Origin of the sequence: Akkermansia muciniphila (assembly GCF_900184965.1) — a bacterium.
Lineage (GTDB): Bacteria > Verrucomicrobiota > Verrucomicrobiia > Verrucomicrobiales > Akkermansiaceae > Akkermansia > Akkermansia muciniphila_A.
Genome location: NZ_FXYA01000215.1, coordinates 57672 through 115342, shown reverse-complemented (window position 1 = coordinate 115342; position 57671 = coordinate 57672). Strand labels below are relative to the sequence as shown.

Below are 57671 nucleotides of genomic sequence, written 5' to 3'. Positions count from 1 at the left end.
TTCAGTCGCTTCCTCATCCGGATAATTTGGATTCTTTATTAGCCTTCGAATGTTTTTTGTTGGGAAAAAAGAGTTTTCTAAAGGAAATTCTCTTTCCACTTCCCGAATCATATCATTCAAATTTTTATGAGTATAATAATTCACCATTATAGTAATTTTTTCCTGCATTCTTTATATAAATTCCAACATCTTTCGGCACCTTTTCCTATCCCTTCAGACTGCTCTATATGTCCGTTATCTCCATCATCAAAGCAATTTGAATCATACATTTTTCTTGCTTCTTCAGCATTTTTTAATTTTTGAGATCGTCTCTTAAATTCATCACAAACAGAAGCTGTTGGATGCTCTGGGATACATAATTTTTTGCATGATTGACCTCGAGATGCTTCTTTAGCTTCTTTCTTTTTCCGCTTTAATTTTTCCCAATTTACTTTGGGAACTGTATTTGAAACAGGCACAACAATTGACTCGACTTTAGGAATTACATTGTCAGATATTTTTTAATAACTTCTTCTGTCGTTCCTGGGGCAATAACTTCAGTAATGGCTACGGTGGTTACTGCAACAGCAGTAACCATCAATCCAACTGGATACAACAACTCCGTTAATATAAATTCATAATATCATTAGTTCAAATCATTGAAAAAATCTTCCGGGAGACTGTATCTAAAGAAAGCATTTATCCTATTAAAAAACCAAATGAAGCAAACTGTCATTCCTTATTTTCAAATGGAATATATACTTCTACTCTCATTTATGATACTAATCTTAGTATTTTACTCTTTGTCTACATGCGTCAGTTTCAATTGCTACTTGCAAAAGGAGAAACGAGAAGTTCGTCGTTTTTTACGAGCCTGTTTTTTTACAACATCGCTAAAATTACGAACATTTTTTAAAAATATCCCCTTGCGAATACAACTATGAATCCGAGCCTGATAGCACGACCAAGCTCTACTTGAATTTATTAGATTTCTCATCATGGAACATTCAACTTCAATACTTTCTGCTACGTTAGCATGCATCATGGGATGCATGATGAATAAATCCATTTCCATTTCCACAAAACAACGGGCATAATACTCTTGTTTACATGATAAAAACGTCTCTATTTTCAATCGTTCAATATCTCTTCCTACATCTGGTAAAAAACAAAATTCTTTGAACCAATAATAATCCGTTCTGATTTTTTTCCCTGATTTAATTAATTCAGCCATGGTTTAATGGATTTTCATCTATAATACAGTTTTTTACATTGGGTGGTATTTCCCTGTTATTGATCCAATGATTGAGGTAGCTCTCCAGAATTTGTACTGCATGATCTTCATCCTTTGCCCGAATATGAGCATCCCAGCATAAATCTCTAAACGATTCTTCTGTCCACAACCAATGAGACACCGAACGCTTTCCATGTCTTGAAATCATATAGAGTTCCCGACTAAAAATTCGTGGATAATAAAGAACTTCCTTATTTTTTTTAGTTTTATACAAATCTAGCCTAACAATCCAATCAGGCAAAGAAGATTCTGTTGCAAGTTGGAATTCCAAAGTTGTAACTAATTCATATTTTGTGATTGACTCCATCATATTTTACCATTTCGCACATTTATAGTTGTTAGATTCATGTTTGGCTGTGCATCCCCTGGGAGTTCTAGAGGAAGCGTATCTCTTTGCAGCCTCATGAGCAATGTTTTGAGTTTTTCCTACACCATAACCATGAATAACTTCTGGACAACATGTTCCTTTATTTTCCTTCGTCGGGAGAGTGCTTCCTCGAACGTAACATACCCACATTCCTTTCCGATGTTTTAATTCTTTTAATATTTCTTCAACCTTGATTCCGCTTCTCATCATAGATCTTTGAAGGGATTCTTTAGAGACTATGGCTACTGTTCCAGCCGCTGCTATTACTCCTGCTGCCAGTGCCACTTTGGCAGGTTCTATCAATGTAGCTGCGCCGACGGAATTTGTTGGGCCAGTACCAAGCAGAGACGCGTCTATTGCCTGAAATCCTAAAAAATCAATATGTTGAGTCAATTTATTGTTGATAAAAAAATACAAATTCCATCCATCTATTTCTCCAGCAGGCTCCCTACTCATCCACCTGCCATTTTGGGGATTATAATAGCGGTAATTGTAGTAAACCAGCCCTAGTTCGTCATCAGCGTATTCGCTGGAGAACCGGAACGGATTGTCCTCTGCGGCATTCCTTCCATCCTGAGGATATTACCATACGGGCCGTATTCGTACAAGGCGCGGCGTCCCGCTCGGATGCCGAAGAGCGCCGTGGTGTTTTTCAACAGGTCGCGTGCAGTACAGGTCTTCCGCCCAGGTTCCCGTTTCATCAAAGAGGCTCATGGCCAGGATGCGCGTGGCTACCTGCTCCAGAGGATTTCACAGATAGGTTTTTCTTAATACGGGTGTTATCGTTTCCGTTGTCCGATCATATTGTAATATTACTTCACAATACTATTAGTTCAAGATCTTGTAAAAACCATTGACCGTTCTTATTGAATGTTGCTGTTCTAATTTAGATCTGCACATATTATATTAATCATTAGAAAGAATTTGATATGTAGTTTCTTCTGGAAAAGAACATGAAGAGGTTCGCTTGAACATCTTCTTTCGAAACGTCAAATCGGATATATGCCACACGGTCATTAGATATGATGATGAATATAATAAAGGAAATCCTATATTCTCAATCTTGAAGAGAGGATGACAATATAAATTATTATATCTAATTATTAATAATTTTATCTTTTAATTTTATGCATTCATTTTTATAATCGTAAAATGGATTGTTTTCTATTAGCTTTAATATTCTTCCCAACAACGTTCTTTCACTTTCATTCAAATCCTTATAATTTTCAATAACAGCATCAATTGTATGTTCTACAAATGAATCGATATTCCCAACTTCATATTTATGATAATCCCCAAAAAAATATTTGATAGTTAAATTTAAACATGCCGGGAAATAATATCTAAGAAAAGATGTCGAAAATATATAATTCGGCAAAATTGTTGTATCGTATTCAAGTGGCATTAAATCATGTTCCCACGAGCATTTTAACCAATTTATTTTATGAATATGAACATATTCACAAAATTCAATTGCAGGTAACGCAAAAGATTCTGATTTGATCAAATCAATGCATATTTCGAATTGTTTATTATTCGGAAGCGGAAATACAGGATATATAACCTTCATTGCATCAATAAAGGATTGATAGGATAGGAAATTAGTATTCACGATAGATAAAAATTTAATTTTATGAATTTTTTGGCTGTGGAAATTTTTATAATAATTGATTGAGTTTATCTTGGCAACGTTTTTTACCCGCTAAAGCGCGCTCAATTTCATCATTATGTGCATTATCTCCACCATTGAAACACTCATTATTTATTTTTGTTCTTGCATCAATACAATCTTGAAATCTTTTTATATTTCTTTCTATTTCATCTTTGCAAATATTTTTGTTTTTACAATGCATTGATGGACCTTTGCATTTACGACCAACCTCTTTATTTAATTCACTATGTCTCCGTTTTGAACAATTCCCATATTTAGGTTTTTGAGGAATTGCTATTGGAGCTGTTTCTGGAACTGCTTTCTCTGCAGTATCCGAGTTTATTTCATCTATTACTTTTTCAGCAACTACCACCACCGTCGCAACAGCTACAACTACTGCCGCCGCCGCTACTACCGCCACTCCTATAGGATTAAATAGAGCAATCGCAAACGCGAATTGCCCTCGCGCATCGATCAAAATAGAAGGGGTGTTATACGCATATGTATAAACATTATCTCGCTGTTTCTCTATAACAGGATCCCTGCTTATCCACCTGCCATTTTGGGGATTATAATAGCGGTAATTGTAGTAAACCAGCCCCACTTCGTCATCAGCGTATTCGCTGGAGAACCGGAACGGATTATCCTCTGCGGCATTCCCTTCCATCCTGAGAATATTCCCATACGGGCCGTATTCATACAAAGCGCGGCGTCCCGCTCGGATGCCGAAGAGCGCCGTAGTGTTTTTCAACAGGTCGTGCGTGCAGTACAGGTCTTCCGCCCAGGTTCCCTTTTCATCAAAGAGGCTCATGGCCAGGATGCGCGCGGCCACCGGTTCCAGCGGATCCCACAGATAGGTTTTTCGCAGTACGGGCATCGCTGTTTCCGTTGTCCGACCGTTGTAATATGGCTTCAGATATTATTAGTTCCAGTCATTGTAAAAACAATTTTCCATTTTTATGGCATGTTTCTGTTCCAATTTGGATCTGCATATATTATGTTAATCATTAGAAAGAATTTGGTATGCAGTTTTTTCAGGAGGAGGACATGAAGGGGGGTCTTGGACGTCTTCTTCCGGAACGTCAAATCGGATATATGCCACACGATCATCAGATAGATGATGAATACAATAAAGAAAATCCCATATTTCTAATATGGACTTCTCTTTCATGACTTGATCTATCTTCACAATAAAACATATTTTATTATTATCGGATTTTTTTATGATTAATTTAAAAAAATCATCTAGGCCCTCCTTGCGAAATTTATTTCCTGCAAAATATATAAAATCGCTATTTACTCCGATATAAAATCCAATATAGTTTTTAAATTTGAATACATCTAATTTATCTTCCTGGCCTGCATATACACTTCTCCATTCATCCCAGCTCAAAACAATGCGTATCTTTTCTTTCTTATGAATCAATGTAATCTCATTTGGCTGATTTAATTCAATATATCTAAACAAATCTCCACATTTTTTATTATATTCATTAAAATTAAATTCCTGCTGAGAATAACTTAAACAAGACATAAATATCACCAGAATCCATTTCATAAACATAATTATTATTTAGTATAAATATCCCGCTTCCGTCCCTGTTACAATTACTAATGATTCCACTTTATTACAACAATCCTTTTTTTCAAGCTTAGATATTCGTTCTATAGCATATTCTATATTAGCAGACTGAGTTGTACGCCCACGATCTCCTCGATGACAACCAAATACATCTACACGCCGTAAATCTAATTCCGAATCATCTATTCTCTTTCCTCCCGAAGTAAGAAAAAATCCTCCACCTGGTTTTCTGTTTGTATGAGCTAACAATATTGCTCTGTCACTCATCCCGGGCAAAGATTTAATAGCATCATTATTCAAAGGTTCGGATTTCAACATTATTAGATAACATCGTCTCCCCAGTTTATCCGTAATTCTATTTGCCTTTTCAATAATAGATTGTAATTTATCAACTTGTTCTTTTTGAACTCTTTCGATTGTTTTTTTGGGACTTTGTTCTAAAAATCCATAACACTTTTTCTTTCCCGGAGGAGGGCCTTCCAAATCATAATCCGTTGGCCCTATAGCATCTTGGCTTATAAAGCCTATATAATCGATATTTCTAGTTATTTGATTTTGTATGTATGTATAAGGATACATTATATTGATATTATCGCGATTAATCCATCTCCCATCTAAAACATTGTAATATCTGTAATTATAATATACCAGCCCCAGTTCGTCATCAGCGTATTCGCTGGAGAACCGGAACGGATTGTCCTCTGCGGCATTCCCTTCCATCCTGAGAATATTACCATACGGACCATATTCGTACAAGGCGCGGCGTCCCGCTCGGATACCGAAGAGCGCCGTAGTGTTTTTCAACAGGTCGTGTGTGTAGTACAGGTCTTCCGCCCAGGTTCCCGTTTCATCAAAGAGGCTCATGGACAGGATGCGCGTGGCCACCGGTTCCAGCGGATCCCACAGATAGGTTTTTCGCAGTACAGGCATCGCTGATTCCGTCGCGTCGGCGGCGTCCAGTTCCGCGATTTGCAGGTAGCCGTGATAGATGAACCGTTTCTTCGACATCAGGACTTCTCCTTCATAGACGGATTTCTCAATCCGTCTGTTCAGATAGTCGTAGCGGCACTCCACCCTCCTGTTCCCTTGAATGAACCTTGCCGCCTGGTTCAGGGCATTATAAGAAACTTCCCATTCTCCCGTAGACGTTTGAATCTTCGTCTGGTTGCCGTCAGCATCATAGCCAGGCGCAAAAGACGCTTCTTCCTCCCGGGTGATGGCCGTGTACTGGTTCAGACTGTTGGCCGTGTACGCCGCCGCTGACGCGCCCGAACCTTCCCGGGAGGTGAAGCGGTTGCCGATGTTGTCATACGCATAGGAATATGTCCCTCCCCGGCTCATCGCGTCGGCGGCCAGTTCGCCGCGGCCGTTGTAACTGTAGCTGTGCGTCAGGCCGGGAGTAGGGGTATTGAAGTAATCCTTCTTTTCCGTGGGCCGCCCCAGCGCGTCATAGGCGTAGTCGGTTTTGGCCGGGTAGTTGGCGCTGCCGGGACGCAGATAGTCGATTCTGGTCAGCAGATTCCGTTTTTCTTCCCGGGTGTACCATCTCCGGAGGGTATTGGGGTAATCGAGCGTTTCCAACAGTCCGTTGACGGCGTGGTAGCCATAGACGAAGGAATCGGAGCCGTTATTGAGCGAGACCGTAGAAAGACGTCCGCAGCCGTCATAGCCCCAGGCCGTCTGCTGAACAACGCCCTCCCCGTAATGCAGACTGTAGCCCGAAGGCCGCCCCAGACCGTCGCGCAGATAGTTGAGCGCGCTTGCCGCCAGCCCTGCCGCAGTTTCCGATTCCGCTTCATTATATTGATTGTAAGCCAGCGTCCTCGTTCCGGAATCGTCCGTGACCTGCGTGAGCAGGTTAAGGTGATTGTAAGTACAGGTGATGGAAGGAGTCGCGTCGTTGTGAGTGACGGAGACCAGGTTACCCGTCTGCGGATCGTAGGCATAAGAAGTCGCCAGAGGAGTTCCCTTCCCGTCCACCGTCCGGGCCTGTCGCTTAACCGCCAGCCTGTTCCAGTCATCGTAAGAGTAGCTTTCCCCATGGCCGTCGGCATAGGTTTTAGCCGTCATCAGGCCGGAGGCGTCGTCATAGCTCCACGCCGTCACGTCCCCGTCCGTCCGTTCCCGCGGATCGGCAGCGATGGTTTCTCCCGGAACGCGGAACGTCATGAGGGATACCAGCCTGTCCGCATCATCGTAGCCAAAGACGGAGGGCTGAAGGGCCGTACCGTATTCGGCGGTTTTGCGTCCCCGCGGGTCGTAAGCGTAGCAGGCCGTGTTGCCCAAAGCATCCGTGACGCAGGAGGGAGAAGCCGTGGACGGGTCGTACTGGATGGCGGTCGTATTGCCGGCGGCATCCGTCCTGGCTGTTTCACGGCCGGCGATGTCAAAGACGGTAACGGCGGCATTGCCGCGGGCGTCCGTATAAGTCTCCGTGCTGCCGCTGGCCGTATAAGCGCGGGAAGAGGTGGTCAGAACACCCGCATGGTCTTTCCGGGATACGGCGTAACCGTCTATGACGACAGTTTCCGCAATGACGGAAGAAGCCGGGGACTGCGTTTTTACCGTCCGTCTGGACGGAGCCGCGTATTCCGTCCATTGCAGGGTTTCATTGCCCCGCGAATCGGTGGAGATGTTTTTTCCGGCCAGCGAGGGGGACAGGAAGGAAACCAGCTCGGCCGTGCTTTCCGCATATGTTGTTCCCTGGCTGTTGCAGCGCGTGACTGTGGTTACCCGGTACACGCCGTCTTCCCGCTGCTGGCGGGCATAAGCGTACTCCGTGACGAGGGAGTTGGCGGACGTGGGGTTTTCTGCCAGCTTGAGCGTGGTTTTGACGATATTGCCAAACGGGCCATAGTCATAAAGCAACGGAGCCATTCCATCCACCTGCTGCCGCAAAAGCCTGTTGTTCAGATCAAAAGCGCGCCGGTCATGAATAAGGCCGCCGTTGGCGTTCGCCCGGGAGACGCGCACCATGTTGCCCCTGCCGTCCGTGACGGTTTGTTCCACCAGCGCCGGTTCTCTCTCCGCCCGGGGAAGCAGCGTGGAACGGACCACGCCTTCCGCGGAGTATTCCGTACGGTAGAGGAGATGCCTCTGCCCCGTGCCGCTCTGCTCCAGCACAGTCCCGTCCGCATGGCGGATAGTGACGAGCGTCGCGCCCGTCGGCGTGGTGACGGTTTCCGTCAGGCCGTCCGCACTGTAGGCATGCGTATTGCTCCTTCCTAACACGTCCGTTTCCTGCACCAGCTGCCCCAGCAAATCGTAAGCCCTGCTTTCCGTCGTCGTCATAGGGCCGACGTCCCGGCGCGTTTGCAGGATTCTGCCGAAGGCGTCCCGAGTGTAGCTGACGATGGTTTCAGGCGTGACGATTGTTTCTCCGTCCGTGACTTCCGACCGGCTGACTTCCACCAGCTGGCGCGCCGTATTGTAGGAGTAAGTAGTCATGATGCCGTCTTCATCCTTTTCCCACAAGGGGCCGCAGCACATCATCTCCCGTTCCGTCACCCTGCCGTTGCCGCGCGTACGCTTAATCCACCGGTTTTCCCTGTCGTATTCGTAATCCGCCGTATCCGTCAGCGCCCAGGTTCCATCCGTCAGCAAGGCGTATTTCTCAACGCGCGTGTTATTTCCGTGAGCGGAAACGTACGTGACTTTCCTCGTACTGTGCCCCGGCACGGCCTGCCCCGCTATCTGCGTTTCCCTGGTCTCCCTGTAGAGGGCGCCGTACTGGCTGGCCGCCTCATAGCCATAGACCGTCTGCACGCCGTTGGCGGACTGCTTCATCTTCAGCCTCCCCCGGGCGTATTCGTTAGGCGCCGCCGGCAGCCACGTTTCCGTCACTTCCAGCTGCTCTCCCTCCGCGCCCAACGCCGTGGTGCGTTTTTCCACATGGCGCACATGGTTGGCTTCCGTATAGGCGTAATGCGTATCCGTCAGCCGTGCGGCGTTTATAGTGAGCACCACGTACTGGTGCGCAATATCCGGATCGGCATGGTCGGAGCAGCGGTAATAGGTGTAGGTGCCCTTCCTTCCCCCGCCCGCCCAGGGTTCCATCCGGACGGTTTCACGCCCGAAGGCGTCGTAGGACCAGGTCTTTTCGCTTCCGTCGGGGGCCGTCTCCCGGATCAGTTTGCCCGCGGCGTTATAAGCGTAAGTCGTTTCACGGGCATAGTCGGTTCCATAAGCCTCAATACGGCTGGTGCACAGGTTGCCGCTGCGGCCCTGTTCATAGGTTTCGCACACCCGGGAAATAGGAGCGCCGTTTTCCCCGCGCTGCACGGTAGTGAAGAGCTTCCAAATCCCCGAAGAACCCTCCTGCCTTTCACGGATCGTGTAAATCGCGTCTTCCCCTTCCCCCTGGGACATGCACCAGGCCCCTCCCGTTCCCTGCCAGTAGCGGATGACGTAAGGCGCGCGCCCTTCCGCCTGCTCCGTGACGGTGAGCTTGCCGGTCTCCGCATTGCCCTCAATGGTGAAGGTTTTAAAAGGCGCCCCCGTAACGGCGTAAAGACCGGTGGAGACGTTTTTGGCCCCCACCTGCTCGGGCAGATAAAAGGCGATCACATAGCCCGTATCCGTCACGTTCTCAATATTGGCCAGACCGTCCCACAGATTCCAGACCTGGCGGATGACATCATCCGCGCTTCGGACGATGTCTAGGTAATTGGCAAAATCCTGAGCCGTCCATGAAGAACCCAGCTTGGTCCGGTAGCCGGAGGCCGCGCCCAAAGCGGAAACGGAAGAACCGCCGTAGATGACTGTATTGCCCCTGGCGTTGCTGACCCTCATTTCCGCCGCGCTGGCGGAAGCCGAGACGGCACGCCCCTCTGCCGCAGCATACGCCATGGAAACGGAACCCGTCCTTTTCCGCGAGCCGCCGATGGAGCCTGCACTGGCCGCGCCGGCATAGCAGTAATAGTTGGCGCGGGTGCCTCCGTTCCGGATCTGGAATGCCATGTCAGCCCCCAGCTCCCGACCGGAAGGGGGCAGAATACAGCTGGCCATGGGATGCAGGTATTGCAGGGCTGCGGGCGTCCACAACCTGGAAGAGAAGTGATAAGCCACAATTTCCAGCATCCCGTACGGCACGCCTTCCATACCGCGGAAGGAACCGAAGCTGGTGCGCCATACCATGCTGGTTTTCCGCGTCTGGGCAGTTACCCGTTTGCCTGCGGAAGAGAACTTTCCATAGGCGGAGGCGGAGGAAACTAGGCTGCGCACGACAGACGCGCTGGGGGAACCGCCCCGGTTGTCCATGCAGTCATCCGGGGAAAAGGGATTGTCCGGATCAGTCTCATCCTCATCCCCGCCGTTGTCGCCATTCGGGCACGGATTGCTGGAACTGCTGTTGGGAGAACTGCTACTTCCGCTGCTGGAGCCTCCGCATGGATCATCGTCGCCCTCGTCGTTGTTGTCCACTGGCTCCGTTTCCGCCTCCGGGGGCACATAGGAGGAAGAAGAACCCGTTTGCCTGTTGGTAATTTCCACCTTCAGGTCAAAGGTGAATTTGGCCATGTTGTTATTGGCATTGGGAATGGAAATATTGCTATAGTCCACATGCGCCCGATGCATTCCGGGCTCAATGCTGAAAGAAGCCGTCTGCGGCTCGTAGCTGCCGCCTCCGTACTGTCCGCGCGGACCGATGTCCAGCCGTTCTTCTCCATCCACGGTCAAGTTAGCCAGATCGTCGGCGCCCATGGTCACCTTGCATTCGGCCGTTTCATCAGGCCCCAGCTCCCTGACTTCAAAATCCCAGTCCCAGCTTCTTTCAAAAGCGTCCGTTGGCGCTTGTTCGTCGATCGCGGAGGGAGCTCCGCTATTGGAATTGCTCATGCCCGTCAGGGAATTGACATCGTTATCAAAGGATTGTTCTTTCATGGTTTGAATCGGATTAGCTATTGAAACGCAAACATTGCATCATCCCAATCTTGGAAAAACTGCAATAATTTTTATCCGTTCCTTATCCATAACAAAAAAACCTCCTGTTTCAACACGTCCAACACGGGATGCCTCCTGGCCTCAGCCGTGGTTCAATAAATGGTAAAAATTTCTTCTCTGCGCTTCCGAATGGAAAACTCTGGCCCATATGGAGAATTCCGGAAGCAACATATCCAAATGGCCTTTAACTGCGCGCCATGAAACACAGCAATTTTCCATTTAACATGGATTCATGAACTCTTCAACGAAAAAAGCATGATCTCCCCGAATTGGAAAAGAAATCCAAAATCCATAAAAACGGTTATCGCCTTCGGGCATGTTCAGCAACCCCGGCATGTCTGAATGGAAAGAAAGCAGGATAAACTACCACTTCCCGAGCCTCCACACCTGAATTTTACAAGGAAAGCTGCTCCTTCAAACGCTCCAGCAGATTGCCGCAACCGTCCTGAAGCAGTTTTACCACATATTCAAAGCCTTCCTGCCCCCCATAATAGGGATCCGGCACTTCCTCATCCGGAAAACGAGTCGTGAAAAAACACATGGGCGCTATCTTGCCTGCCCACTGTCCCTTTTTATCCAACCGTTTCAAATCCCGCAGATTTTCACGGTCCATTCCCACAATCAGGTCAAATTGTTCCAAATCCTCTTTCCGCACGGGGCGCGACTTAAGCCCCAGATCTTCATATCCGTATTTTTTCAGAGCCGTCAGCATCCGGCTATCCGGAGGGCAGCCCCGATGGTAACCGATCATTCCGGCGGAATCGCTCTCAATCAAATGTTCCAGACCCTGTTCTGCGACCATTTTTTTGAAAATGATTTCCGCGGCAGGAGAGCGGCAGATGTTGCCCAGACAGACAAACAGGACTCGGTAAGGTTCGGGAGCATTCATGGACGTCATTTCTTTTTCAGGATAGGCAGGCGGCCTCCCCATTTCAAGAGGGAAGAGTTTCTGCACGGGTAACGGAAACGCCCGCGGATATGGCATGAGGCAGAGAAAGAAACTGCGCCGCTCATTCAAAAATAAGATTCTCCTGTGTTTCGGCTTGCGTCAGAGGATGTCCGGCTGTAGATTATCGCATGGCAGATTTCCCTCTTGGATTAAGTTTTGATGACGTGCTCCTGCTGCCCCGCCTGAGCGCGATTCTTCCCGGCGACGCGGACATCAGTTCCCAGCTTGTTCCCGGCTTTGACATGAAAATCCCCGTGTTGTCCGCGGCCATGGATACCGTTTCCGAATCGGAACTGGCGATTGCCCTGGCGCGGGAAGGCGGCCTGGCCGTCATCCACCGCAACAACCCCATTGACATCCAAGCGGCCATGGTTTCCCGCGTGAAGCGTTTTGAAAACGCGGTCATCCCGAACCCCGTCACGGTCAACAAGGACATGACGCTGGAAGAAGTCCACCAGATCATGATGGACCAAGGCTATTCCGGCTTCCCCGTCGTGGATGCCAACCGCAAGCTGGAAGGCATCATCACCGGCCGCGACATGCGCGGCGTGGACGATTACCAGAATGTCCGGGTCGAGGACGTCATGACTCCCCTTCCCCGCCTGATTACGGCGGCTCCCACCACGACCATTGAGGAAGCGCGCCACATCCTTTACACCCACCGCATTGAAAAGCTTCCCCTGGTGGATGAACACGGTGTGCTGGCCGGCCTCATCACGGAAACGGACATCCAGAAGCGCGCCATGTTTGCAGACGCTTCCAAGGATGAACACGGCCACCTGCGCTGCGGCGCCGCCGTGGGTGTGGGCCCCGATTATCTGGACCGCGCCAAAGCCCTGATTTCCGCCGGAGCGGACGCCCTGTTCATTGACGCCGCCACAGGACACACGACCCGCGTAATGGACGTGGTTTCCAACCTCCGCAAGCTGACGGACCGTCCCATCGTAGCCGGCAACGTGGTTACGGCGGAAGGAGCGGCCGACCTCATCAAGGCGGGCGTGCAGGCCATCAAGGTGGGCGTGGGCCCCGGCTCCATTTGCACCACCCGCGTCATCTCCGGCGTGGGCATGCCCCAATTCACCGCCATTCAGGAGGTAGCCTCCGTGGCGCGTCCCGCGGGCGTCACCGTCATTGCGGACGGCGGTATCCGCTATTCCGGGGACATTGTGAAAGCCCTGGCCGCCGGCGCCGACCTGGTGATGCTGGGCGGACTGCTGGCAGGTACGGAAGAAAGCCCCGGCAAGGTGGTTCATTACCAGGGCCGCCACTTCAAGCAGTATCGCGGCATGGGCTCCCTGGGAGCCATGCGCCGCGGCTCCGGCGACCGCTACGGGCAGAACAGCTCCGGCAAGCTCGTTGCGGAAGGCGTGGAAGCACGCGTTCCGTACAAGGGCATGCTGGCGGACGTGGTATTCCAGCTCATGGGCGGCCTGCGCTCCGGCATGGGCTACCTGGGCGCGCACAACCTGGAGGAACTTCGGGACAAGGCCCGGTTTGTTCAAATCACCTCTGGCGGCCTGAAAGAAAGCCATCCCCACGATATCACCATCACGGAAGAACCCGTCAATTATTCCTGTTAACTCCTCTCCCACATGGACGACAAGCACCTCGTAGCCGTCATTGACTTCGGCTCCCAATACACCCAGCTCATCGTGCGCCGCGTGCGCGAACTGGGCTACATGGCCAAGCTGTATGCGCTGGAAGACTTGGACCAGATTCACGAACCCGGCGCCGTCATCCTTTCCGGCGGCCCCAAAAGCACCACGGACGCGGACGCCCCGGACATTGACTTTGAATGGCTCCAGAGCCTGAATGTCCCCGTCCTGGGCGTGTGCTACGGCATGCAGCTGCTGAACATCAAGCACGGCGGCACCGTAAAAGCCAGCAACAAGCGGGAATACGGCCCCGCCGCCCTGCTGCCGGAAACCTGCGCGGGCCTGTACCGGGACATGTCCCCCTCCTCCCAGGTATGGATGAGCCATTCGGACACGGTGGACCATCTGGCGGAAGGCTGCCGCGTCATCGCCCGCAATGCGGAAGGCGTCCCTGTCTCCCTCCAATGGGGAGAAACCACCTTCGGCATCCAGTTTCATCCGGAAGTGACCCATTCCCATGAAGGGCGCACAATCCTGCGCAACTTCCTTTCCTGCGCGGCCAACCTCAAAAAATTCGACATCGGAGACTTTAAAAGGGAACTCATCCGGGAAATCCGGGAGCGCGTGGGCGACAAGCAGGTGGTCTGTGGCGTCTCCGGCGGCGTAGACAGCACCGTGCTGGCCGTTCTGCTGCATGAAGCGGGCGTGAACATGCGCGCCATCTTTGTGGATAACGGCCTGCTCCGCAAAAACGAGGCGGAGGAAGTGCGGGCCAATTTCGCCCGCATGAACGTGGAAATTGAAACGGTGGACGCCTCCGAACGCTTCCTGGCGGCTCTGGACGGAGAAAGCGATCCGGAAAAGAAACGCCGTATCATCGGAGGCCTGTTCATCGACGTTTTCTGGGATGCCGTGGGAAACGCGGAAATGCTCGCCCAGGGCACCCTGTACCCGGACGTGATCGAAAGCGCCTCCAACGCCAAATCCAAGGCCTCCGTCATCAAGACCCACCACAATCGCGTGGAACGCGTGCTGGAACTCCAGGCGCAGGGGAAAGTACTGGAACCCCTGGCGGAACTGTTCAAGGACGAGGTGCGGGAACTGGGCGCCTCCATGGGCATCCCGCATGATATTCTGTGGCGCCACCCCTTCCCCGGTCCCGGCCTGGCCGTGCGCTGCCCCGGCGTGGTCACCAAAGAACGCCTGGACATCATCCGGGAATGCGATGCCATCTTCATCGGCAACCTGAAGAAATACGGTTGGTACGACAAAGTCTGGCAGGCCTACGCCGGCCTCATTCCCGTAAAAACGGTGGGTGTGAAGGGGGACGAACGCTCCTATGAATGGGCCACCAACCTGCGCGCCATCGTGTCGGAAGACGCCATGACGGCGGACTGGGTGGAACTCCCCCCGGCCCTGCTGAGGGAAACCAGCAACCGCATCCTCAATGAAGTAAAGGGCATCAACCGCGTCCTTTACGACATTTCCACCAAGCCCCCGGCTTCCATTGAGTGGGAGTAAAGCTTCCGCACCCTGTTGACGGCCGTTCAGCAGGGTGCCTCCGCTCCTCCTCTCCGGTAACAAAAATCAAGAAAGGAGAAAATAATGACTGAACTGGAAAAATGCATGGCGGGCGAATGGTACGACTGCCATGACAAGGTGTTTCTGGAATTCAAAAACAAGACGCACCGGCTCCTGATGAAATACAATTCCCTGCCTTACGACCATAAGGAGGAAAAGCGCCAGGTGCTCAAGGAAATGCTGGGCAGCGTCGGCGCCAAGGTCTCCATCGGCCATTCCTTCATCTGCGATTACGGCCGCAACATCCATATCGGGAACAACGTCACCGTCAATACGGGCTGCACGTTCGTGGACTGCAACAGGATCACCATTGGCAACAATGTGCTGATCGCCCCCAACGTACAGATTTACACCGCTACGCACCCCATTGATCTGAATGAACGTCTCACTCCCGTGGAAACGGATGAAGGAATTGAATACATCCGCCATACCTATGCTCTTCCGGTAACAATAGAAGACGGCTGCTGGATCGGCGGCGGCGTCATTATCCTGCCCGGAATTACCATCGGAAAAGGAAGCGTCATCGGCGCCGGCAGCGTGGTTACCAAAAATATTCCTCCCGACAGCCTGGCGGCGGGGAACCCCTGCAAGGTTATTCGTAAAATCAACGGAAGTCGGGAACAATGATCAAGCTGATCGCTTTTGATCTGGACGGAACCATAGGGGACACGGTCCCCATGTGCATCAGGGCATTTGAAAAAGCGGTTTCTCCCTACGCCGGCCACACGCTGAGCGAACGGGAAATCACGCAGACTTTCGGCCTGAATGAAGTAGGAATGATCAAGAAAGTCGCCGGAGAAAAATGGCGGGAAGCTCTCCATGATTTCTACCCGGTTTATGAAAAAATGCATCAATCATGCCCGGCTCCGTATGAAGGCATACGCGAATTGATAGAAACCCTGCAAAAGGCTGGCGTGCTTGTCGCCCTGATTACCGGAAAGGGAGACAAAAGCTGCCGCATTACGCTTGAGCAATTCGGCATGCAAGATTTGTTCTGTTCCGTCAAAACCGGAGCGGAAGACAGGCCCAATAAAGCAGAAGCCATTGAAGAGCTTCTGCATGACTTCCACTTGAACAAAGACGAATTTTACTATATCGGGGATGCGGTTTCAGATGTGGCCGCCTGCAACAAAGCGGGGGTGACCTGCCTGTCCGCCGCCTGGGCAACGACCGCAGACGTCAGCGGATTGAAAAAAGCCAATCCCTCAAAGGTTTTTCCCAGCATAAAGGAATTGACATTATTCCTGTCCATTGAGAAATAATTAGAAGACACTCCTCACTTGGATAAGGAAAACATGATGGGAAAATTTCAAAAACTGGCCCTTCTGATTGATGCTGAAAACGTCGCTCTGGATAAGCTTGAAAGCGTCATTCAGGAAATATCTGCATATGGCCGTATTGTGATTCAAAGAGCCTATGGCGACTGGAGCAAGGAAAGTTTAAAAAACTGGAAAGACTCGCTAAACCGGTTTGGCATAAAAGCGGAGCAGCAATTTAATTATACTCCTAAAAAAAACTCGACGGATATGGCGTTGACTATTGACGCCTTGGATTTATTGTATCAGTCATCTTACGATGCCCTCGCCATTGTTTCGAGCGACTGTGATTTCACTCCCGTTTCCCTATATGTCAGGGAACATGGTGTTTATGTAATTGGTATCGGAGAGAAGAAAACTCCAGAGGCTTTTAAAAAAAGCTGCAATGAATTTATTTTATTAAAAACTGCTGACTCTAAAATAGATAATACACTACAAAATAAGCCTTCTCAATCTGGATCAGAAAAACGAAAAAAAATCCCTGAGTCTATTCATAAATTACTTAAGGAGGCATTTGAAACGCACAAAAAAGAAGGATGGGTAGCCTTATCTCGGGCATCATCTTATATTAAAAATAAACAACCTGATTTTTCTTTAAAAGAATACTATTCCAAATTTTATAAACTCATTCAGGATTTTCCGGAAAAATACAAACTTGAAAAATCGCATACAAAATATCAATGCAAATAAAATTATAGAGTTATCTTCTATAACTATATTCATCTGATTCTATCTTGGAACAGGAAATAAATTCCTGTTTTTTATACGCTCATTTAACGCAAAAACAGTTCCTTCTGCCATGGATACCGGCGCCGTCATCCTCACCACCTTTCTCTCCACCATTCCCGTTTATCTTTTCTTTGCCACGGGTTTCTATCTGCGCCACAAGCAAGTCATCCAGGCAGACCATGACGCGCCCATCATGCGCATCGCGATGGATGTGGCCTATCCCTGCCTCGTCTTCCACAGCATCATGAAGTACATGGTACTCTCCGGAAATGAGACGCTCAGCAGCGTTTCCTTTTCCCTCCAGGCCATCGCAGCCGGGGCCCTGGAACTTCTGCTGGGCATCGCGGCCGCATGGCTGGTCGCGAAAATGCTGCGCATGCGCATCGGCACGGGCCTTCGTACGTTCACCCTGACGGCGGGAGTGCAGAACTACGCTTTTTTCGTCATTCCCATCATCCAGATGCTGTTTGCCGCCGGCAACGATCCCACGCTGGGCGTCCTTTTCGTCCACAATGTGGGGTGTGAACTGGTCGTCTGGAGCATCGGCGTCATCATCATCGCGGGCGGCCCGGGCAATCTGAATATGGGCGTTTTCTTCCGCGGCCCCCTGCTGGCCGTTATCGTGGGCCTGGCTCTTGCCTGGTCCGGTTTGGGAACCTATGTAGCCCAACCGCCCCTGATGAAGACTCTTGAAATGATCGGCAACTGCGCCACTCCCCTCTGCCTGATTCTGTTCGGCTGTTCCATGCGGGATTTGTGGCATAACATGAAATGGGAACCCAAACCCATCATTTGCGGCCTGCTGACGCGCCTGGGGCTGGCCCCCGCGCTGCTGCTCCTGATGGCTTATTTCCTGCCAGTGGATGATTATATCAAGCGCGTCATCATCATCCAGGCAGCCATTCCCTCCGCCGTCATTCCGGTCATTCTGGCTAAACGTTTCGGCGGTCATCCGGATCTGGGCACTCAAATCCTGCTGACAACGACGGTGGCTTCCTTCCTCACGCTGCCCTGCTGGCTGACCCTGGGTTCCACCCTGGTCGTACCATTGTATTAACGGGTGGAACCACGGCATCAATCCCGGGACAGCCTGAAGCGTGCCGCCTGCCCAAAATCCTCCGGTTTTCCGAATGACTCCGTCTTGTTTCCGATGCCCCGCCCCCTGATGGCAAAAGCCGATCCGCAGGATTTGGCGGCGGAACAATCTTACTGCTGAAATATCCGCATTCTTTCCGTCTCCATACCACATTTTCATGCTGAAGCTTCCCCACCTTTGGGTTGACTCCCCGGACAGATATGTATTGAATGGAATCCATGAAATTTCCTGCTCCTTTCTGCGCCGCCCTGCTGCCGGTCCTGTTTTCCTGCGCGGAGCAGGTTTCCCGGATTAAACATGTGCGGGAGGTTCCCTTAAAAACCACGGTGATTCCTGCGGAAGACGTAGGCATGCACCATACCCAGGCCACTTACCTGCTGCACGGCGCCGTCTCCCAGCAACAGCGTCTTCAGCGTCTGGGCCAATACTACTTCGTCACCTGGAACGATGCCAATCCGGAACAGGCGGCAACCCTGGTCATGATGTATCGCCAGGGAAAAACAGGTTCAGCCGTCCTGACGAAATCCATTTCCTATCCTGCCGGGAGAAAAGGCGGCACGCAAAACTCCGTTTTCGAATTTATCGGGGATGAAGCCAAGGGAAAAGGGGAAATCCTCGCATGGAAACTCGTCCTGCAGGACAACCGCGGCAAAATGATTTCCGAACGCCATTCCTATCTGTGGGGGGACGAGTATTGACTCTTCGGCAAAAAACACCAAAGAGCCAATAAAATCATCCGGATATGAAAAATGAACCCCGCAGTGTCCGGCTGCCCCGTCAGCCAAGGCATAGCCGTTCCAGCCTTCAACTCCGTTGATAATCCTCCGCCTCCGGAATATGGGAAAGCTTTACGCTTCCTGCCGTTTGGCACGGCGTCTGCGGACAGCGGCGGCAAGGGTTTCCAGCACTTCCTCCGTCGTCTCCCAGCCAATGCACTGGTCCGTGATGCTCTTGCCGTACACCAGGTCGGAACTCAGCGGCTGGGCTCCTTCCACAATGTTGCTTTCAATCATCACGGCCACAACCTGGTCGGACCCGTTGGATATCTGTTCCGCGATATTGGCGGCTACAGCCGGCTGTTTGCGATAATCCTTGCAACTGTTTCCATGGGAGCAGTCTATCATGATGCGGTTGTTGATGCCGGACTTCTGCAAGGCCGTTACCGCTTCTTTTACATGCTCTTCATCAAAGTTCGGCCCCAGGGAGGAACCGCGCAGAATCAGGTGGCAGGACTTATTGCCCGTAGTGGAAACAATGGCGGAAACTCCCTGCTTGGTCACGGAAAGGAAGCAGTGCGGGCAGGAGGAGGAAACAATGGCGTCCACAGCGATTTGCAGGCTGCCGCTGGTGCCATTCTTGAACCCCACAGGCATGGAAAGCCCGGAAGCCAGTTCACGGTGCACCTGGCTTTCCGTAGTGCGCGCGCCGATGGCGCCCCACGTGATCAGGTCCGCAATATACTGCGGCGTGATGGTGTCCAGGAACTCGGTGGCCGCGGGCACCCCCATGTCCCCCAGGCGCAGCAACAGCCCGCGGGCCATGTGAAGGCCGCGGTTAATGTCAAAGGTATGGTTCATAAACGGGTCGTTGATGAGGCCCTTCCAGCCCACGGTGGTGCGGGGCTTTTCAAAATACACGCGCATAATAATCACCAGATCCTTTTCAAAGCGCGCCATTTGTTCCTTCAGGCGGGAAGCGTAATCCACGGCAGCCTGGGGATCATGGATGGAGCACGGCCCCACCACCACCAGCAGGCGGTCGTCATGGCCGGAAATGATGTTCTCCGCATTCTTGCGGGTCGTAGCCACCATTTTGGCGATCTCCGTGGTCGCCGGATAATCCTTGATTAAAATGGCGGGGGAAATCAGGGGCTCAATGTCTTGAATGCGTATGTCGTCTGTTTTGAACCAGTTCATGTCTGGGGCTTATTGAGAGGTTTTTGAGAGAAGTTGAAAAGAAAAAAATACGGTTTGAAGCCTTTATGCCTGAATATGCCGCGGGGCCTCACGGCCATAAGCCGGAAGCCCCTAAAAAACCGGCGCTGCCTCAAGACAGGAGGCGCTGCCATGCATTACCAGGAAGTCACATTGTCTTCCGTCAATTCCGGATTGTTGATATGGCCGTCCTCCGTGCTGCCCTGCTTGTCCTTGCCGGTGCTGTAAACGGCCACATTCTTGGTCACCATGCGGGAACCGACCTGGACACGGGGAGTGCGGTCGTCAGGGTTGGCATTCAAAATAATGTAATAGGGAGATTCCCAGGGATCCATCAGGCCCACACGGCCGCGGCTTTCGAAGAACAGGCCGGGAGCGCCTTCCACGTCCGTAGTGGTCGTATTAAAATAAGCCGTTTTTCTGGGGTTCAGCTTTCTGTCCTCATCTGCCCGGTCCATGTAATTGGTCAGGATGCTCATGATGCGGCTATCATCGTCCACGGCGGTTGTCACGTAATACTGTCCGTCTTTGCGGGCCTGCTTGGCCATTTCCCGGCCGCTCCAGGCCACGGGAACTCGGCCGTTGTCCAGCATGTAATTTTCCACAGCCGTCTGCAGGCCGTTACAATCGCTCCGCGCCGTCGTAATCTTGGATTTTTCCATCACGCCGTTCACCACCGTCATGGCGATTCCGGCCAGCGTCAAAATAATGGCGATCACCACAAGCAATTCAATCAACGTGAATCCCTTGGATTTACGGTTCAAAAAAGGTGTCTTCATACTTTGCCAAGAGTAGCGCAATTACAGTTCAGGGCAAGCGGAAAACAGCCGGCGCCGTTAATTTCAAAACCTGCTTCCGAAACGGCATACAAACGGAACAAGCCCCGGCACACAAACGCCCCGGCGTCTTCCGACAGCCGGGGCGTTTAAAAAGAATATTCCCTTAGTTGGCGGGAACAGAGGGTTCCGCAGGAGCAGGGGCCGGAGCCACCGGCGCGGAGGAAACCGGAACCTGAGAAGAAGCGGCTTCCGCCTCAGCGGCGCGCTTGCGCAGTTCCTCCTGCTGGAGTTCCTCCGGCGTCTTGGCGGGAACGGAGGCTTCCTGCCTGGCGGCAGCTTTCATCATTTCCGGGCTCAACAGACTTTCCGAACTCTTAACATGCTGACGGTTGATCAGCATACCCAGCACCAGGCAAAGAACCATGAACGCGGTTCCAAAATATACCGTAGCTTTTTTCAGCACATCCGTCGTCCGGGCGCCGAAAGCCTGGTCTGTGATGGCTGCGCCAAAGGCGGCGCCCAGCCCCTCCTGCTTGGGCCTTTGCATAAGCACCACCCCCAGAAGGAGAAGCGATACAACCACCAGGACGGCAAAAAGCAACTGGATGCTGATATTGAGCGAATCTGCTAAAAAAAGGTTCATGAGCGCGGGGAGTATGTGTGAATTCGGATGATTTGTAAAGTCTAGGAAATAATTTCGTTATGTTCGTTGCAGACGATTTTTTTGGGGATGATGGGCTTGTCCGACAAAGCAAAACTCATAATGACCACCCGTTCGCCCGTCTTGATTAAATGGGCTGCGCCGCCGTTCATGATGATGTTCCCCGTGCCGGCAGGCCCCTGGAGAGCATACGTTTCCAGACGGTTCCCTGAGGTGACGGAGGCCACAAGAACTTTTTCTCCCGGCCACAAATCCACGGCGGCCATCAGATCGGCAGGAATTTCAATGCTGCCTTCATACTGCACATCGCCACGGGTAATCATGGCGCGATGAATTTTTGATTTTAACTGCTCAACCAACATGACGTTCGAACAACAAACCCCCGATCGCTCTTCCGGTCAAGCCGTCATCCTCCATTTTACGGTTTTCTGTGTCTTACTCACCACCCTTCAGCACTTTTTCCGCATGGGCGGCATCACGGGCAAGCTGGCTTTTCAATTCTTCCAAAGAAGGGAATTTGATTTCCGGCCTCAGGAAACGGACCGGTTCCACTTCCATCTCCTGCCCGTAAATATCCCCCGGCCAACCGAATAAATGCGTTTCCAGCAAAAGCTCTCCCGCGTCCCCTTCTACGGTGGGACGCACCCCCAGATTGGCTACGCCTCCGTATTTTTTGCCGTCCACCCGGGCGCGCACGGCATAAACGCCATGGGGGGGCTGCAACCCGCAACCGGGCCTCATATTGGCCGTGGGGTAGTCCAGCAGACGCCCCAACCGGCGCCCGTGAATCACCAGCCCCTTCCAGCGGTAGGGACGGCCAAGCATGCCGGCGGCCTGCAAAAAATCCGCCGCGCGCACGGCTTCGCGAATCCGGGTGCTACTTATGCGCTCCCCGTCCCGCAAAATGGGAGGAACGGCCGTCACCCGGAACCCGTAGCGGCAGGACAACAGGCGCAGGGTCTCTACATTCCCGGCCCGGCCGCGGCCAAAATGCCAATCCTCTCCCACGGCAATCTGCGCCACCCGGCAGGAGGAACAAAGTTCCCCGATAAACTCTTCCGGACTCATGGAAGCCAGCCTGGAAGAAAACTCCAGCGACAGCACCGCCTTCACCCCCAGCTCTTCCATCAGAACAAACTTTTCCGCATCCTCCGCTATAATGGCGGGAGGCACGCTTTCCGGCTTCACCTGGGCCAGCGGATGGGTGCGGAAAGTCAGAACAGCGGGAATTCCTCCGTCACGGGCAGCGCCTTCCACCGCTGCGGCAATCACTCCGGCATGCCCCAGATGCACCCCGTCAAACATCCCCATGGCCCAGTGTACGGGGGCGGAAAGGCGTTTTAATTCCTTGAATTCCCGGCAAATGACCATATTGCTACCCGGCAATCAGAATATCCGCCAGCTCCTGCAGGGAAAGCATGGCCCGGAACAGTTCCTCCCTGGGAGCGGTTTTCAGGGTATCCACCGTAATGGCGCGGTCCAGCGTAAAAGAACCGGACCTGGTGCGCCGGAGGGCGCTCAAATGCGCTCCGCAGCCCAGTGCCTTCCCGATATCATAAGCATAGGAACGCACATAAAAACCTTTGGAACATTGAACGGTAAAATCTACTTCCGGAATAGCCATGCGTGAAATCCTGTGGCCGAACACTTCCACAGGCCGCGGTTCCCGCACAACTTCCTGACCTTTCCGGGCCAGCTTGTACAGCGGAACCCCGCCCTTTTTAATAGCGGAAACCATCGGAGGGATTTGTTCAAAAGCGCCGTCAAACCGGTCAAACGCCTCGCGCACGGCCTGTTCCGTCACTCCGTCCACGGAATACTCCGCCACTACTTCTCCCATGGCATCCTGGGAGGAAGTCTCCACGCCCAGCATGAGAGTTCCGGCGTATTCCTTGTGTTCGCACATCAACTTGTCCTGAAGCTTAGTCGCCTTTCCTACCACCAGCATCAGCAGCCCCGTGGCCATGGGGTCCAGCGTGCCGCAGTGGCCTATTTTCTTAATTCCCAGGGAACGCCGCGCAATCGCCACCACATCGTGGGAAGTCATGTCCCGCGCCTTGTCAATCAACAGGACGCCCGAAGGAACCTGGATGGAATCTGAAACATTCATGAAATTTTCTGTCGGAGCACTCGTTCCACTTCTTCCCGCATGGCCTCCAGGATGGTAAGGCGCACTTCGTCAATAGGCCCCCGGATGCGCACTCCGGCGGCCATGGCATGGCCGCCGCCGCCGAAACGGGAGGCAAGCTCCGCAACGGATATTTCAGGAGTCTTGGACCGCAGGGAAATACGGATGCGGGGATCGTCCTCCGTTTCTTCCAGATAAGCGGCCAGCCAGACTCCCTGCACGGAACGCAGAAGGTCTATCAGGCCCTCCGTATCTTCCGGACGGCTTCCGATTCGCGCTTTTGCCTCATTCGTCAGGCAGAATGTGCAAATCCTGCCGTCCGGCGTCAGCTTCATTCCGTTCAGCACTTCGCGCATCAACTGCATTTTCACCCACGGCTTCTCCTGGTAAAGCTGGCGGTTGATGTCCTGGACGTCAACGCCCATCCGGATCAAATCCGCGGCCAGCTCCATGACGGCCGCCGTCGTCATCTGGTACTGGAAAGACCCCGTATCCGTACTGACGGCCACGTAAAGAGCGTCTCGCATCACGGGAGTGACGGAAATACCCAGATACTTGAAAAAATAATACAAAACCGCCCCCGTGGCGCATTCTTCCGGCAAAACGCACTGCACGTCTCCAAACAGCTCATTCGTCCGGTGGTGGTCGATGTTCGCCCACACCTTCACTCCCTCCAAAGCCCTCAGGCTGCGTTCTCCCAGCCTCTTGAGAGCGCCGTTGTCCACGGAAATGGCAACTTCCACGTCCACCGGCTCATCAGGCGTGGGAATGATATTCTCCACACCCAGCATAAAGGCCAGATTGGAAGGCACCCCGTCCTCGTTCATCATCACCACCTTCTTTCCCATCTGCTTCAGGGCCTCCCCCAAAGCCAGCGTGGAACCGATAGCGTCGCCGTCCGGGTGGACATGCGCAATTACCGCAAAACTGCCATGGCTGCGGATCAGATCCGCCAAGGACGCGAATTGAGGACAATGTTTCCAATCTTCCATATGTACTGCCGTGTTTTTATAGAAAAAGCCGCACCTGGACAATCACCAAGTGCGGCTTGAAAAGTCGTACTTAATCCCGGAAGAGGATTACTTCTTGGACTTCATGACCACCGGAGCCACATCCATGGCGGGCTGGTTCAGGTCATTGAACTTGGGAAGGGGGGTCAGGGGCGGAGCGCCCTGATCCTGGCAGCAGCAGGAAGCCATGATGCTCGCCGCGAAAGCGGCAAGAGCCATAACGGTAATCTTCTTCATATGCGTGGTTAAATGATGAGTGATAAAGGATATGAAAATATCTTGGAGCATAAAAGCATACCATGCGGGCGCCCGTCAATCAAATTTGCGAAAATCTCCCAGGGAGGGCCCTTCTCAAAAGGCAAGACGCATAAATCGCTCGCCCGGGGTTATCCGTAATTATAATCTCTGCCAAACTGTATCCCTTTCATGCCCTTTTCCGTCAAAATACTCCGGTTTTTCGGCATTCTCCTGCTGAGCCTCTGCGCGCTTGGCGTGGCCGGCATGACCTGGGCGTACCTGATAGAACCCAATCTTCTGTTTGTCCGGAAAGTGGACTACCGCGTCCCCCAGTGGAAAGGAAAGGGAACACCCGTTAAAATCGTTATTGCTGGCGATTTGCACCTGATGCCCACCGCATTTGATGAAGTGAGGGCTCTGCGCTATGTTCAGAGAATCATGCAACTTCATCCGGACCTGATCCTGCTGGTCGGGGACTATGCCCGGGGAAGCAGCGAAAACGCCAGCATGGATCCCGCTAAGGCCGCCCGGCTGCTGAAAGGCCTGGCTGCCCCCTGCGGAGTCTTCGCTATCCAGGGAAACCATGATTTCACCTTCGGCTGGAACAACTGGAGCAGGGAACTGAAACAGGCGGGAATCACCGTGCTGGAAGACCAGAGCGCTCTTGTCACGTTCAAGGATGGAAGGCGGCTCCAGCTTTCCGGAATACTGGATACGACGCGCAATGCCAGAAGACGGCTTCCTAAACGCCAGTCGCCGGACATCCCCCATTTCCTGCTTTCCCACCGTCCGGAAACGAACCGCATACTTTCCCGTGGAGACGCGGATATCGTCATCAGCGGCCACACCCACGGAGGCCAGGTTTGCCTCCCCTTCGGCCTCCTGCGGTTTGAAGCCAGCCCGGACCACTCCGTACCCTACACTTACCCCTGGCACATCTCCGGCGGCAATACCTATCTGATCACCAAGGGACTGGGAACCAGCACGCTTCCCCTCCGCTTCAACTGCCCTCCGGAGATCTATCTGCTGGAACTGCATTAACCCATTCCCCCGCTAAAATACAGACCCTCCTTTTTCGGTTCTCGCGCCCGCTCTATCCCGGCGCACCCAAGACAAACGAAAAAAACGGACGGATGCCATATTTTCAGACAGGTTGTTGGTCAAACCTTTCCTTCAGCCTTAAAATCTTTCTCGCCGTCAGCCGGTAAATAGGCCGGTAAAGGTGCCTTTTCAAGACGGCCGGGAGCGTTCTTCCTGGCAGCGGGCCGCGCAGCAGCCCGGCTTCACGCATAACCCGTTCGTAACGTTCTCCCTCATAACGCCAATTATACCGCCAGGGCTTGTGCACCCCCTGGTAATGAAGAATGCCCGGTTCCAGAGCCGCTTCCACCGCCTGGCGCGGAGTAACGCCGCGCCAGAACCGTTCCCGGGGATCGTTCTTCAAAATGCGGCGCGTCAGACCGTCATGCCAGTTCCAGCGCGGGTGCAGCGGCACAGTCAGTTCGCACAGGGTTCCATTCAAGGCATCCTGATCCGGGCAAGTCAGCCTGTCCCGGTGAGTGACGGCGTAATCCAGCACAGCCCTGACCAGATTCCTTTCCCGGAAAACATCCACATTCATCAGCAGCACGCCGGAATTGAAATATCCCGTGCAGGTCAGCGGCATCTCGAGACGCTCGTTAAAATGGGAACCGGATCTGGAAAAATTCTCAAACACCACCCCTACCGCTTTCCCGTCCATATCCGTCCGGAACAGCTCCGTTAAATCCCGGCAAACCAAAACGTCAATGTCCAGATACAGAATATTGCCCCGCTCTTCCTTCAATAATTCCGGGATGAACACGCGTCCCCAGGCGGGCACCGGCCATTGTTCCGTATGGGGAAAGTCGTGCTCTTCCAGAATTCCGGAAACGTCTATGAATTCCAGACGGCAATCGAACGGAGCGGCCAGACGCTCCACGCTTGCCCGGTTCTCTCCGTCAATACCGTCGGAAAGCACGTAAATTTTGTAAAAAGTCTCCGGCCCGGCAGTATTCAGGAGAGAAAAAACAGTAACGCTCAAAGGCAGGATTCCCCGATTGTCACTGGCCAGGACGACGGCAAATTCATTCTTTTTCATCGGATCGTTCATTCGGGTGGTGTCAGCGGCGCAGCAACCGGGCTCCCGCCTTGCGTATTTTCTTCCAGTAATAGGAAAAGTCCAAGCCGGATTTTCCGCCCATCCAGGTTTTCAGCAACTTTCCTTCCCGGCGGGACAGACTGGAATCATCCTCTCCGGGACGGTACAGATTTTCCTGACAAAGCATATCGGCCACCTTCCGGGTAACCTCCTTTTGAACGGCATGAGGGGCGTATTTGCGGATATTCCTCACGCCCATTACCAGCATTTTCAAAAATGCCGTCCTGTATACCTCCAGAATTCCGGCTTCTTTCCATTCCTTCAGCACCAGCTCCGCCACCGTCAGGTAATCCAGCGACTGGAGGGAACTGCCGGACGCAAAACCACTGGTAATGGACCCGGCCCGCTTGCGGTAAACGTAAGCCGCCCTGCTGACGACGCAAACTCTCCTGCACCACGGAAAAACGGCGTAATGGAAATACAGGTCTTCACAGGCAACGCCCTCGGGGAACCGGATGCCATGCTTTTCCACAATGGAACGCCTGATCATCATACCTCCCGCTCCATGATGTATTTTCCCAATGGTCTCCGGAGAGCAGGGAATCCACCCCTTTTCCGGAGAGGCCATATCCTCCGGCAGGAACCGGTCTTCCCTGTCGGGGTCGGCCTCGTAATAATACCGGAACCCGCATACCAGCTTGTCGGCATCCAGCGCCTTCGCACGGGAATACATCTCCTCCAGCAAATCCGTCTCCAGCCAATCGTCGGAATCCACCAAAAACAGATATTCTCCCACAGCATGGTTCATCGCCAGATTCCGGGAACGGGATAAACCGCCGTTTTCCGGGGCCTGCACTACTCTCACCCGCGGGTCCCGCTCCGCGAATTCCCGCAGAATGGACAGGGAGCCATCTGTGGAAGCGTCATCCACGCAAACTACTTCCAGTTCACGAAGCGTCTGAGAGCAAATGCTTTCCAGGCACTGGGCCAGGTACGGCTCCACATTGTAAACCGGAACCAGCACGGAAATGTTCACGGGAACCGTCATGACGCCAACGGAGAGCCTGCCGCCCTTATTTGTTCAAGCCCCTCCTGCGGCGGCAGAAAGGGTTCCAGAGCGGACCATACCTGGTCTACTGTAATTTCCTCAATGGCGCCGGGGGAAATCAGGTTGGAAATGCACCGGGCCGTAATGGCGGAGTTGCGCGTCCGGTGGCAGAAAATGGCGGTCACGGGCACCCCGGCATAGGCACACATATGTGTAGGCCCCGTATCATTGCCTACACAAGCCAGGGAACGCAAAGCCATCTGGGGAATATCCATCAGGGAAGACTTGCCCAGAAAACTGACAGCCAGGGGAGAGCTGGCGGCAATAGCCTCCACTTCCACAGCCTCTGCCCGGGTGCCGATGACAACGGAGGACACGCCCCGCGCCGCCAGGCGTTTCGCCAGGGCACAGAAATTTTCCACGGGCCAGCGCTTGTAGGGATGGTTGGGGGAACAGCCCGGAATCATCATCACATAACGTTCCGGAAGCTCGTCAAAATGCAGCCCCTCCCCGTGCATGAAAGAAAGATCCGTCAGAACGCGTTCCAAACGGAACGGCTCCCGTACCACCTTCCCCCACCGGAAGGATTTCTTCTTCAGCAATTTGCGCCGTTCTCCGGAATTGCAGGCCACCCAGTCCATGTCATGGTCCAGCAGGAAGCGCACGGCGGGATAATAGCGTTTTCTTGTGCGGGAAGATTCCTGAAGATCGTACACCACGTCAAAATTCCCCTTCACTATGGAACGGACGGCTTCCCAGGTGGCGCCCAGCTTCCGGTAGGGCAGGCGGTTGTCCACGATAAAATCGTCAAACACCCCGAGCTGCTCCGCCATGGGAACAAACATTCCCATGGTCATCAGGGTGATATGCGCCTCCGGATGAAGTTCGCGAAGCCGCTTCATCGTCCCCATGGCGAGCACCACATCGCCGAGGGCGCCATGCTTGATAATCAGAATGCGCTGTGCGGGCATGGGAGAAAAAAGGAATGGGGGTTAAACGTAACTGTCTTCCCTGTCCAGATACTCCTGCACGTACTGGCGCACGCCATCCTCCAGGGAAGTCATGGGCGCTGCATAGCCGGCAGCGCGCAGCCTGGAAAGATCCGCCTGCGTATAATACTGATATTTTCCCCTGAGCTCTTCAGGCATCTCCCGGTAGGCAATCTTTTCCTGGAGGCCCAACGCATGGAATGCCGCCTTCGCCAGATCGTGGAAAGAGCGTGCCTTCCCGGAACCTACGTTGAACAGGCCGCTCACCTCCGGATGCTCCAGCAGCCAAAGCACCACGTCCACGCAGTCGCCCACCCACACGAAATCCCGGAGCTGCCATCCGTCACGGTAATCGGGATGATAAGACTTAAACAGCTTCACCGTCTCATTTGCCTTCACCTGGGGGAATATATGGGCCACCACGCTCTTCTGCCCGCCCTTATGGTATTCATTGGGGCCGTACACGTTGAAAAATTTAAGCCCGGCGTATTGGGGGGGGGCCGGACGCCCTTCTTTCACTTCCCGGGCCACTTTGCGGTCAAACAGGGCCTTGCTCCAGCCGTATGCGTTCAGGGGCCGCAGCGCGTTGACGTGCTCCAGGGAGGCGTCATCGTCAAACCCCAAGGAACCGTCCCCGTAAGTGGCCGCGGAGGAAGCGTAAATAAACCGTTTGCCGTACAGGGAGCAAAACTCCCACAAATGCCAGCTCAACGTGAAATTCGTCCGGATAATCAAATCGGCGTCCGTCTCCGTGGTGGCGGAAATGGCCCCCATGTGAATGACCGCCTCCACCTCCTCCGCATGCGCCTTCATATAATCAAGCATGCCTTCCGGAGAAACCACGGCGCACAGCTCTCTCTTGGCAATGTTCCTCCACTTGTCGGAACAGCCCAGCTCGTCCACCACCACAAGATCCTTTTTACCGGCTTTTTCCAGAGCGGCGACAATGTTTGAGCCGATGAAGCCGGCCCCACCCGTGACAATAATCATAAGAGAAGAATCAATAAAAAAGTTGTACGGCTTTTTGTACCACATCCCCCCGTCCCTAGGCAACTGCCATTTGAAACGTTCCCCGGTTCCCAATTTTCAACGAATTTACAATCCGGACACTCCAAACGCTGATCGTTCCATGCGGAAAACCATTGGAACGCAATCCCCGCGCAGTCTGCGGAGAATGCGTCTCCCATACCTCCTTTTCATGCTGGAAACGTTAAAAAAATCGGTAATGCCTGTCTTGCAAAAATTATCATTGACCACGGATTGTAAATCCGTTACACACCTCCCCACCCCTATGATGCCCGACGTTTCCATCATTGTTCCCTGCTACAATGTAGCCGCTTACGTGGACAGCTGTCTGGATAGTCTGGTACGCCAGACTCTGCGGAACATTGAAATTATCTGCATCAATGACGGCTCCACGGACGCGACCTGGACACGCCTGCTGCGCTGGAAAGAAAAGGACGGCAGAATCATCCTTCTGAACCAGCGGAACGCGGGCGTCTCCGCAGCCAGGAATGCAGGGCTGGATGCCGCCCGCGGCCTTTATGTCGGCTTTGCGGATCCGGACGACTACATGGACCCGGAAATGTATTCCCGCCTTTTTTCGGCGGCTCTGGAATATGACGCAGACATCGTGGAATGCGGCAACCATGTTTTTGAAGACTCGTCAGACCGGCTTATTAAGGCCAAAAGAAGATCGCCCTCTCGGCATTTTGAAGAGAACGCCTCTCCGGCCAGCTTTTTCCGGGATTCCATCTGGGGGAAAATGGACATCTGCGTATGGAGCAAGCTGTTCCGGAAAAGCATGCTGGATGCCCACCGCCTCCGTTTCAACGTGCATCTGAAATCCGGCGCGGAGGATGAAACCTTCCGGCTGATGGCCGTTCCCCACGCCTCCCGCCTCCTGTTCATTCCCGACTGCCTGTATTATTACCGCCTTATGCGCAACGGCTCCCTCTCCCGCCGCTGCAACACACCCACCTACTCCAAATGCGTACAGGAATTCCAGCGGCTGCTGTACATTGTGGACTACTGGCAGAAACAAGGGTGGCAAAATGAAGGACTGTTCGCTTACGGCGTTCGGAAAATCAGGCCCTTTTTTGTTTCCAAGCATCCCCTTTTCCATCAAATGACCGCTGTCCAGCAACGTTCTGCGCTGAACTTATGGAAGCTGTTCTACCAGAAAGCGGAAGGAGAACGTTTCCTCTCCGCGCTGGCGGGACGGGACAGGCAACTGGCGGACCTGCTGAACTCGGCGGAACCGGTTCCCCACGGCTGGGGGCGCATTCTGCTGGCCGCCTGTTCCCTGCTTCCCGGACAAAGAGGACGTTATTACTCCTGCAAAAAAATGCTTGCGGAACATTTTTCCCAAGTCTGCCCCAATGGATTCCAACAAGAAAACGCCTCTCTGGAAGAGCCGTTTGACACATCGCCGCCTTCCCTGTAAATTGCCTTACCCTCCCATTCCGGATCAATGAATCGTTTTCTCTCATTTGCAGACTCCCGCATGTCGGCTACTCTGGAGCGGCTGGGCAGGCAGGCGGAAGAACTGGATTTTTTTGATGAGATCACGCTTTTCACGGAACATGACCTTTCCGCAGAATTCACCAGCCGCATGGGCCGGTACCTGACCCCGTCCTGCCGGGGATTCGGATACTGGTCCTGGAAACCCTGGGCCATCCACCATGTCCTCCAAAAAATGGAGGAAGGCGACCGCCTCCTTTATCTGGATGCAGGCTGCCATATCAACGCTAACGGAATGGCGCGCTTCCGGGAATACGTGAGCATGCTGGACCGCGACAGCCGCGGCATGCTGGTCTTCACCAACGGGCAGCCGGAATATAAATGGACCAAAGGAGATATCTTCCGCCACTTCGGCGTTTCCGAAAAAGACGGACATATCACGCACACCCAGCAAATTGCGGGCGGACATGTTTTTCTGAAAAAGAACCCGCTCACGGAAAGCCTGATCCGGGATTGGCTCCATGTCTTTTACGACCATCTGCATCTCGCGGACAACACTCCTTCCGTTTCCCCCAACCTGCCGGGGTTCGTGGAAAACCGGTATGACCAGAGCATCTTCTCCATCCTGTGCAAACTGAGAGGCATTACCACCCTTGACGGATCGGAAACCTATGCGGAAAACTGGGAACAGCTCTCCGCGTTCCCATTCCAGGACAGACGGGACATGGGAATCCCACGGACCGGAAAAAAGGGATGGCTGGAAAAATGCAGGCAGCTCCTCCTTTCCTCCAAAAGGGACGGATTAGGAATCCGGTAAAGCTTCCTCATCCGGAACAACCGGACTTCGCGCTGCTTCCGGACAGGGCAATCTGACGCCCCATGAACTATTTTCCCGCCCTTTTTCACGGCTTCATTCCTAAAATTCCTTCACTCCTTCAACTGCCGTTTCCGCCATATGACGCCGGTTATTTGAACAAACCCTTTCCATCTGACCAGGAATGTTTTGCCATCATGAAAAGAAACATCTCCCCACTCCAAAACTCCGCCCTCGCACCATCCTCCGCCGACATTCTCCCACTCCTCTTCACGGTTATGCCGTCACCGGAACCCGGCTTTTCCCCTATCTGCAAATGAAAAGATCATCACGTTGGGAACAGCCTGTCACAGTTCGCCAAATACCGGCAGCCTGAATTTCCCCAAAACGTTTTTCTTTCAGATTTGTAGGCTTGACGGCGGATTCCTAATCCTCATACTTCCCTATGTGGCTTTTCCTCAATGCCGAACAATATTTCAAGTCTCCCATAGCGTATCGGTCAGCTCCGCCCCTTACCGGTTGAGCGACGCTCTGAACCGGCATATTCCCGGTCTGAAATCCACCCTGCTGCTCCGGAGGCGCAAGGGAATCGACGGCCTGGAAATTCACAGGCCCCCCGCCAGAAGGGCTGCGGACGCCTTGCGCCGCCATCTGGCCCATGGATTTGACATTCTGCTGCCGGCAAGAAGAAAAGACCTGCCTTTCTCCCTGAACGTGCTGGGCATGGGATTTGACACGGCCCAAATGGAAAAAGCCGATGTAGTGCATCTGCACTGGATAGGCGGCAGAACCGTGGATTTCTCGCAGCTGCGCCATATCCGCCGCCCACTGGTCTATACCCTGCACGACATGTTTGCCTGCACCGCGGGATGCCACTGCACCATGGACTGCGGCCTGTTCCAAAACGAATGCCGCGGCAACTGTCCCCAGCTTGGCGCTCCCCGCCTCTTCCGCAACCTTCCAGCGTGGCTGTTTTCCCGCAAACGCCGCGCCTTCGGCCGCATCCCGTCCCTCACCCTCGTAACTCCCTCCCTCTGGTTGAAAAGGGAAGTGGAAAAAAGCCGCATGTTCCCTGGAAGAAAAATCGTACAGATTTATAATCCCGTGGACACGGACCTTTTCCGTCCGGCGGAAGACCGGAATGTCGTCCGGGCATCCCTGGGCATTCCGCCCGGGGCGTTCGTCATCGCCTGCGGCGCAACTGGCCTGTTCAATCCGGTCAAAGGCGGCCATTTCATTCCGCTGGTGCTGGAGGAACTATACCGGCGCGGGCACCGGAACCTTCATCTCCTGCTCTTCGGCAACCAGGAAAAAAATGTGGACTACCCTTTCCCCAGCACAAACGCCGGATTCATTACGGATATGAACAGGCTGGCCGGGCTTTACAGCGCGGCGGACATTTTCCTGAACCCTACGCTTCAGGATGTCCTTTCCAACGTAGCTCTGGAATCCATGGCCTGCAAGACCCCTTCCGTTACCTTCCGGACGGGAGGAGTTCCGGAAGCGGTTCTGGACGGAAAGACGGGGCTGGTCGCTCCGCAGGGAGACCTGAACCAAATGGCCGCCCATTGCGAGCGGCTCATCCTGGACGGACAACTCCTGCGGACCCTGGCGGAGGAAGGCCGCCGCCACGCGGAACAAACATTCTCCTACCCCGTCATTGCCGCACAACACGCCGCCCTGTATGAGGAAACGCTCCGGGAACGCCGTTACAAAGAGTGAAAACGGCCGGCGTTCAACCCCGGGCTGCCTGTTCCTGTACACCCGGGCGCACCCTCCTTTGTCATTGACAAGAAAAAGACGCCCCATACACTCTGCACCGTTCCGCCACGCCCCATGAAAACGCTCAAAATCTCCTTTTTACAGTCCACTCCGGATTTCGGCAGGGAAGGAATGCTCCAGCTTCTGAAAAGCCGGTATCATGTGGTGGAAGACGACTCCGATTTCGATTACCTGGTCGCCACCCCCTGGTTTTACGTCAACCGGGAAGCTTTTTACGATTTTCTGGAACGGGCCCCCGGCCATATCACCGTCATGTATGGCTGTCATGAAGCCATTGCGCCGGATTTCATGCTGTTTGACTATTACATCGGGCTCGATACGGTGCCCGGAAGCGACCGCACTGTCAAACTTCCCTACCTTCGCCACCATTTGCAGGAAGTGCACGGCGGTAAGGAAGGCCTGGATGCCCATGCTCTCCTGGCCTCCAAAACGGGTTTCTGCAACTTCATTTACGCCAACCGCAAATCCCATCCCAACCGGGATGCCATGTTCCACAAGCTCTCCGCTTTCCGGTTCGTCAATTCTCTGGGGCCCCACCTTAACAATACGCCGGGGGACGGCCACCGGGCGGAAGACTGGTACGGCTCCTCCATCAGCATGAAAAAGCCGTACAAATTCTCCATTGCCTTTGAAAACGCATGGTATCCGGGCTACACCAGCGAGAAAATCGTTACCAGCATGCTTGCGGGCACCATTCCCATTTACTGGGGAAATCCGGACATCAGCCGGGAATTCAATTCCGCCTCATTCATCAACTGCCACGACTTCCCAACCCTGGACGACGCCGTGGCCTATGTGAAAAAAGTGGACGAAGACGACAGCCTGTGGTGTGAAATCATGTCGCGTCCCTGGAAAACCCCGGAACAGGAAACCCGCTTTCTGGAAGAGACGGAAAGGGAAACGGCCAAACTTTACAAAATATTCGACCAATCACCGGAAGAAGCGCGCCGCAAAGGTGACGGAACATGGGTATCCTACTACCAGCGCTTCTTAAAACGCGGCCACAGGATGCAGCTGGCATGGCGGCGGCTGAAAAACCGCCTGCGCCGCTGACCAGAATTTCCGGGCCATTCAACCCATGCCGGTTTTCCTCCATCCGCCTTTCCCCACTCCCATCTACCCTCTCTCCGCTTCATGAGCAAATGCTTTTCTGAAACCTTTTGTTCACCTTCTCTACATCAAGCCGGAGGCGCCATCCACGGAACCTATTTCCCGCACATTGACGGCTTGCGTACCTTTGCCGTGCTGGCCGTCGTCCTGTACCATTTGCAGGAAGGAATCTGCCCGGGGGGCTATACAGGCGTGGACATCTTCTTTGTCATCTCCGGATATCTGATTGGCGGAGGCCTTATGCGCGGCCTGAAGGAGGGGACCTTCTCCCTGACCTCCTTTTACCTCCGGAGAATCAGGCGCATCATGCCCGCCTATTTCTGTCTGATTGCGGTTGTGCTGGCCTTCGGCTGCGTCGTGCTGGACTGCGATGACCTGCGGACTCTGGGCCGGACGGTAAGATCCAGCGCCCTTTTCATCACCAACATTTATTTCAGCAGAACCACAGGGGATTATTTCAGCCCGGCGGCGGAAGAAAACCCTTTGCTGAACCTGTGGTCCCTGAGCGTGGAAGAGCAATTTTACCTCATGATTCCACTCACCCTGTGGCTGCTCTGGAAATTCAGGGAAAAAGCCGTCAAGCCCGTTCTATGGGGGGTGCTGGGCCTCTCCTTCTTCGCCGCCGTCTGCCACATGGAGCATCTGGAACATAACAAGGCCTTCTACCTGCTTTACTGCCGCGCCTGGGAACTTCTGGCCGGCTGCCTTCTGGCCCTCGCCCCCGCCGCGGAACAAAACCGGGGTGCCGGATGGCTGCGGACGGCGGGATGGGCCGGCATCCTGCTCCCATTTGTCTGCTATACTCCTTCCACTCCTTTTCCCGGATACACAGCCATCCCTTCCATCGCGGGGGCGGCTTTGCTTATCCGTTACGGGAACCATGGCTGGTCCGGGCGTATCCTCAGACACCCGCTCAGCACAGGCATCGGCAAAATCTCCTACTCCCTGTACCTGTGGCATTGGCCGGTTATCGTGTACTGGACGTACCTCTGCTTCGACGAATGCGCTCCCTGGGATTATGCGGGAATGTTCCTTCTCTCTCTTCTTCTGGGTTTCCTCTCCTGGAAATTCGTGGAAACTCCCTTCAGAACGACCGTCTCATGGCAAAATCCCCAAAAAGCGTTTCTGGCCACGGCAACGGGGTGCCTCATGCTGGGACTTGCCGGTGAATGGCTCAAATGGACGGACGGCGCGCGGGATTACTGGCATGTAGCGGCCAACAACATGGAATTCCCTGAATACTGGAAAGGGCCGGCCTTCCCTCCCTCCTTCGGCATCACGCCTCCTGACCGGGCGGTGGTGGAAAAGGGGAACGCCATCCAGCGCCATCATCCGGAGCTGGGGGATGTGACGGATTACCCCTTTGTCCTGCTGGGAAAAACCGGGCAGGCCCCTTCCTTCCTGCTTATGGGGGACAGTCACGCCATGGCCAGTTCCCCCGGGTTTGACGAGGCCGCCCGGCTTCTTCAGCGTTCGGGCCTATTCTACCGCGCGCGCCTGTGTCCGCTGAGCGGCATTTCCGGCTCCGGAGACGCCTCTTCCCTAACGCTCCTGCGCCTGATGTACCCCCATTGGGAACACAATATGGAACTCATCCTGGACTGGCTGGAAAATACCCCTCAGATCAAGACCGTATTCATCCACAACCGCTGGATTGAACTGGTCAACAACCGCCGGGATGCGCGCCTGAAACAACTGGTTGCAGACGGCCTGCGCCACACCTGCGCGCGCCTCCGGAAAGCCGGCAAGGAAACTGTGCTGCTGGGCCCCGTTCCCGAATGGACTTTCGGTCCGCGCAAACTTATGCGCCGCAATGCCCTGCTGAACGCCAAACGGACAGACCGCCTGCTGGACGGCGACTTCATCGCGCGGCAGCGTCCGGTATTCTCCCTGCTGGAGCACATGGAATCCACAGGCCTGTGCCGCTTCATTCCCCTCCACGGCGCCTTCCATAAAAACGGGCGGTGGCTGGCGGAAGACGGCGGCCAATTAATGTACTGCGACGACAACCACCTTTCCCCCTATGGGGCCAAAAAAATGGTCGGCGACTTCATCGGCCAGTTTTTCCCGGGAATGGAAAAAACAGCTGCCAACTGACGGAATTTCCACACGGGAAAAACATCCAATCCTTTGACATTGACAAGGCATGCAGGCCCCCTACACTGACGCCGGGCGGCAACGCCTTCGCGATGCTCCCGGATAAATGCCCGGAATATGGAGGCCATGCCGCGCCCCCCTTCTTCAACGCCTGTACTCCCATGACGGATTCCCCCCGCCCCACACGCATCAAGGTCATCAGAAAATCCATGAAGGCCTCTCCGGATCAAACGGAATCCCTGTTGTGGGGCGACTGTCTGTTCTGCACGGACGCCGCCATAACGGATTACGACTGGATTCTGGTATACGACGAATTCCCCAGAACTCCCGTGGGCACCGTCAGGAATGAAACGGAACCCCTTCTCTGCCCGCCGGATCAGACTATCCTGATCACGGTGGAGCCCCCTTCCATCAAAATATACAGCAGGGCATACACCAGCCAGTTCGGCACCGTTCTCACCACCCACTCTGCCCGGGACCTTCCGCATCCCGGGCACACCCTGGGCCGCGGATGTCTTGAATGGCTGTACATCAAACCCATGCAGGAAATTCTGGATCAGAAGGAATTCCCGAAGACAAAAATGCTCTCCACCATCTGCTCCGCCAAGCAGCATACGCATACCATGCATAAAAAGCGCTATGATCTTACGCGCTACCTGGCGGACCGTCTGCCGGAACTGGACTGGTTCGGACACGGCATCCGGGAAATAGAAAATAAAACCGTCGCCATGGATGACTACAAATATCATTTATGCGTGGAAAACCATCTGGAACCCCACCATTGGACGGAAAAACTGTCTGATGCCTTTGTCGCCATGACCCTTCCTTTTTACGCCGGGGACCCGCTGGCAACGGAATGCTTCCCGCAGGAAAGCTTCATCCCCATTCCGCTGGACAACCCGCAAAAAGCCCTGGAAATCATCCGCAAGGCCATGGAAGACGGAGAATATGAAAAACGGCTTCCCGCCATCCGTGAAGCAAGGCGCCTGGTGCTGGAAAAATACAACATGTTCGCCCAAACAGCGGCAGTCATTCACAGCCACAGGGAAACGGGAACCATTCGGCCCGGAGCCGTGTTGAAAGGCCGCCACGTTCTGCGGAAAAATCCGCTCAATGCCCTTCGGGAATTGGCGGACACACTGGCCTATAAAATCAGGTCGCGCGGCAGACGCGGAACCGGCCCCGGCGTGTAACCTGGATTCCGGGCGCGCGGCAACAGGAGGGAACAAATTCTCCCTGCCGGTAAAAAGAATGGGCGGCCAATATTCCGCCAACTGCCTTGCGGCAGACGGAACGGCCCAGCCCGGTCTGAAACCGATTCAAACCGGACGGGAAACAGGCCATTAAAACGGAAAAAACTTAATCCGCTCTGCGGGAAGCGTGCCTCTTGGCCCGTTCCTCCTCCCGCTGCTTCTTCAGGTCTTCCTTCATCTTGGCCTTCTCTTCGGAATCCAGCTTTCCATCCTTGTTAATATCATATTTTTCAAGGAGAGCGGCTTTCTTCTCCGCAGAAGTCATTCTCTTGGGAGCGTCTTCCTCCGCCATGGAAGGCATGGCGAACGCAACGGCCAGAACAATAAGCAAATACTTCATGATTAAATGGGGTTTTTGAATAATCCTTTTCTACTCCCGCACGTGCCGGTTGTCTCTCTTTTTTTAGCAATACATGCAAATTACCCGGCCATGCCCCTTTTCCGCCGCGTGAACTCCCCCCGGTCAAGCCTTCCCGAACGGGAAAAACAGCGGAATCACCACGACCATGACCAGCCCCATAATCACCTGCAGGGGAACGCCCACTTTCACGTAATCCATGAACGTATATTTCCCCGCCGGCATGACCAGGGCATTGGGCGGCGTGGAAAAGGGAGAGGCAAAACACATGCTGGTGCCTACGGAAACCGCCAGCAGCAACGGATAGGGGCTGATGCCCATACTCGCCGCGGATTGCAGGGCGATAGGCGCCAGAAGCACCGCCGTAGCCGTATTGCTGATAAACATGGTCAGCAGGGAAGCCGTGAAATAAACGCCCGCCATCAGGGCAAACGGCCCGAATCCCCCCAGCCCGGCCACCAGCCCATGGGAAATAGCCTCCGAGGCTCCCGTCTTCTCCAGTGCTACGGACATCGGCAGCATGGCGGCAATCAGGACAATGCTCTCCCAGTTGATCGTCCGGTACGCCTCCTCCACATTGCGCAGGCAGCCGCACAACACCATCAGGACAGCGGCAACCAGCACCGCCGCCACAGCAGGCACCCAGTTAAACACCATGGCCGCAATCATCAGCATCATAATGCCTGCGGCCAGGGGGGCCTTATGCGTCAGGGTCACCTTGGAGGCCTCCGCCAGAGGCTGGCCCACCACGACCCATTCAAAAGTTTTCTCACTCAGGCGAGCAATATCCGTCCAGGTTCCCTGAACCAGCAGCGTATCTCCGTACTGGAGCTTCACATCCTTCAAATTATGGAAAATGTAATGATTGTCCCGCTGGATGGCCAGAATATTGACCCCGTACTTGGCGCGTAGCCCCGAAGACTTCACGGGCATGTTGATCAGATCCGAGTTCCGCATGAGCAGCATTTCCGCAATGCCTATCTCGTCAAACTTCAACTTGCTTTTCAACAGGGAATCCGTATCTTCCGACGTCTTCCGGTTAATCATCTCCGCCCCATATTCCCGGGCAAAACGGGCTACGTCCTCAAACTCCCCCATTACATAAATGACGTCGCCCCGGGCCACCCTCGTATCTGAACCCGCCATGGTCTGGCTGACCGTCTGCAGGAAGGAATGCCGGCCGGAATGCCTGCGGCGCACCTCCACAATATTCACGCGGTAAAGGTCCGGTATATGAAGATCGTGCAGAGGATGTTCCGTCAGAGGGGAATCCTCCAGCACCCGCAGGCGGTAAAGATTATTAATAATCTGGTACTCATCTATCAGCTGGCTGAGGGATTTCCCCTTGGCCTCGTCTTCCGCCCTGTCGTCATGGCGACCCAGAAACTTCCTGCTGAGGGGAATCAGAGCCAGAATGCCCGTCACGATGCAGACAAGGCCGATGGGGGTGAACGAAAAAAAGCCCAGCCCCTCCATCCCGGCCTCCTGAAGCTGGTTATTGACGACAAGGTTGGGAGGCGTGCCGATCAGCGTCAGCATGCCGCCCATACTGCTGGCGAACGCCATGGGCATGAGCAGGCGGCTCGTCTGGATGCCTCCGTCTGCGGCCAGGCTCACCAGAATAGGCAGCATCAGCGCCACTGTCCCCGTATTGCTGACAAAAGCGCCTATGCCGGCCGTAACAAGCATGGTCAGCACCAGCAGGCGCAACTCGCTCCTGCCGGCCAGCTTCATGATTCTGCCGCCCATCATCTTGGCCAGGCCCGTCCGGAAAATGGCGCCTCCCACCACGAAAAGCCCCACCATCATCACCACAATGGAATTGGAAAAGCCGGAAAGCGCCTGCTCCGGGCTCAAAATCCCGAACATCATCAGGCAGAGAAGGGAACACAGCGCGACAAGATCGGAACGGACCCTCCCCTGGACAAATAAAACGGCGGATACTCCCAGAATGAGAAGCGTGGTTAACATAACAGTAAACGGCAGGAATGAAAAAACGGCAAGGGGGGAGGATATCTAACACGTCCCGCATGTCTTGTCGATAGGCTGAACAAGTCATTCATCAGACCATCTCTCCGTCGGCGTCCGTCAGAAAAAACGCTTTAGGCATCCTGCTCGGAGAAACCCGCTCCTTCTTTCCTTTCCCAGCATCAGGAGGCTGAAGAAACAATAAAAAACGCGCTCTCCGAAAGAACGCGCCATAAAATGAAAAGTGGTGGGTAGAGAAGGATTCGAACCTTCGAAAGCAAATGCTAACAGATTTACAGTCTGCCCCCTTTGACCGCTCGGGAATCTACCCACTTGAAGTGATGTGCGGCGAATGTATAGGGATTCCCGTGCCTTAGCAAGTTTTTTTTATAAAAAGTAGGTCCTCCCGGAAGCAGGAACCCCATAGGCGACAGCCGTGCCGCCGGAAGAAAAGCGGATGCAGGAACAAAAGGGAGGAAAGGGCAAGTTTTACGAATCTCCCAAATATACCGGAGCGCGGCTATCCGGGGAATCCGCATCCAGTTGTTCCAGCTGGGGCAGAATATTCTCCATGCTCTCCCATACGGAGGGAACAATCTTGATTCCGGTTCCAAACCGGGCGGCGATCATCAGGGCGTCCGAAGGGCGGGCGTCCAGCTCCACCAGCTTGTCCATCACCTCATTGGCGGCCTCTATGGTCACGCGGGCGTAAAAGACTTCATCCTTGCGGCCGTTAATAAGCACCAGCCTCACCCGGCATTCCATAGAGGATAAAAAGTGAGCCAGCAGGGAAGACGTGTCCGGCCGTACCGGGCGTTCCCCGTTCAGACAGCGTTCCAGGGCCATGCCGTCTGGCAGCTCCATGAAAATGACGCCCACCTTGCCGGTCAGCGGATCACGCAGGCACACACCCGCCCCGGCCCGGGTGTAAAGCAGGGCGTAAGGTTCCAGGGTAATCAGATGGTCATCCGGCATGGCGGGCGGAAATCACATGTTAAAAACCGGGATTAATGACCCGTTCCGTATAGCGGGCAGCCACCTTGACGTATTTTTCCGCCCATTTGTGGTTATTATCCGCGGATTCCGGCCCCAGATCCTTCACCACCTTGGCAGGAGAACCCAGCACCAGGGAATTGGGGGGGATGACGGTACCTTTGGTAATGAGAGCGCCCGCTCCCACCACAGACCCCCGGCCGATGACCGCTCCATCCAGAATGATGGACCCCATGCCGATCAGGCAATTATCTTCCACCGTGCAGGCGTGCAGAATCACGCCGTGGCCTACGGTTACGTACTTGCCTACATAGCAACCAAAATCGTCTGCCAGGTGGATGCAGCTATTGTCCTGGATATTGGAGTAATCACCAATGACGATCTTATTGATATCCGCGCGCAGCGTGGTATGGTACCAGATGCTGGCATGTTCTCCAATGGTAACATCTCCAATCAAATCAGCGCTTTCCGCGACAAAAGCGGTATCCGCCACTTTGGGCCAGAAGTTCGCGTAAGGTTCTCTTGCCATATAAGTCATGTATTAATTGAAGATAAGACAGCATTCCAGCCTAAAAACGTTCATTCCGCTGGAATGCCGCAGCCGAAACGAACACGGCCGCGCCCACGCGAAAATGAAAGGCCGCAGACTCCGCCGCACTAATTCTCTTCCCGGATGCCTTTCTTGCTGTTCTTCTCCCGCTTGTCCGCATCCTTGCGCAGGGAGGCGGCTTTTTTCTCATTACCCCCTTTTTCATAATACCCGGCTATCCTCCGCTGGATGGCGACTTCCTTCTTTATCTTGAAATAATCGCCTGATTTCGTCCGGATAGAGCGGTTGTAGAAAGACTCCGCCTCCTTGGCCATCTGAAGCACGGCATCCTGGTCCTGGGAAACGTACTCGTAATATTGCCCCATCAGCGCTTCAAACACTTCCGCGCGGCGCGCATAATCCTTCATGGACTTCCGGTACAGGGCAGCAACCCCGGCTTTGTCCCCGTTTTCCATCAGGAGATCCGCCTGCCGCTTGATGGCGGCGGAAGTCAGGTCGCTGCGTCCCTCTTCCGTCTCCTTTTCCAGCTTCTTCAGGTCGCGGGCAACATGGCGCTTGTTGGAGGAAGCGTCCCTCATGGGGAAAATATACTCATCTTCTACTCGGGAGGCCATTTCCAGATAATCTGGACGGGCACGGAACTTGCGCTTGATCATGGTCACCAGCTCCTCCCATTCCTCCAGCTTCGTGCCGCTCTCCGGGCGGCTCATCAGGGCAATCAGGCGTTCCCAGCCCAGAGGGCTGCCGGGAGCGGCCTGCGTAGCGGCTTCCAGCATCACCCGGGCGCAATCCGGCTTCCGCGTTTCCTCAAACAGGTCCGCCAGGGAAAGATAATCCAGGGCAGTATCCAGCCGGACGCCATTCACCTTCTTGTCCATACCCTGGAGAAGAGTGGATTCATGCTTTGACTTGCAGTTGTGCGGATGGGAAAAATGCCCCGTATTATATCCATACCCGCCGTAGGACTGCCAGGTTTCATCCGTCGTCAGCAGATTGACCCAGGCATGCGGCCCGCGGTTGCCGTCCCCGGTAACATAAGCGGAGGGGATGCCGTTGCATTTGGCGGTATTCACTGCAAAATAAGCTTGATCCATGCAAATGCCGCCTTCATCCAGAATCTCCTGGAAAGTATAATTCGTATACGGATCCTTGCCCAGCGCGGCGCGGTCCATCCGGTAACGGATCATGGAATAGGCCCCTCCCCAGCCTTTCCGGGTAAGGCGCACTTTTTTGCGCGCCCAATCCATCTCTGACCTCGGCAGTCGCACATCCACTACAAACAACAGCTCGGAAGGGCTCAATTTGGTAATGTCCGTGAGAAGTTCACGGGCTTCATCCATCTCCATGAAGTATTCGAATACCTGTTCCAGCGTTAAAGGCGTGGTGGAAATACTGGTGGAAGAAGACGCCCTCAACCTGGATGGGCTGGAAGCGATGCGGGGATCCAGCATGGCGCAGGCCAGCGCCAGGGCGGAATACCTGCTCCGGGGCATGGCGGAGGTTTTCATCCAGAACTCCGCCCACTTCCTCAGAATTCCTCCCCACTCCCCCCCGGGTGTCTGCTCCCGCGCCATCGTGCGCAGGAAAAGTCTCAGGGGATCGGAAGGGTCCGAAAAAAGCCATGGATAGAAATATCTGGGGGAACCCTCCTTGATTTGTTCCCGGATGGTGTCCGCTCCCACTTTGCTGATGAGCTGGTACAGCTCATTGGCGCGCATGAGGTACGGGCTTTGATCGTACATGGACGCGTCAAATTTGCCGAATTTGATGACTTTCACGGCATCCCGTTCCAGATTGGAGCGCAGGAAATCGGCGTACAAATCATAACGGCCCGTTTCGAGAGCCAGATGGAAGGCATCCGTAAACAACTTCCTGTTGGCGGCGTTATTGGCCTTAAGACTGACCAGAAGAACAGGCTTCTTAAAAATCTCCAGCCGCGGATCCTCCTCCTGGACCACGGGCTCTTCCTTCGGCGCCTCAGGGGCAGGCTCCACCATCTCCGGCTCCTTTTTCTGCCGTTTTCCGGCGGCTTCCTCAGCAGCCAGGCGTTCCGCCTCAAGACGGGCTTTTTCCTCCGCCTCGGCGCGCGCCTGTTCCTCCGCTTTCTTGCGCGCCGCTTCCAATTCCGCGGCTTTCCGTGCACGCGCCGCTTTCGCTTCCGCCTCTTTTCTGGCCGCCAGCTCAGCGGCGGCGGCCTTACGTTGAACGGAAACCCGGTGGTAAGCCACTCCGCCGGCGGCAAGGGCCAACACCAGGATGATCGTCATCATAATTCCCCTGGAGGAGGATTTTTTATGCCTGGGAAAACCGGGTCGCGGAGAATTGACAGAATTCATGAAATGCAGCTTGAACGCGTTGGAACAAATTGAGCAGGGGGAATGAGACGCCTTATCCCCTGTTCCGCGTAACATAAAAGCGCAATACTTTTCCGAGGTCAACTTGAAACAATGGTCTTTTGCAGAAGGTTCGTTCTCCAAAACACTTTAAGAATCAAAACAAAGTGTTTTTTCTTGTATTTTTACAGCCATTTTATAGTATCAATCTCCTTCATGTTTCCAAAAACATGAGAAAAATACAAGCATCCTGCTGATTATTCCTAACCGCCATCTGTTTTTTCCCATTGCCTATGAAAACTTTCTTTCACCTCAGCCCGTTTCTGGCCGTCATTTCGGGAAGCCTCTTCTCCGGAACGGCCCTCTGCAGCGACATCGTGCTGCCTCCGCCAGATAAAAAGGGAGGAAAACCCCTCATGCAGGTTCTTCAAGAACGGCATTCCACCAGATCCTTTGCAGACAAACCTATCCCGGTGGAAGTCCTCTCTTCCCTGCTCTGGGCTGCGCAAGGCGTCAACCGGGATGATCCCGACTACCGTACGGCGCCGTCCTCCCGGAATTCCAACGAAATAGAAATCTATGTCGTCCTGCCGCAGGGCGCCTATCTTTACAAGCCGAAAACCCACCAGCTGAAGCAAGTGGTTCAGAGCGACATGCGGGCCGCTACGGGCACACAGGAATTCGCGGCTACCGCGCCGTTAAACCTGGTCTATGTAGTAGATCAGTCCAAACAGCCGGGAGATTTTGATGCCAGGAGAAAACTGATTACGGCCTGCACGGATGCGGGATTCATTGGAGAAAATGTTTACCTTTTCTGCGCTTCCGAAGGGCTTGGCACCGTTTTCCGCGCCATGATTGACGCCAACTATATCCAAAAGTGCCTGAAACTCCCCGTTCTCAAAAAAGTCCTGTACGCCCAGAGCGTCGGCTATCCGGCCGATTCCTGAAAAAATCCATGAACCGGAATACTGCGATACTGGCTATTCTGGCGGCGGCCCTTCCCCTTGCCTGTGCGGAAACTATGATGGAATCCGCCGCTCCCATACAGGTAAAAAACGTCCCAAACTGTTACCGCCTCAGCCCGAAGCTGTATCGTTCCGGACAGCCCGGCAACGACGGGTTCAAGGCCCTGGAAAAACTGGGGCTCAAATCTGTCCTGAACCTGCGGGAATACCACAACGACGCCGGCAAGGCGGAACATACCGGATTGCGCCTGTACCGCATGAGACTGGCGGCAGGAAAAGTAACCCGGAAAGAACTCATGGACTGCCTGCTGATCATCAGCAGCGCTCCCAAACCCATTTTGGTGCATTGCTGGCACGGCTCCGACCGCACCGGCATTGTCTGTGCAGCCTACCGCATCGTCATGCAGAACTGGACATCGGAAAAGGCGCTTGAAGAACTGATGGATGAACGCTTCGGACACCACCAGTCCTACTACTCCAACCTCGCGGAACTGATCAAAAATACGGACTGGCAGGCATTCAAGGAAGAATTCCGGAAAAAACAGCAGGCTCAGGGCATCTGACACCCGGGCCACTCCCATGAAGCGATTTCATGGAAACAGCCTTTTCAGCATCGTAGGCAGAAAGCCCGGCGGCTTTACCACTGGTTATCCAGATTTTTGGTATTTATCTTTCCGGGTTCCTTGTTGCGTTCCTTCATGCCGCGGACAGGTTTGGGTTCCTTTTCATGCAGGTCCAGAATATCAATCACATTCTCCCCTTTTTTCAGGAATGGAGCCGGAACATACAGCCTTAATTGAGGGCCCACATTCCAATACCGTCCCACGTTGATTCCGTTCACCCATACATACCCCTTGACATAGCGGGACATGTCCAGAAACGTGTCCTGAGGCTCTTCAATATTCACGACGGCCCGGAAATGCGCTCCTTCCCGTTTCTGGGAAGGCCCCTTTCCTTTGGGAGCACGCACAATGGAGCCGGCTTTCAGGGGAAGCGCCCTCACCGTCCAGTTCTTTAACTCGCGCGTTCCCAGCTTCACAGGGCCGTACACCCCCTTGCGGTCACTCTCCATGCTGATATGGAAATTGATATGCCCCATGGCCTCCACCAGAATTTCCAGCGTTCCCGGCTTCCTGCGCTCCGGCAGCTTCACACTCTTCTGCCCCAGCCGCCGGTCCAGCGTGCCGACCAGCTCCCCATCCAGATATACCTGGGCATAGTCATTAACATTGGCGAATTCCAGCGTTTCAGGCGGTCCTGCCGGAACGGCAGTGCTGTAAACGGCAATGCCCTGATTCTGATTCCACTGTTCGAAATAGGGAGGCTGCGGGAACTTGCTCCGGAAAGGCTTGGGCAGGTTCTCCCAAAGGCCGGCATGCACTGCGGGCGTGAACTCCGGAATTTCCATGGCCGGAATGTCTGCGGGAGGTTCCGGCACCGCGGCTCCGGGGGGCAACTTTTCCAAGATGATTTCCCGCATCTGGGCATAATATTCATTCATCCGCCCCTGCTCATCCACGGGAGAACCGTAATCATAACTCGTCAGGTCCGGCTGGTATTTTCCCGGCCCTCCGTTGTTGGCTCCAGCCGAAAATCCGAAATTGGTGCCTCCATGGAAAACAAACAAGCTGAAGGAGCGTCCCTTGTCCATAAACCAGCGGACATGGTTGACAACGCCAGGGGTGGGGGCCCAATTCCCCTCCCCCCAGTGCCGCAGCCAGCCCGGATATGTTTCCGAGGAAAAAACGGGAACTCCCGGATTGCATTTATTAGCCACCTTCCAATGGCCGTCATTCAACCCCGGATCCAGCCCTACGGCCACGTCCGGAAGCACCACCCCTTTCAGAAAATGCTCTCCCGCGCCGTCGGATGTGTAAAAGGGGCCAAAACCCTTCCTGCTCCAGAACGCCTTCAGCCATTCCATATACTTGCGGTCTTTCCGCTGGTAACTCCCGTACTCGTTTTCAAGCTGGGTCATCAGAATGGGTCCCCCGTTTTTGGCTAAAAAAGGTTCCGCCACACGGGCCACGGCCTCCAGATAACGCGTCTGCGCCTTCATGAATTTGGCGTCTTCCGTAGTTCTCAATTTGGCCTTGGGATCCTTCAGCAAATAATGAGGCAGCCCTCCCAGGTCCCATTCCCCGCACGCATAGGGACCGGGACGGAACAAAACCCACATGCCTTCCTCCTGGCATAACTTAAGAAACCCTTCCAGATCCCGGTTCCCCGTCTTAAAGTCAAAGCTGCCGTCCGGCTGCTCATGGTCATTCCAGAACACGTAAAATGCAATCGTATTCAGCCCCATGGCCTTGGCGGTCCTGATGCGGTGCCTCCAGTATTCACGGGGAATGCGCTGGGGATGCATCTCCGCGCCGCGGATCTGGAATGGTTTTCCGTTCAGCATGAACTCCTGGTTCCCTTCCCCGCCGAACCCGAATACAACGGGGGTTCCTCCGGAAAGAGCGGGTTTCTGTACATTCTGGACAGCCTCAGGGCCGGCCCATGCCAATGCTCCCACTCCGACGGCCATCAGGGCGGCAGACCAACTGAAACCATATTGCTTCATCATATTGAACAGTTAATTCATTTGAAGACGGTTGCCAATAACAATTTTTCTCTCTTCTCCGAATCTGCGGAATGCCCTTCCCCTCCGCCAGAAATCTGACGGGGCCGGACGGCACGAATGCCTTCCGTTCCGTGGAATGTGATCATGTCATGTATCCTCATTCCTTTGTGCGAAAACCGGAGGGCGCCTGTCTAAATTTATCAATATGAAAACAATTGTCCTTCTGCGCCATGGAGAAAGCACGTGGAACCGTGAAAACAGATTCACCGGATGGACGGACGTGGACCTGACGGAATTGGGAATACAGGAAGCCAACCGCGCGGGCGACCTTCTGAAAGACCGGGGAATGGCCTTTGACCATGCCTACACCTCTTATCTTAAGAGGGCCGTGAAAACGCTCAACTGCGTGCTGGACCGTTTGGATCAGGACTGGCTGCCCGTCTCCAAAAGCTGGAGGTTGAATGAAAAGCACTACGGCATGCTCCAGGGACTGAACAAAAGCGAAACGGCCAAAAAATACGGAGACGAACAGGTACTGATCTGGAGGCGCAGCTATGACGTGGCGCCTCCTCCCCTGGCGGAGGACGATCCCGCCAACCCCAAATGGGATCCCCGCTATAAGGAAGTGCCGGACAGCGAGCTTCCGCGCACGGAATCGCTGAAAGAAACTATCAACCGTATGATGCCCTATTGGAAAGGAACCATTCTTCCTTCTCTCCGGACGCTGGACAATATCCTGATCGTAGCCCACGGCAACACGTTGCGGGGCATGATCAAATATTTGAAAAACATTCCTGACGAACAGCTTCTTTCCCTGAATCTTCCTACCGCCACCCCTTATGTATTTGAATTTGACGACTCCCTGAACCTGGAAAAAGACTACTTTCTTGGGGATCCGGAAGAAATCCGCAAACGCATGGCGGCCGTCGCCGGCCAGGGAAGCGCAAAGAAAAAAACGCCTACAGACTAACCTCACGCCCCCTCCCTATGACTGACCATTCCTGCCGCATTGCGTTCTTTGACGCCAAGCCCTACGACCGGGATTCCTTCAATCCTGTCAATGAGCGCGAATTCCATGACGACATACGCTACTTCAAATGGCATCTCACTCCGGACAGCGTGCCTCTGACCCGCGGTACGGACGTAGCGTGCATTTTCGTCAACGACACGGCAAACCGGGAAGTAATACGGCGCCTGAAGAAAAACGGCGTCAAATTGCTGGCTCTGCGCTGCGCCGGATTCAATAATGTAGATCTGAAAGCGGCGGAAGAAGCGGGACTGCCCGTCGTGCGGGTGCCCCAATATTCTCCCTATGCGGTGGCGGAACATGCCGTGGCCCTGATGCTCTCCCTGAATCGAAAAATACACCGCGCCTACTGGCGCACCAGAGACGGCAATTTTTCCCTTCACGGCCTGATGGGCTTTGACATGAATGGGAAAACGGCCGGCATCATCGGAACGGGGAAAATCGCCAGAATCCTCATCCGCATTCTCAAAGGCTTCGGGATGAATATCCTGGCCTATGACCCGTACCCTGACCGGCGCTTTGCGGAAGAAGCCGGCATCACGTACACCACTCTGGATGATCTGTATGCCCGGTCTGACATCATTTCCCTGCACTGCCCCCTTACTCCGGAAACGGAACACCTGATTAATACGGATTCCATCGGAAAAATGAAGGAGGGAGTAATGATTATCAATACGGGACGCGGCAAGCTGATTAACACGGAAATGCTGATTGACGGCCTGAAATCAAAAAAAGTGGGAGCTGCCGGCCTGGACGTGTACGAAGAAGAGGGAGAATATTTCTACGAAGACAAATCTGACAAAATCATTGATGACGACACCCTGGCCCGCCTTCTTTCCTTCAACAACGTTATCCTGACTTCCCACCAGGGCTTTTTCACGAAAGAAGCCCTGCACAATATTGCGGAAGTCACCCTGCGCAACATCCGGGATTTTCTGGAAGGCAAACCTCTGATCAACCGCGTCACGCTCCAGTCACGCTGAACGTGTCCGGCGGGTATTTCACGGAAATACGGAACTTTCTCATCCTCCTTCTGCCGGACAGAAGGAGAAATCCGGGGAAAGGCGGCAGCTTTTTATGTAAAAACCACCATTTCCCTCCGTATTTCATACTATGAACGCTCCACACCCTGCTTCCGTCCTGGCTCCCAAACCGCACTACGCCGCTCTGGACGGCCTCCGCGGGGTGGCCGCTGTCATGGTGGTTCTGTTCCACATGTTTGAAGGCAGCGCCAGAGACTTCCAGTTCCATACGGACCAGATCATCAACCACGGTTATCTGTCCGTGGACTTCTTCTTCATGCTGTCCGGCTTCGTCATCGGATACGCCTATGACGATCGCTGGGGAAACATGACCCTGTGGAACTTCTGCAAGCGGCGGCTGGTGCGCCTTCAACCCATGGTGGTCATGGGAATGCTGTTGGGGGGAATCCTCTTTTACTTCCAGGGCTCTGAAATCTTCCCGAACCTCGCGCAAACCCCCGTATGGAAAATGCTGCTGGTCATGACCGTGGGATTCACGCTGCTGCCCGTTCCCGTTTCCCTGGATGTGCGCGGATGGTCGGAAATGCACCCGCTGAACGGTCCGGCCTGGTCCCTCTTCTTCGAATACGTCGCCAACATCCTTTACGCCGTGCTCATCAGAAAGTTTACCAGCAGATGGCTGGCGGTCCTGGTCTTTCTGGCGGGCTGCGCCCTCATTCACCAGTGCTACACGCAGGGCAACAACATCGGCGGCTGGACTCTGGATGCGGAACAGTGCCGTGTGGGGCTCACACGGCTCATGTTCCCCTTCTTCGGCGGCCTGCTCCTGTTCCGCCTGTGCAAACCGGGACGGATCAGGCATGGTTTCTGGTGGTGCAGCCTGCTTCTGGTGGGGGCGCTGGCGGCTCCCCATGTAGGAGGCGCGGAAAATTTCCGCCTGAACGGCCTGTATGACGCCTTCTGCATCATCGTTATCTTTCCCGCGGTAGTCTTCCTCGGGGCCAGCGACATCCCCGGAGACATTTCCGCCCGAGCCAGCCGGTTTTTGGGAAACATCTCCTATCCCCTTTATATCACCCACTATCCCATCGTATATCTCTACCTGGCCTGGGTTCACGACGCGGAAGTCCCTCTTTCCCGTGCGCTCCCCGTGGCGGCTGGCGTCTTACTCCTCTGCATTGCCGTAGCCTGCGGGTGCCTGAAGCTTTATGACGAGCCCGTGCGCGCATGGCTCTCCAAACGCGTGCTGAAGCGACGCCCTCCGGAACCCGGGGCGTAAAGCGGAACAAACATCTGCCTTGCCCCGGATGGAGCCAGGCCGGATACTGCCGGCGGTCTTTCATGGAAAAACTGCCGACATCCTCCAAAGCTCTGCGCTACCTGCCCTTTCTTGTGGCATCGGCATTCTTTATGCAAATGCTGGATGCCACCATCCTGAACACGGCCATTCCCACCATTGCCCGCAGCTTCAACAGCCATCCGCTGCAACTCCACTCCCTGGTAACGGCCTATACGCTCACCGTCTGCGTCCTGATACCGGCCTCCGGATGGATCTCCGACAAGCTGGGCTCCCGCCGTACTTTCCTGCTGGCCATCTCTGTTTTTTCTGCGGGGTCCCTCCTGTGCGCCCTTTCCACCTCCATTCCCATGATGACGGCATGCCGCGTCATCCAGGGAATAGGCGGCGCCTTCCTGATGCCCGTCGGGCGCCTTGTCGTCCTGCGCTCCTATCCCCGTTCCATGTTCGTCAATGTCCTGAACATTGTGACGATTCCTGCGCTGCTGGGTCCCCTTCTGGGGCCGGTGCTGGGCGGCATCATCGCGCAGTACGCTTCCTGGCACTGGATATTCCTGATCAACATCCCGGTTGGCATGGCGGGCCTGTGGGCCACCCGGAAGCTGATGCCGGACCTGAAAGCGGTTCGGGAACAAAAATTCGACTGGCGGGGGTTCTTCCTCTTCTCCTCCTCCGCCGTGCTGGCTACAATGGGCCTCTCCTCCGCGGGAGGCGTAACCGATAAGACGCGCATGGCCATCCTCACGTCAGCCGGAGGCATTCTCCAGCTTCTGTACTGGACGCTGGCGTTCCGTTCAAAAGCCCCCATCTTCAGCCCGGCTCTGTTCCGCATCAGAAACTTTGCCATCGGAATCGCCGGCAACATCGTCTGCCGCCTGGGCGGAAGCTGCCTGCCGTACCTGATCCCGCTTTTCTTTCAGGTGGTGCTCGGTTATTCCGCCCTTCAATCCGGCCTGTCCCTGATTCCGCTGGCCCTGAGCAATTTACTGGCAAAAACGGTTGCGCCGCGTCTGCTCGGGAAATTTGGTTACCGGAACATCATGGTCGTCAATACCTTTACCATAGGCGTTCTGCTGGCCTCCTTCCATTTTGCAGGCCCCGGAACCCATGAACTCATTCTTCTGGGCATGCTCGCAATGCTGGGCGGGGCCAACTCCATTCAGTTCACCTGCATGAACACCCTGACGCTGATTGACCTCCCCAATGCAGACGCCAGCAGCGGAAACTCCCTGCTTTCCACAATCATGCAGCTCTCCATTGCTGTCAGTATTGCCGTGGCCTCCCTGCTGCTGGACAGTTTCGGCGGCCATGCGGCTACCTCCGGGAAAGCTGTGGAAGCCGCCTTTCATGCCACTTTCGCCACCATCGGCGCCATTGCCGCGGCCAGCTCCTTCATCTTCGCCCTGGTGGACAAAGACAAGGGAATCACCCGCAAACGCAGAAAAGCAGCCTGAAGGGGAAAACCTCCGCCCCTGTTCAGGAACAGGAAGAGAGGCCTTCCGCCTCAAGGGAACAGCACTGCGCAAACCGGGCGCGGGACTCTTCCAGAGTAATCGGTTTCTTATCCTCCCCCAAGGCTACATAAACCAGCTCCGCCTCTGTAATCTTGGCAATGTTATTGCAGAGCTTCGTCAGGCGTTCCGCGTACACCTCCACCTTCACGGTAATGGAAGTGCGGCCCACCCTGATAATCTCCGCATAAAAGGAAACGACGTCGCCCACCAGCACGGGAGCTTCAAACGTCAGGCTGCTTACCGCACGCGTCACGATATAGCGGCTTAACGCATAGCGCATGGCGGTATTGGCTCCCGCCAGGTCCACCTGGCTCATCACCCAGCCGCCGAATACTTCCCCGCTTTGATTGGTGTCCGCAGGCATGGGTTCCACGCGCAGGGCGGGAATGCGCCCTTCCGGAAGCCGGGTATGATGATATATATTTTCCATAAATAAGAATAATTATAAATTAATGAAAATATGCTTATCTATCACAGCCCTCTTGTAAAGGGTAAAACGCGGAAGCGGAAAATGGGCGGCGCCGGCACGCTCTGCGGGAAAAAGAAATCAACCAGAAATAAAATGCCTTCCCAGATTGATTATTGCTGGACGGGCGGATTTCCGTGTCTTATCCCGGAGCTTTTCCACCATGGCCGGCAAGGGCGGTTGTCCATTACTCATGGACTGCAACCATGAATCCAAAATGAAAAAAGTGGACGGAGAGGAACATCCCGCTTCCGACTTTGCCTACGTTCCCGATCCGGAAAAGCCTTCCACCTGGAAACTGCCGATTTTCAATATGCGCCATGTAGGAGGGGCCCTGGCCGCCATGACCGGCGACTATCGCGGCAATCCCGTTGAAATACCGGAAAGAGATCGCCGTGCCGTCATGAAAAAAATCCTGGCCAGGAAAGTGAAACTGGAACAGGAGGAAAACTGATTCCGTTTTCTTTCATTCCGTTTTTCCGCTTTTAAAAAGAAATTTAATTATTCGAAAATTATCAAGCATCCCAAGGATGTTTTTCTTTAAGGCGGATTGGGAAATTCAACCAGATTCAAAAAATCTGAAAATCAAACATCTTTCTCCGGTCTATAAAAACAACATGCATAAAATTCCTATATAAATAAATATCAATGACATATTGAAATAAAAACATGTCTTCCCCTGAACAGGCCGTTCGAATCCAGGTCATCACGGATAGGAAATGAAGAATGCCGGGAAAAAATGCTGCCGGTCATTTCCCGCATGGCAGCGCTTTTCCCCTTCCGTCAACTCCGTCCCAAAATATAACTGATGATAAAATGAACACAGAAGACATTAATAAAATACAGGACCCGCGCGGCGAATTCCGCCAGGAAGGATATGAACAACAACAGCAGAAAGCCCCCGGCCTGCAATCCGAAATGAAACCCGTGCCGGATTCCGGGGAACAGAGCTACCATGGCTGCAACAGGCTCCGTGGCCGAAAAGCCCTGGTCACAGGGGGAGATTCGGGCATAGGCCGGGCGGCGGCTATTGCCTACGCGCGCGAAGGAGCCGACGTAGCCTTGAACTATCTTCCTGAAGAACAAAGCGATGCTGAAGAAGTGGCGGAACTCATCAGAAAGGAGGGCCGGAAGGCCGTCCTGCTGCCGGGAGACCTCAGCGATGAAGCCTTTTGTAAAAAACTCGTCAGGGATGCCCTGGAAAAACTTGGTGGGCTGGACATCATGGCCCTGGCAGCCGGCAAGCAAGTGGCGGTGGAAGATATTCGTGATATTACCACGGAACAATTAACCAAGACATTTGAAGTAAATGTGTTCTCTCTGTTCTGGATTGCCAGGGAAGCCCTTCCGCATCTCAAGCCGGGGACGAGCATCATTACCTGCTCATCCATCCAGGCCTACCAGCCCGGCAAGAACCTGGTGGACTATGCCTCCACGAAAGCGGCTATCATCGCGTTCAGCCGCGCCCTGGCCAAGCAGGTCGCTCCCAAAGGCATCCGGGTCAATGTGGTGGCTCCCGGCCCCATCTGGACAGCTCTGCAAGTAACCGGAGGCCAGCTGCAGAAAGACCTGCCGGAATTCGGACGGAAAACGCCCCTCAGAAGGGCAGGCCAGCCTGTAGAGCTCTCCGGACTGTACGTCTTTCTCGCCTCCCAGGAATCCAGCTTCATTACTGCGGAGGTCTTTGGCGTTACCGGCGGCATGCATCTGGCCTGATGCGGAATCCCTATCCGCAGGCCACACCTCCGGATAACCGGGAAAGCGGCCGGAAACGGCTCTGCAAAGAAATCAGGGCATGGCTCCATTTCCCGGTTGTCCCGGAAAAAGATTCCTGCTTGAATAGCAGGTAATGGCATTCCGGAGGTTTTAGCACGGGGATACCTGGTGCATCTTGCAGAACGCATGGGCGACAAAAACTACCGTTACCGGAAAACGCCCGCCGGTGCTTCCATCCAGAAAGCTGTGTACTATCTCCTGCCTTACCGCGCCAACCCTGAAACATGGCCCCGGCAAGGCTCCGGGGCAAACACTCCCCTTCCCGCCATCTTTGAACCGGCGCAGACGGGCGGGACACAACGGAAACGCTCCTGAACCACGCCCGCCGTTAAAAACGCCCGTTGTTCCTGCTTATTGAACATTCCCTGTTCAGCAGCATTATTAACGGGACCGTTTTCACGGAAAACGGCTTAATAAGAAATTTCCCCGGTGTTTTTTCTGTCAGATTTTTCCTTTCTTTTTGCTGCTTTCCATTCCCACGGAGATATGGGATTCGGGTCAGACCAGATGCCTTTTTGGGCCTTTCTGGCATCTCTTTCAAGAGAAACGAGCTTCCGGCTGGCGGAAAAATTTTTATAAATCCACGCCCATCCTTCCTTTACCATCTCTTCGTTGACGAACATTTTTCCATGCCATATTTCCCCTAAAATACGGCCGTACCTGTCATTCCCGGTATACCGGACTGTAACCGTCTCTCCCCAAATCAGCTTTTCCAGGTATTCCTTGGCGCCTTCATACCCGTCCTGCCCCCTTTCCGGCGTATCAATTCCCTCAAGCCGTATCCGGTGCGTACGCATTTGTTCAGGCGTCTTTTCCAGAAGGATGACCGTGTCGCCGTCAATCACGTTAATCACGACTCCCCTCATACTTTCGGCAAAAGCCATGCAGGAACTTATCAGGAAAACCAAAAGCCATTTCATGAAAAATGATATAATCTAAAAAATATCAGGCCGCAACTATTCTTTAGAGGAACTGTTCCCGCACTGTTCATGCGACCGGGAACGAAGGGAAACCTCTCCGGCATCCACAGGCAATCAACCATGCGGCCATGGGGAATGGACTGCAAGTTCAGCAAGGAGAACCGGACGCCCCGCAGCATTCAACGGCATGGGATGAATCATCTTACTCATTTCTTCAATTCTTCTGCTATTCTGCCGAGATTCTTTTCCGTTGCCTTTCTCAATTTCTCCTGCTGTTTCCAGTACCACGCCGTTCTTTCCGATACTCCGGCCTGCTTCGCCAGCCAGCGCACGGCTCCGCTCGTGTCACAGCCCGTTTTCTTCTGAACGGCTTCCAGAAGTTGAGCGACATATTGATTCATGGATTCCGGGGCGATATTATTTCGATTCCCATGCCTGGCTGAATTCCCCCTCCCGGAACAGGGAGGCAATCCCGCTGAGCTGCTTGAGGCGCAGCAATTCTTCCGCGTCCATTCCCAGGTTTTTAAGTATCCACGCATCTGACATGCCCGCCTCCGTCAACTCCTGGATAATACTGGTCATGAGGGCGATATTATGAGATCCTCGGGCACGGTTGTGCCTGATGGTGGAAGCCATGCGGTTTCCAAGAGGCTTGTCGATTACGGCCACCGGCATCATGCCGCCCTCCCGTTCGTAAATATCGCGGTAGGTTTTCATAATCTGGCAGCGGTGGAAACCGTCCACGATTTCATAGGTCCCGTCCTCCAGCTTATAGCAGACAATGGGCATCGTATAGCCGTCCTCCTTGATGCTCTGGTAGAGCAGCTTCATTTCGGGGGGCGCCACGCTGTTCGGGTTGTAAGCGTTGGAACGTATCTGGTCCAGAGGAACGCGCCGGATTTGGTAAACGGGGGATTGATAGGAGCTTTTCATAAAATGTTGCGATATTTATTGACGGCGGCCCGGCGCCGGGCAATCGCTCCCTTGGTTGGGCCGAACCCGGCGTACTTGCAAAAGTAGTCGTTCTTCATGATGCAGATGCACATACGCTTGTAGGAAGGCACCTGCCGGAAATTGCTGACCGGCATGTCGTCAGGGTAGCCCATGAACCGGACGACGTCGCGGTCGACGTAACGGCCCGACTTTCCCGTCACGGTCGCCAGCGGATAGGCGGCCAGCACTTCATCGGCAGTTCCGGGATCGACGGTGCCCCCTTTCATCCAGTACTTTTTGGACCTTTCCAAAATGTTGTTGTAGTGTTCCGCCGTTTTCCTGTTCATTGTAGAAAGCAGGAATTCATAATAAGACTTCCAGGTATGGCCGGGCGGCAGTTTAATGGTTTTCCAGCCCATGGCCGTCGTGCCTCCGTACAAACCCGTAAAATTGACGCCGTTGACGCGGCCGACCATGCGCGCCCAGTTGGCAGGATCAATAACTTTATAAAGCTTCAGG

At 53.9% G+C, this 57671-nt stretch carries 57 protein-coding genes and 1 tRNA gene (2 of these 58 cut by a window edge); 23 read left to right on the top strand and 35 right to left on the bottom strand.

The features are described 5' to 3' along the window. The 11 genes from CI070_RS11375 to CI070_RS11350 form a co-directional block, all read right to left on the bottom strand. Nucleotides 1–120, bottom strand: partial view of a hypothetical protein gene (locus CI070_RS11375; protein ID WP_143247172.1) — the start only. It extends 411 nt beyond the left edge of the window; only the first 120 of its 531 coding nucleotides appear in the window; the start codon lies at nt 118–120; its stop codon lies beyond the left edge, outside the window. A gap of 26 nt (nt 121–146) precedes the next feature. Next, nucleotides 147–458: a hypothetical protein gene (locus CI070_RS13250; protein WP_143245663.1), complete on the bottom strand. Its 312-nt coding sequence runs from the start codon at nt 456–458 to the stop codon at nt 147–149. 350 nt (nt 459–808) lie between these two features. Next, nucleotides 809–1213: a hypothetical protein gene (locus CI070_RS13245; protein ID WP_143245662.1), complete on the bottom strand. Its 405-nt coding sequence runs from the start codon at nt 1211–1213 to the stop codon at nt 809–811. Continuing rightward, a complete protein-coding gene (locus tag CI070_RS13240) occupies nt 1206–1583 on the bottom strand; it encodes a hypothetical protein (protein WP_143245661.1) in 378 nt (125 codons plus the stop codon). Before CI070_RS13240 ends, CI070_RS13245 begins: the two co-directional genes overlap by 8 nt. A 3-nt stretch (nt 1584–1586) precedes the next feature. Continuing rightward, the gene (locus CI070_RS11370) at nt 1587–2144 is read right to left on the bottom strand and encodes an RHS repeat domain-containing protein (protein WP_256943585.1); all 558 of its coding nucleotides are present in this window, start codon (nt 2142–2144) and stop codon (nt 1587–1589) included. Nucleotides 2145–2146: 2 nt separating this feature from the next. Further along, nucleotides 2147–2341: a hypothetical protein gene (locus CI070_RS13235; RefSeq protein ID WP_143245659.1), complete on the bottom strand. Its 195-nt coding sequence runs from the start codon at nt 2339–2341 to the stop codon at nt 2147–2149. A 395-nt stretch (nt 2342–2736) separates the two neighbouring features. Beyond that, on the bottom strand, nt 2737–3252 hold the full coding sequence (locus CI070_RS13230) for a hypothetical protein (protein ID WP_143245658.1): 516 nt from the start codon (nt 3250–3252) through the stop codon (nt 2737–2739). A gap of 46 nt (nt 3253–3298) precedes the next feature. Beyond that, nucleotides 3299–4102, bottom strand: a complete 804-nt coding sequence (locus tag CI070_RS11365) for an RHS repeat-associated core domain-containing protein (protein WP_256943705.1) — start codon at nt 4100–4102, stop codon at nt 3299–3301. 189 nt (nt 4103–4291) lie between these two features. Next, nucleotides 4292–4849, bottom strand: coding sequence for a hypothetical protein (locus CI070_RS11360; RefSeq protein WP_143245657.1), 558 nt, complete (start codon nt 4847–4849; stop codon nt 4292–4294). Between the two features lie 15 nt (nt 4850–4864). Then, nucleotides 4865–10753 carry an RHS repeat domain-containing protein gene (locus CI070_RS11355; protein ID WP_256943567.1) on the bottom strand — a complete coding sequence of 1963 codons (5889 nt, stop codon included), beginning with the start codon at nt 10751–10753 and terminating at the stop codon, nt 4865–4867. A gap of 454 nt (nt 10754–11207) precedes the next feature. Beyond that, a complete protein-coding gene (locus CI070_RS11350) occupies nt 11208–11702 on the bottom strand; it encodes a low molecular weight protein-tyrosine-phosphatase (RefSeq protein WP_094136970.1) in 495 nt (164 codons plus the stop codon). Between the two features lie 188 nt (nt 11703–11890). Between CI070_RS11350 and guaB the strand changes: the two genes are divergently transcribed. From guaB to CI070_RS11315, 7 genes are all read left to right on the top strand, one after another. Continuing rightward, complete coding sequence (gene guaB / locus CI070_RS11345) at nt 11891–13342, top strand: IMP dehydrogenase (RefSeq protein WP_094136725.1); 1452 nt, start codon at nt 11891–11893, stop codon at nt 13340–13342. A 12-nt stretch (nt 13343–13354) separates the two neighbouring features. Then, nucleotides 13355–14878 (top strand): glutamine-hydrolyzing GMP synthase, encoded by a 1524-nt coding sequence (gene guaA / locus CI070_RS11340; protein WP_094136724.1) that lies wholly within the window; start codon nt 13355–13357, stop codon nt 14876–14878. A gap of 81 nt (nt 14879–14959) precedes the next feature. After that, entirely contained in the window at nt 14960–15565 is a 606-nt protein-coding gene (locus CI070_RS11335; RefSeq protein ID WP_094136723.1) for a maltose acetyltransferase domain-containing protein, read from the top strand. Next, a complete protein-coding gene (locus tag CI070_RS11330; protein ID WP_094136722.1) occupies nt 15562–16200 on the top strand; it encodes an HAD family hydrolase in 639 nt (212 codons plus the stop codon). Before CI070_RS11335 ends, CI070_RS11330 begins: the two co-directional genes overlap by 4 nt. Nucleotides 16201–16218: 18 nt before the next feature. Beyond that, nucleotides 16219–16944 (top strand): NYN domain-containing protein, encoded by a 726-nt coding sequence (locus CI070_RS11325; protein ID WP_215833645.1) that lies wholly within the window; start codon nt 16219–16221, stop codon nt 16942–16944. Between the two features lie 109 nt (nt 16945–17053). Further along, nucleotides 17054–18040, top strand: coding sequence for an AEC family transporter (locus tag CI070_RS11320; RefSeq protein ID WP_094136721.1), 987 nt, complete (start codon nt 17054–17056; stop codon nt 18038–18040). Nucleotides 18041–18297: 257 nt separating this feature from the next. Beyond that, complete coding sequence (locus tag CI070_RS11315) at nt 18298–18777, top strand: hypothetical protein (protein WP_094136720.1); 480 nt, start codon at nt 18298–18300, stop codon at nt 18775–18777. A gap of 150 nt (nt 18778–18927) precedes the next feature. Here the strand turns inward: CI070_RS11315 and CI070_RS11310 are convergent, their stop codons facing one another. The 8 genes from CI070_RS11310 to CI070_RS13685 all read right to left on the bottom strand — a co-directional run bounded on the left by CI070_RS11310 (nt 18928) and on the right by CI070_RS13685 (nt 24828). After that, a complete protein-coding gene (locus tag CI070_RS11310; RefSeq protein ID WP_094136719.1) occupies nt 18928–19995 on the bottom strand; it encodes a 3-deoxy-7-phosphoheptulonate synthase in 1068 nt (355 codons plus the stop codon). A 155-nt stretch (nt 19996–20150) separates the two neighbouring features. Further along, entirely contained in the window at nt 20151–20792 is a 642-nt protein-coding gene (locus CI070_RS11305) for a type II secretion system protein (RefSeq protein WP_094136718.1), read from the bottom strand. Between the two features lie 163 nt (nt 20793–20955). Continuing rightward, on the bottom strand, nt 20956–21435 hold the full coding sequence (secG, locus tag CI070_RS11300) for a preprotein translocase subunit SecG (protein WP_094136717.1): 480 nt from the start codon (nt 21433–21435) through the stop codon (nt 20956–20958). Nucleotides 21436–21476: 41 nt separating this feature from the next. Further along, nucleotides 21477–21815: an aspartate 1-decarboxylase gene (locus tag CI070_RS11295; protein WP_012419798.1), complete on the bottom strand. Its 339-nt coding sequence runs from the start codon at nt 21813–21815 to the stop codon at nt 21477–21479. A gap of 73 nt (nt 21816–21888) precedes the next feature. Next, entirely contained in the window at nt 21889–22824 is a 936-nt protein-coding gene (gene ribF, locus CI070_RS11290; RefSeq protein WP_094136716.1) for a riboflavin biosynthesis protein RibF, read from the bottom strand. A 4-nt stretch (nt 22825–22828) separates the two neighbouring features. Then, entirely contained in the window at nt 22829–23563 is a 735-nt protein-coding gene (truB, locus tag CI070_RS11285; RefSeq protein WP_094136715.1) for a tRNA pseudouridine(55) synthase TruB, read from the bottom strand. Continuing rightward, entirely contained in the window at nt 23560–24537 is a 978-nt protein-coding gene (locus CI070_RS11280) for a DHH family phosphoesterase (RefSeq protein ID WP_179218445.1), read from the bottom strand. The genes truB and CI070_RS11280 overlap by 4 nt, the downstream gene beginning before the upstream one ends. 123 nt (nt 24538–24660) lie before the next feature. Beyond that, nucleotides 24661–24828, bottom strand: coding sequence for a hypothetical protein (locus CI070_RS13685; protein WP_179218443.1), 168 nt, complete (start codon nt 24826–24828; stop codon nt 24661–24663). A 189-nt stretch (nt 24829–25017) separates the two neighbouring features. On the opposite strand from CI070_RS13685, the gene CI070_RS11270 reads away from it, so the two are divergent. Continuing rightward, a complete protein-coding gene (locus CI070_RS11270; protein ID WP_094136712.1) occupies nt 25018–25869 on the top strand; it encodes a metallophosphoesterase in 852 nt (283 codons plus the stop codon). A gap of 103 nt (nt 25870–25972) precedes the next feature. Here the strand turns inward: CI070_RS11270 and CI070_RS11265 are convergent, their stop codons facing one another. From CI070_RS11265 to rfaD, 4 genes are read right to left on the bottom strand one after another with little or no spacing between them, the layout of a single operon-like run. Continuing rightward, nucleotides 25973–26959, bottom strand: coding sequence for a glycosyltransferase family 8 protein (locus CI070_RS11265; RefSeq protein WP_094136711.1), 987 nt, complete (start codon nt 26957–26959; stop codon nt 25973–25975). A 10-nt stretch (nt 26960–26969) separates the two neighbouring features. Continuing rightward, the gene (locus tag CI070_RS11260) at nt 26970–27995 is read right to left on the bottom strand and encodes a glycosyltransferase family 2 protein (RefSeq protein WP_094136710.1); all 1026 of its coding nucleotides are present in this window, start codon (nt 27993–27995) and stop codon (nt 26970–26972) included. Continuing rightward, nucleotides 27992–28966: a glycosyltransferase family 9 protein gene (locus CI070_RS11255; RefSeq protein WP_094136709.1), complete on the bottom strand. Its 975-nt coding sequence runs from the start codon at nt 28964–28966 to the stop codon at nt 27992–27994. Before CI070_RS11255 ends, CI070_RS11260 begins: the two co-directional genes overlap by 4 nt. 21 nt (nt 28967–28987) lie before the next feature. After that, complete coding sequence (gene rfaD / locus CI070_RS11250) at nt 28988–29974, bottom strand: ADP-glyceromanno-heptose 6-epimerase (protein WP_094136708.1); 987 nt, start codon at nt 29972–29974, stop codon at nt 28988–28990. A 301-nt stretch (nt 29975–30275) separates the two neighbouring features. On the opposite strand from rfaD, the gene CI070_RS11245 reads away from it, so the two are divergent. From CI070_RS11245 to CI070_RS11215, 6 genes are all read left to right on the top strand, one after another. Further along, the gene (locus CI070_RS11245; protein ID WP_179218441.1) at nt 30276–31430 is read left to right on the top strand and encodes a glycosyltransferase family 2 protein; all 1155 of its coding nucleotides are present in this window, start codon (nt 30276–30278) and stop codon (nt 31428–31430) included. 60 nt (nt 31431–31490) lie between these two features. Next, nucleotides 31491–32264: a hypothetical protein gene (locus tag CI070_RS11240; protein WP_094136706.1), complete on the top strand. Its 774-nt coding sequence runs from the start codon at nt 31491–31493 to the stop codon at nt 32262–32264. A gap of 516 nt (nt 32265–32780) precedes the next feature. Continuing rightward, nucleotides 32781–33983, top strand: coding sequence for a glycosyltransferase (locus CI070_RS11230; RefSeq protein WP_094136704.1), 1203 nt, complete (start codon nt 32781–32783; stop codon nt 33981–33983). Between the two features lie 114 nt (nt 33984–34097). After that, nucleotides 34098–35096 (top strand): glycosyltransferase family 10 domain-containing protein, encoded by a 999-nt coding sequence (locus tag CI070_RS11225; RefSeq protein ID WP_094136703.1) that lies wholly within the window; start codon nt 34098–34100, stop codon nt 35094–35096. A gap of 81 nt (nt 35097–35177) precedes the next feature. Beyond that, entirely contained in the window at nt 35178–37250 is a 2073-nt protein-coding gene (locus CI070_RS11220; RefSeq protein WP_094136702.1) for an acyltransferase family protein, read from the top strand. Nucleotides 37251–37411: 161 nt separating this feature from the next. After that, a complete protein-coding gene (locus tag CI070_RS11215; RefSeq protein ID WP_179219376.1) occupies nt 37412–38443 on the top strand; it encodes a glycosyltransferase family 10 domain-containing protein in 1032 nt (343 codons plus the stop codon). A gap of 166 nt (nt 38444–38609) precedes the next feature. Here the strand turns inward: CI070_RS11215 and CI070_RS11210 are convergent, their stop codons facing one another. The 6 genes from CI070_RS11210 to CI070_RS11185 all read right to left on the bottom strand — a co-directional run bounded on the left by CI070_RS11210 (nt 38610) and on the right by CI070_RS11185 (nt 44642). Next, nucleotides 38610–38843 (bottom strand): hypothetical protein, encoded by a 234-nt coding sequence (locus tag CI070_RS11210; RefSeq protein ID WP_094136700.1) that lies wholly within the window; start codon nt 38841–38843, stop codon nt 38610–38612. A 123-nt stretch (nt 38844–38966) separates the two neighbouring features. Further along, complete coding sequence (locus tag CI070_RS11205) at nt 38967–40832, bottom strand: SLC13 family permease (protein WP_094136699.1); 1866 nt, start codon at nt 40830–40832, stop codon at nt 38967–38969. A gap of 242 nt (nt 40833–41074) precedes the next feature. Continuing rightward, nucleotides 41075–41160, bottom strand: a tRNA-Tyr gene (locus CI070_RS11200). A gap of 158 nt (nt 41161–41318) precedes the next feature. Beyond that, nucleotides 41319–41804, bottom strand: coding sequence for a bifunctional nuclease family protein (locus CI070_RS11195; protein WP_094136698.1), 486 nt, complete (start codon nt 41802–41804; stop codon nt 41319–41321). Nucleotides 41805–41823: 19 nt separating this feature from the next. Next, the gene (locus CI070_RS11190) at nt 41824–42351 is read right to left on the bottom strand and encodes a gamma carbonic anhydrase family protein (protein ID WP_256943566.1); all 528 of its coding nucleotides are present in this window, start codon (nt 42349–42351) and stop codon (nt 41824–41826) included. A gap of 128 nt (nt 42352–42479) precedes the next feature. Further along, entirely contained in the window at nt 42480–44642 is a 2163-nt protein-coding gene (locus tag CI070_RS11185) for a transglutaminase-like domain-containing protein (RefSeq protein ID WP_094136696.1), read from the bottom strand. Between the two features lie 356 nt (nt 44643–44998). Between CI070_RS11185 and CI070_RS11180 the strand changes: the two genes are divergently transcribed. Further along, entirely contained in the window at nt 44999–45652 is a 654-nt protein-coding gene (locus tag CI070_RS11180) for a nitroreductase family protein (protein WP_094136695.1), read from the top strand. A gap of 8 nt (nt 45653–45660) precedes the next feature. Then, nucleotides 45661–46233 carry a tyrosine-protein phosphatase gene (locus tag CI070_RS11175; protein ID WP_094136694.1) on the top strand — a complete coding sequence of 191 codons (573 nt, stop codon included), beginning with the start codon at nt 45661–45663 and terminating at the stop codon, nt 46231–46233. A gap of 74 nt (nt 46234–46307) precedes the next feature. Here CI070_RS11175 and CI070_RS11170 read toward each other — a convergent pair whose 3' ends face one another. Then, nucleotides 46308–48239 carry a beta-galactosidase gene (locus CI070_RS11170; protein ID WP_218823928.1) on the bottom strand — a complete coding sequence of 644 codons (1932 nt, stop codon included), beginning with the start codon at nt 48237–48239 and terminating at the stop codon, nt 46308–46310. A gap of 202 nt (nt 48240–48441) precedes the next feature. On the opposite strand from CI070_RS11170, the gene gpmA reads away from it, so the two are divergent. The 4 genes from gpmA to CI070_RS11150 all read left to right on the top strand — a co-directional run bounded on the left by gpmA (nt 48442) and on the right by CI070_RS11150 (nt 52997). Beyond that, nucleotides 48442–49206, top strand: coding sequence for a 2,3-diphosphoglycerate-dependent phosphoglycerate mutase (gene gpmA / locus CI070_RS11165; protein ID WP_094136693.1), 765 nt, complete (start codon nt 48442–48444; stop codon nt 49204–49206). 17 nt (nt 49207–49223) lie between these two features. Continuing rightward, a complete protein-coding gene (locus CI070_RS11160) occupies nt 49224–50246 on the top strand; it encodes a 2-hydroxyacid dehydrogenase (RefSeq protein WP_094136692.1) in 1023 nt (340 codons plus the stop codon). Between the two features lie 130 nt (nt 50247–50376). Then, nucleotides 50377–51525: an acyltransferase family protein gene (locus CI070_RS11155; RefSeq protein ID WP_094136691.1), complete on the top strand. Its 1149-nt coding sequence runs from the start codon at nt 50377–50379 to the stop codon at nt 51523–51525. Between the two features lie 62 nt (nt 51526–51587). Further along, the gene (locus CI070_RS11150; RefSeq protein ID WP_094136968.1) at nt 51588–52997 is read left to right on the top strand and encodes a DHA2 family efflux MFS transporter permease subunit; all 1410 of its coding nucleotides are present in this window, start codon (nt 51588–51590) and stop codon (nt 52995–52997) included. 22 nt (nt 52998–53019) lie between these two features. On the opposite strand, the gene CI070_RS11145 is transcribed toward CI070_RS11150, so the two are convergent. Beyond that, on the bottom strand, nt 53020–53487 hold the full coding sequence (locus CI070_RS11145; RefSeq protein ID WP_094136690.1) for an acyl-CoA thioesterase: 468 nt from the start codon (nt 53485–53487) through the stop codon (nt 53020–53022). Nucleotides 53488–53716: 229 nt separating this feature from the next. On the opposite strand from CI070_RS11145, the gene CI070_RS11140 reads away from it, so the two are divergent. The 3 genes from CI070_RS11140 to CI070_RS11130 all read left to right on the top strand — a co-directional run bounded on the left by CI070_RS11140 (nt 53717) and on the right by CI070_RS11130 (nt 55614). Further along, complete coding sequence (locus CI070_RS11140; protein WP_143245656.1) at nt 53717–53977, top strand: hypothetical protein; 261 nt, start codon at nt 53717–53719, stop codon at nt 53975–53977. A gap of 362 nt (nt 53978–54339) precedes the next feature. Next, nucleotides 54340–55239: an SDR family oxidoreductase gene (locus CI070_RS11135; protein ID WP_094136688.1), complete on the top strand. Its 900-nt coding sequence runs from the start codon at nt 54340–54342 to the stop codon at nt 55237–55239. Between the two features lie 168 nt (nt 55240–55407). Beyond that, nucleotides 55408–55614: an alginate lyase family protein gene (locus tag CI070_RS11130; protein WP_143247171.1), complete on the top strand. Its 207-nt coding sequence runs from the start codon at nt 55408–55410 to the stop codon at nt 55612–55614. A gap of 95 nt (nt 55615–55709) precedes the next feature. Here CI070_RS11130 and CI070_RS11125 read toward each other — a convergent pair whose 3' ends face one another. The 4 genes from CI070_RS11125 to CI070_RS11110 form a co-directional block, all read right to left on the bottom strand. After that, complete coding sequence (locus CI070_RS11125; RefSeq protein ID WP_218824899.1) at nt 55710–56183, bottom strand: thermonuclease family protein; 474 nt, start codon at nt 56181–56183, stop codon at nt 55710–55712. 242 nt (nt 56184–56425) lie between these two features. Beyond that, complete coding sequence (locus CI070_RS11120; protein ID WP_094136685.1) at nt 56426–56620, bottom strand: hypothetical protein; 195 nt, start codon at nt 56618–56620, stop codon at nt 56426–56428. 16 nt (nt 56621–56636) lie between these two features. Then, nucleotides 56637–57152 (bottom strand): IbrB-like domain-containing protein, encoded by a 516-nt coding sequence (locus CI070_RS11115; protein ID WP_094136684.1) that lies wholly within the window; start codon nt 57150–57152, stop codon nt 56637–56639. Further along, on the bottom strand, nt 57149–57671 hold the end of the coding sequence (locus CI070_RS11110) for a phosphoadenosine phosphosulfate reductase (protein WP_094136683.1). The gene runs 773 nt beyond the window's last position; 523 of the gene's 1296 nt are visible here — the last part of the coding sequence; its start codon lies beyond the right edge, outside the window — the gene reads right to left on this strand; it ends in the stop codon at nt 57149–57151. Before CI070_RS11110 ends, CI070_RS11115 begins: the two co-directional genes overlap by 4 nt.

Excerpts from the sequence above, each read along its gene's own strand:
- CI070_RS11245 (WP_179218441.1), top strand. The coding sequence starts at position 30,276 with ATGATGCCCGACGTTTCCATCATTGTTCCCTGCTACAATGTAGCCGCT.
- CI070_RS11175 (WP_094136694.1), top strand. The coding sequence starts at position 45,661 with ATGAACCGGAATACTGCGATACTGGCTATTCTGGCGGCGGCCCTTCCC.
- CI070_RS13240 (WP_143245661.1), bottom strand. The coding sequence starts at position 1,583 with ATGATGGAGTCAATCACAAAATATGAATTAGTTACAACTTTGGAATTC.
- CI070_RS13685 (WP_179218443.1), bottom strand. The coding sequence starts at position 24,828 with ATGAAGAAGATTACCGTTATGGCTCTTGCCGCTTTCGCGGCGAGCATC.
- secG (WP_094136717.1), bottom strand. The coding sequence starts at position 21,435 with ATGAACCTTTTTTTAGCAGATTCGCTCAATATCAGCATCCAGTTGCTT.
- CI070_RS13235 (WP_143245659.1), bottom strand. The coding sequence starts at position 2,341 with ATGAAACGGGAACCTGGGCGGAAGACCTGTACTGCACGCGACCTGTTG.
- CI070_RS11315 (WP_094136720.1), top strand. The coding sequence starts at position 18,298 with ATGAAATTTCCTGCTCCTTTCTGCGCCGCCCTGCTGCCGGTCCTGTTT.
- CI070_RS11265 (WP_094136711.1), bottom strand. The coding sequence starts at position 26,959 with ATGAACGATCCGATGAAAAAGAATGAATTTGCCGTCGTCCTGGCCAGT.
- CI070_RS11170 (WP_218823928.1), bottom strand. The coding sequence starts at position 48,239 with ATGATGAAGCAATATGGTTTCAGTTGGTCTGCCGCCCTGATGGCCGTC.
- CI070_RS11215 (WP_179219376.1), top strand. The coding sequence starts at position 37,412 with ATGACGGATTCCCCCCGCCCCACACGCATCAAGGTCATCAGAAAATCC.
- CI070_RS11155 (WP_094136691.1), top strand. The coding sequence starts at position 50,377 with ATGAACGCTCCACACCCTGCTTCCGTCCTGGCTCCCAAACCGCACTAC.
- CI070_RS11355 (WP_256943567.1), bottom strand. The coding sequence starts at position 10,753 with ATGAAAGAACAATCCTTTGATAACGATGTCAATTCCCTGACGGGCATG.
- CI070_RS13245 (WP_143245662.1), bottom strand. The coding sequence starts at position 1,213 with ATGGCTGAATTAATTAAATCAGGGAAAAAAATCAGAACGGATTATTAT.
- CI070_RS11310 (WP_094136719.1), bottom strand. The coding sequence starts at position 19,995 with ATGAACTGGTTCAAAACAGACGACATACGCATTCAAGACATTGAGCCC.
- CI070_RS11150 (WP_094136968.1), top strand. The coding sequence starts at position 51,588 with ATGGAAAAACTGCCGACATCCTCCAAAGCTCTGCGCTACCTGCCCTTT.
- gpmA (WP_094136693.1), top strand. The coding sequence starts at position 48,442 with ATGAAAACAATTGTCCTTCTGCGCCATGGAGAAAGCACGTGGAACCGT.
- CI070_RS11135 (WP_094136688.1), top strand. The coding sequence starts at position 54,340 with ATGAACACAGAAGACATTAATAAAATACAGGACCCGCGCGGCGAATTC.
- CI070_RS11120 (WP_094136685.1), bottom strand. The coding sequence starts at position 56,620 with ATGAATCAATATGTCGCTCAACTTCTGGAAGCCGTTCAGAAGAAAACG.
- CI070_RS11225 (WP_094136703.1), top strand. The coding sequence starts at position 34,098 with ATGAAAACGCTCAAAATCTCCTTTTTACAGTCCACTCCGGATTTCGGC.
- CI070_RS11360 (WP_143245657.1), bottom strand. The coding sequence starts at position 4,849 with ATGAAATGGATTCTGGTGATATTTATGTCTTGTTTAAGTTATTCTCAG.
- CI070_RS11190 (WP_256943566.1), bottom strand. The coding sequence starts at position 42,351 with ATGGCAAGAGAACCTTACGCGAACTTCTGGCCCAAAGTGGCGGATACC.
- CI070_RS11205 (WP_094136699.1), bottom strand. The coding sequence starts at position 40,832 with ATGTTAACCACGCTTCTCATTCTGGGAGTATCCGCCGTTTTATTTGTC.
- CI070_RS11240 (WP_094136706.1), top strand. The coding sequence starts at position 31,491 with ATGTCGGCTACTCTGGAGCGGCTGGGCAGGCAGGCGGAAGAACTGGAT.
- CI070_RS11365 (WP_256943705.1), bottom strand. The coding sequence starts at position 4,102 with ATGAGCCTCTTTGATGAAAAGGGAACCTGGGCGGAAGACCTGTACTGC.
- CI070_RS11125 (WP_218824899.1), bottom strand. The coding sequence starts at position 56,183 with ATGGCTTTTGCCGAAAGTATGAGGGGAGTCGTGATTAACGTGATTGAC.
- ribF (WP_094136716.1), bottom strand. The coding sequence starts at position 22,824 with ATGGTCATTTGCCGGGAATTCAAGGAATTAAAACGCCTTTCCGCCCCC.
- CI070_RS11320 (WP_094136721.1), top strand. The coding sequence starts at position 17,054 with ATGGATACCGGCGCCGTCATCCTCACCACCTTTCTCTCCACCATTCCC.
- CI070_RS11160 (WP_094136692.1), top strand. The coding sequence starts at position 49,224 with ATGACTGACCATTCCTGCCGCATTGCGTTCTTTGACGCCAAGCCCTAC.
- CI070_RS11140 (WP_143245656.1), top strand. The coding sequence starts at position 53,717 with ATGGACTGCAACCATGAATCCAAAATGAAAAAAGTGGACGGAGAGGAA.
- truB (WP_094136715.1), bottom strand. The coding sequence starts at position 23,563 with ATGAATGTTTCAGATTCCATCCAGGTTCCTTCGGGCGTCCTGTTGATT.
- guaA (WP_094136724.1), top strand. The coding sequence starts at position 13,355 with ATGGACGACAAGCACCTCGTAGCCGTCATTGACTTCGGCTCCCAATAC.
- CI070_RS11330 (WP_094136722.1), top strand. The coding sequence starts at position 15,562 with ATGATCAAGCTGATCGCTTTTGATCTGGACGGAACCATAGGGGACACG.
- CI070_RS11295 (WP_012419798.1), bottom strand. The coding sequence starts at position 21,815 with ATGTTGGTTGAGCAGTTAAAATCAAAAATTCATCGCGCCATGATTACC.
- CI070_RS11210 (WP_094136700.1), bottom strand. The coding sequence starts at position 38,843 with ATGAAGTATTTGCTTATTGTTCTGGCCGTTGCGTTCGCCATGCCTTCC.
- CI070_RS11180 (WP_094136695.1), top strand. The coding sequence starts at position 44,999 with ATGAAAACTTTCTTTCACCTCAGCCCGTTTCTGGCCGTCATTTCGGGA.
- CI070_RS11185 (WP_094136696.1), bottom strand. The coding sequence starts at position 44,642 with ATGATGACGATCATCCTGGTGTTGGCCCTTGCCGCCGGCGGAGTGGCT.
- CI070_RS11350 (WP_094136970.1), bottom strand. The coding sequence starts at position 11,702 with ATGAATGCTCCCGAACCTTACCGAGTCCTGTTTGTCTGTCTGGGCAAC.
- CI070_RS11270 (WP_094136712.1), top strand. The coding sequence starts at position 25,018 with ATGCCCTTTTCCGTCAAAATACTCCGGTTTTTCGGCATTCTCCTGCTG.
- CI070_RS11115 (WP_094136684.1), bottom strand. The coding sequence starts at position 57,152 with ATGAAAAGCTCCTATCAATCCCCCGTTTACCAAATCCGGCGCGTTCCT.
- CI070_RS11260 (WP_094136710.1), bottom strand. The coding sequence starts at position 27,995 with ATGACGGTTCCCGTGAACATTTCCGTGCTGGTTCCGGTTTACAATGTG.
- CI070_RS11220 (WP_094136702.1), top strand. The coding sequence starts at position 35,178 with ATGAGCAAATGCTTTTCTGAAACCTTTTGTTCACCTTCTCTACATCAA.
- CI070_RS11305 (WP_094136718.1), bottom strand. The coding sequence starts at position 20,792 with ATGAAGACACCTTTTTTGAACCGTAAATCCAAGGGATTCACGTTGATT.
- CI070_RS11195 (WP_094136698.1), bottom strand. The coding sequence starts at position 41,804 with ATGCCGGATGACCATCTGATTACCCTGGAACCTTACGCCCTGCTTTAC.
- CI070_RS11145 (WP_094136690.1), bottom strand. The coding sequence starts at position 53,487 with ATGGAAAATATATATCATCATACCCGGCTTCCGGAAGGGCGCATTCCC.
- guaB (WP_094136725.1), top strand. The coding sequence starts at position 11,891 with ATGGCAGATTTCCCTCTTGGATTAAGTTTTGATGACGTGCTCCTGCTG.
- rfaD (WP_094136708.1), bottom strand. The coding sequence starts at position 29,974 with ATGATTATTGTCACGGGTGGGGCCGGCTTCATCGGCTCAAACATTGTC.
- CI070_RS11255 (WP_094136709.1), bottom strand. The coding sequence starts at position 28,966 with ATGCCCGCACAGCGCATTCTGATTATCAAGCATGGCGCCCTCGGCGAT.